This is a genomic window from Pseudomonas sp. MAG002Y (assembly GCF_019400845.1).
GTDB lineage: Bacteria > Pseudomonadota > Gammaproteobacteria > Pseudomonadales > Pseudomonadaceae > Chryseomonas > Chryseomonas luteola.
Window position 1 is genome coordinate 57672 of the sequence record NZ_WOEJ01000010.1, and the last position, 57671, is coordinate 115342.

Annotated in this window: 49 protein-coding genes and 1 pseudogene (2 of these 50 cut by a window edge); 22 read left to right on the forward strand and 28 right to left on the reverse strand. The window is 55.1% G+C overall.

The genetic code is table 11. The features are described from left to right. From treY to GM154_RS15390, 6 genes are all read right to left on the reverse strand, one after another. Positions 1-464 carry the beginning of a malto-oligosyltrehalose synthase gene (treY, locus tag GM154_RS15365; RefSeq protein ID WP_219652686.1) on the reverse strand. It extends 2341 nt beyond the left edge of the window, so 464 of the gene's 2805 nt are visible here — the first part of the coding sequence; its start codon is at positions 462-464; its stop codon lies beyond the left edge, outside the window. After that, positions 461-2536, reverse strand: coding sequence for a 4-alpha-glucanotransferase (malQ, locus tag GM154_RS15370; RefSeq protein WP_219652687.1), 2076 nt, complete (start codon positions 2534-2536; stop codon positions 461-463). Before malQ ends, treY begins: the two co-directional genes overlap by 4 nt. Then, entirely contained in the window at positions 2533-4332 is a 1800-nt protein-coding gene (gene treZ / locus GM154_RS15375; RefSeq protein ID WP_219652688.1) for a malto-oligosyltrehalose trehalohydrolase, read from the reverse strand. Before treZ ends, malQ begins: the two co-directional genes overlap by 4 nt. A 125-nt stretch (positions 4333-4457) precedes the next feature. Further along, positions 4458-6032 (reverse strand): glycogen synthase GlgA, encoded by a 1575-nt coding sequence (gene glgA / locus GM154_RS15380; protein WP_258019859.1) that lies wholly within the window; start codon positions 6030-6032, stop codon positions 4458-4460. A 346-nt stretch (positions 6033-6378) separates the two neighbouring features. Further along, positions 6379-7500, reverse strand: a complete 1122-nt coding sequence (locus GM154_RS15385) for a mechanosensitive ion channel family protein (RefSeq protein WP_219652689.1) — start codon at positions 7498-7500, stop codon at positions 6379-6381. Positions 7501-7564: 64 nt separating this feature from the next. Further along, the gene (locus tag GM154_RS15390; protein ID WP_010798360.1) at positions 7565-7708 is read right to left on the reverse strand and encodes a hypothetical protein; all 144 of its coding nucleotides are present in this window, start codon (positions 7706-7708) and stop codon (positions 7565-7567) included. A gap of 386 nt (positions 7709-8094) precedes the next feature. Here GM154_RS15390 and GM154_RS15395 point away from each other — a divergent pair, with 386 nt between their 5' ends. From GM154_RS15395 to GM154_RS15455, 14 genes and pseudogenes are all read left to right on the forward strand, one after another. Next, positions 8095-10161: a PAS domain S-box protein gene (locus tag GM154_RS15395; RefSeq protein WP_219652690.1), complete on the forward strand. Its 2067-nt coding sequence runs from the start codon at positions 8095-8097 to the stop codon at positions 10159-10161. Between the two features lie 15 nt (positions 10162-10176). After that, positions 10177-10833, forward strand: coding sequence for a response regulator transcription factor (locus GM154_RS15400; protein ID WP_219652691.1), 657 nt, complete (start codon positions 10177-10179; stop codon positions 10831-10833). An 85-nt stretch (positions 10834-10918) separates the two neighbouring features. Further along, entirely contained in the window at positions 10919-14902 is a 3984-nt protein-coding gene (locus GM154_RS15405; RefSeq protein WP_219652692.1) for an EAL domain-containing protein, read from the forward strand. Positions 14903-15606: 704 nt separating this feature from the next. After that, positions 15607-16074: pseudogene (locus GM154_RS25995) on the forward strand (methyl-accepting chemotaxis protein); the annotation flags it as partial. A 39-nt stretch (positions 16075-16113) separates the two neighbouring features. After that, positions 16114-17172: a methyl-accepting chemotaxis protein gene (locus tag GM154_RS26000; RefSeq protein ID WP_374940325.1), complete on the forward strand. Its 1059-nt coding sequence runs from the start codon at positions 16114-16116 to the stop codon at positions 17170-17172. Positions 17173-17195: 23 nt separating this feature from the next. Next, positions 17196-18737, forward strand: a complete 1542-nt coding sequence (locus GM154_RS15415) for a chemotaxis protein CheW (protein WP_074826555.1) — start codon at positions 17196-17198, stop codon at positions 18735-18737. 18 nt (positions 18738-18755) lie between these two features. Then, entirely contained in the window at positions 18756-19871 is a 1116-nt protein-coding gene (gene cheB, locus GM154_RS15420) for a chemotaxis-specific protein-glutamate methyltransferase CheB (protein ID WP_219652693.1), read from the forward strand. Next, positions 19855-20478 (forward strand): HEAT repeat domain-containing protein, encoded by a 624-nt coding sequence (locus GM154_RS15425; RefSeq protein ID WP_219652694.1) that lies wholly within the window; start codon positions 19855-19857, stop codon positions 20476-20478. Before cheB ends, GM154_RS15425 begins: the two co-directional genes overlap by 17 nt. After that, entirely contained in the window at positions 20475-21323 is an 849-nt protein-coding gene (locus tag GM154_RS15430) for a protein-glutamate O-methyltransferase CheR (protein WP_219652695.1), read from the forward strand. The genes GM154_RS15425 and GM154_RS15430 overlap by 4 nt, the downstream gene beginning before the upstream one ends. Beyond that, on the forward strand, positions 21320-21691 hold the full coding sequence (locus GM154_RS15435; protein WP_074826539.1) for a response regulator: 372 nt from the start codon (positions 21320-21322) through the stop codon (positions 21689-21691). Before GM154_RS15430 ends, GM154_RS15435 begins: the two co-directional genes overlap by 4 nt. Continuing rightward, positions 21688-24102 carry a chemotaxis protein CheA gene (locus GM154_RS15440; RefSeq protein ID WP_219652696.1) on the forward strand — a complete coding sequence of 805 codons (2415 nt, stop codon included), beginning with the start codon at positions 21688-21690 and terminating at the stop codon, positions 24100-24102. Before GM154_RS15435 ends, GM154_RS15440 begins: the two co-directional genes overlap by 4 nt. After that, a complete protein-coding gene (locus GM154_RS15445) occupies positions 24099-24335 on the forward strand; it encodes a hypothetical protein (RefSeq protein ID WP_010798349.1) in 237 nt (78 codons plus the stop codon). Before GM154_RS15440 ends, GM154_RS15445 begins: the two co-directional genes overlap by 4 nt. Positions 24336-24346: 11 nt before the next feature. Then, entirely contained in the window at positions 24347-24721 is a 375-nt protein-coding gene (locus tag GM154_RS15450; protein ID WP_150347364.1) for a response regulator, read from the forward strand. Between the two features lie 159 nt (positions 24722-24880). Next, entirely contained in the window at positions 24881-25942 is a 1062-nt protein-coding gene (locus tag GM154_RS15455) for a methyl-accepting chemotaxis protein (protein WP_258019868.1), read from the forward strand. A gap of 56 nt (positions 25943-25998) precedes the next feature. Here GM154_RS15455 and GM154_RS15460 read toward each other — a convergent pair whose 3' ends face one another. From GM154_RS15460 to GM154_RS15530, 15 genes are all read right to left on the reverse strand, one after another. After that, positions 25999-26652 (reverse strand): methionine ABC transporter permease, encoded by a 654-nt coding sequence (locus GM154_RS15460; RefSeq protein ID WP_219652698.1) that lies wholly within the window; start codon positions 26650-26652, stop codon positions 25999-26001. Then, entirely contained in the window at positions 26636-27796 is a 1161-nt protein-coding gene (locus GM154_RS15465; protein WP_219652699.1) for a methionine ABC transporter ATP-binding protein, read from the reverse strand. The genes GM154_RS15460 and GM154_RS15465 overlap by 17 nt, the downstream gene beginning before the upstream one ends. 3 nt (positions 27797-27799) lie before the next feature. Beyond that, positions 27800-28624: a MetQ/NlpA family ABC transporter substrate-binding protein gene (locus tag GM154_RS15470; protein ID WP_219652700.1), complete on the reverse strand. Its 825-nt coding sequence runs from the start codon at positions 28622-28624 to the stop codon at positions 27800-27802. 62 nt (positions 28625-28686) lie between these two features. Next, on the reverse strand, positions 28687-30087 hold the full coding sequence (locus tag GM154_RS15475) for an LLM class flavin-dependent oxidoreductase (RefSeq protein WP_219652701.1): 1401 nt from the start codon (positions 30085-30087) through the stop codon (positions 28687-28689). A 7-nt stretch (positions 30088-30094) separates the two neighbouring features. After that, a complete protein-coding gene (locus GM154_RS15480) occupies positions 30095-31297 on the reverse strand; it encodes an SfnB family sulfur acquisition oxidoreductase (protein WP_010798342.1) in 1203 nt (400 codons plus the stop codon). 3 nt (positions 31298-31300) lie between these two features. Further along, complete coding sequence (locus GM154_RS15485) at positions 31301-32539, reverse strand: SfnB family sulfur acquisition oxidoreductase (protein ID WP_219652702.1); 1239 nt, start codon at positions 32537-32539, stop codon at positions 31301-31303. Between the two features lie 169 nt (positions 32540-32708). Then, a complete protein-coding gene (locus GM154_RS15490; RefSeq protein WP_258019861.1) occupies positions 32709-33545 on the reverse strand; it encodes an ABC transporter substrate-binding protein in 837 nt (278 codons plus the stop codon). A gap of 59 nt (positions 33546-33604) precedes the next feature. Next, positions 33605-35590, reverse strand: coding sequence for a Fe(3+)-hydroxamate ABC transporter permease FhuB (gene fhuB / locus GM154_RS15495; protein ID WP_219652703.1), 1986 nt, complete (start codon positions 35588-35590; stop codon positions 33605-33607). 44 nt (positions 35591-35634) lie between these two features. Next, positions 35635-36405 carry an ABC transporter ATP-binding protein gene (locus GM154_RS15500; RefSeq protein ID WP_244322578.1) on the reverse strand — a complete coding sequence of 257 codons (771 nt, stop codon included), beginning with the start codon at positions 36403-36405 and terminating at the stop codon, positions 35635-35637. After that, positions 36386-37162, reverse strand: coding sequence for a siderophore ferric iron reductase (locus GM154_RS15505; RefSeq protein ID WP_219652704.1), 777 nt, complete (start codon positions 37160-37162; stop codon positions 36386-36388). Before GM154_RS15505 ends, GM154_RS15500 begins: the two co-directional genes overlap by 20 nt. Before the next feature lie 203 nt (positions 37163-37365). Beyond that, complete coding sequence (locus GM154_RS15510) at positions 37366-38565, reverse strand: MFS transporter (protein ID WP_219652705.1); 1200 nt, start codon at positions 38563-38565, stop codon at positions 37366-37368. A 279-nt stretch (positions 38566-38844) separates the two neighbouring features. Next, entirely contained in the window at positions 38845-39597 is a 753-nt protein-coding gene (gene tcyN / locus GM154_RS15515; RefSeq protein WP_219652706.1) for an L-cystine ABC transporter ATP-binding protein TcyN, read from the reverse strand. A 3-nt stretch (positions 39598-39600) separates the two neighbouring features. Then, positions 39601-40269, reverse strand: a complete 669-nt coding sequence (gene tcyL, locus GM154_RS15520) for a cystine ABC transporter permease (protein WP_219652707.1) — start codon at positions 40267-40269, stop codon at positions 39601-39603. Then, positions 40266-41054, reverse strand: coding sequence for a cystine ABC transporter substrate-binding protein (gene tcyJ, locus GM154_RS15525; protein WP_219652708.1), 789 nt, complete (start codon positions 41052-41054; stop codon positions 40266-40268). The genes tcyL and tcyJ overlap by 4 nt, the downstream gene beginning before the upstream one ends. A 166-nt stretch (positions 41055-41220) precedes the next feature. Next, positions 41221-41385, reverse strand: a complete 165-nt coding sequence (locus GM154_RS15530) for a hypothetical protein (protein ID WP_010798332.1) — start codon at positions 41383-41385, stop codon at positions 41221-41223. Positions 41386-41609: 224 nt separating this feature from the next. On the opposite strand from GM154_RS15530, the gene GM154_RS15535 reads away from it, so the two are divergent. From GM154_RS15535 to thpR, 7 genes are all read left to right on the forward strand, one after another. Then, on the forward strand, positions 41610-42866 hold the full coding sequence (locus GM154_RS15535) for a lipase family protein (RefSeq protein WP_258019862.1): 1257 nt from the start codon (positions 41610-41612) through the stop codon (positions 42864-42866). A gap of 248 nt (positions 42867-43114) precedes the next feature. Then, positions 43115-44266, forward strand: coding sequence for an amino acid deaminase (locus GM154_RS15540; protein ID WP_216822612.1), 1152 nt, complete (start codon positions 43115-43117; stop codon positions 44264-44266). Positions 44267-44319: 53 nt separating this feature from the next. Next, complete coding sequence (locus GM154_RS15545) at positions 44320-45669, forward strand: gluconate:H+ symporter (RefSeq protein ID WP_219652709.1); 1350 nt, start codon at positions 44320-44322, stop codon at positions 45667-45669. Next, positions 45669-46529, forward strand: a complete 861-nt coding sequence (locus GM154_RS15550) for a MurR/RpiR family transcriptional regulator (RefSeq protein ID WP_219652710.1) — start codon at positions 45669-45671, stop codon at positions 46527-46529. Before GM154_RS15545 ends, GM154_RS15550 begins: the two co-directional genes overlap by 1 nt. Before the next feature lie 2 nt (positions 46530-46531). Then, on the forward strand, positions 46532-47992 hold the full coding sequence (locus GM154_RS15555; protein WP_219652711.1) for an amidohydrolase family protein: 1461 nt from the start codon (positions 46532-46534) through the stop codon (positions 47990-47992). A 9-nt stretch (positions 47993-48001) separates the two neighbouring features. Further along, positions 48002-48391 (forward strand): RidA family protein, encoded by a 390-nt coding sequence (locus tag GM154_RS15560; protein ID WP_010798326.1) that lies wholly within the window; start codon positions 48002-48004, stop codon positions 48389-48391. Between the two features lie 57 nt (positions 48392-48448). Beyond that, positions 48449-48964 carry an RNA 2',3'-cyclic phosphodiesterase gene (gene thpR, locus GM154_RS15565; RefSeq protein WP_074826498.1) on the forward strand — a complete coding sequence of 172 codons (516 nt, stop codon included), beginning with the start codon at positions 48449-48451 and terminating at the stop codon, positions 48962-48964. A gap of 73 nt (positions 48965-49037) precedes the next feature. On the opposite strand, the gene GM154_RS15570 is transcribed toward thpR, so the two are convergent. Continuing rightward, positions 49038-49646, reverse strand: a complete 609-nt coding sequence (locus GM154_RS15570; protein ID WP_219652712.1) for a PH domain-containing protein — start codon at positions 49644-49646, stop codon at positions 49038-49040. A 354-nt stretch (positions 49647-50000) separates the two neighbouring features. After that, positions 50001-51287, reverse strand: coding sequence for a site-specific integrase (locus tag GM154_RS15575; RefSeq protein ID WP_219652713.1), 1287 nt, complete (start codon positions 51285-51287; stop codon positions 50001-50003). A gap of 214 nt (positions 51288-51501) precedes the next feature. Between GM154_RS15575 and GM154_RS15580 the strand changes: the two genes are divergently transcribed. Next, positions 51502-53682: a bifunctional diguanylate cyclase/phosphodiesterase gene (locus GM154_RS15580; RefSeq protein WP_219652714.1), complete on the forward strand. Its 2181-nt coding sequence runs from the start codon at positions 51502-51504 to the stop codon at positions 53680-53682. A gap of 47 nt (positions 53683-53729) precedes the next feature. Here the strand turns inward: GM154_RS15580 and GM154_RS15585 are convergent, their stop codons facing one another. The 5 genes from GM154_RS15585 to GM154_RS15605 all read right to left on the reverse strand — a co-directional run. Next, complete coding sequence (locus GM154_RS15585; RefSeq protein ID WP_219652715.1) at positions 53730-54284, reverse strand: hypothetical protein; 555 nt, start codon at positions 54282-54284, stop codon at positions 53730-53732. An 11-nt stretch (positions 54285-54295) separates the two neighbouring features. Next, a complete protein-coding gene (locus GM154_RS15590) occupies positions 54296-55465 on the reverse strand; it encodes a zinc-dependent alcohol dehydrogenase (RefSeq protein WP_219652716.1) in 1170 nt (389 codons plus the stop codon). Between the two features lie 240 nt (positions 55466-55705). After that, on the reverse strand, positions 55706-56137 hold the full coding sequence (locus GM154_RS15595; RefSeq protein WP_219652717.1) for a thiol-disulfide oxidoreductase DCC family protein: 432 nt from the start codon (positions 56135-56137) through the stop codon (positions 55706-55708). A gap of 49 nt (positions 56138-56186) precedes the next feature. Beyond that, the gene (gene mgrA / locus GM154_RS15600; RefSeq protein ID WP_219652718.1) at positions 56187-57230 is read right to left on the reverse strand and encodes an L-glyceraldehyde 3-phosphate reductase; all 1044 of its coding nucleotides are present in this window, start codon (positions 57228-57230) and stop codon (positions 56187-56189) included. 81 nt (positions 57231-57311) lie between these two features. Then, a protein-coding gene (locus tag GM154_RS15605; RefSeq protein WP_219652719.1) for a LysR family transcriptional regulator crosses the window boundary here: on the reverse strand, positions 57312-57671 show its final stretch. Its footprint extends 552 nt past the window's final position; only the last 360 of its 912 coding nucleotides appear in the window; its start codon lies beyond the right edge, outside the window — the gene reads right to left on this strand; its stop codon occupies positions 57312-57314.

A 57671-nucleotide genomic window follows, 5' to 3' on the forward strand; every position in this document is an offset into this window, starting at 1 on the left:
ACCAGCTTCAACTCACCGGCCTGCAGGATGTCACCATAAGCGCCACCCAGGAAAGGCAGCAGTAGCTGACCATGCAATTCAGGGTCGGGGCTGTACCAATTGATGTCGTAGAATTTAGCGTATGGGCTATGGCGTCCCCATTTGAGCACATCCAGCCACCACGCATTCTCCGATCCGCCCACGCTCATGTGGTTGGGTACAAAGTCGACGATCAGTCCCATGCCACGCTCGCGCAGACGGGCAACCAAACGGCGCAGGGCCTCTTCACCGCCCAATTCAGGATTGACACGGGTAGGGTCCACAACGTCATAGCCGTGAACCGAGCCGGCTCTGGCCGTGGTGATGGGGGAGGCATAGATATGACTGATGCCCAGGTCGGCAAAATAATCGACCAGGGGAATGGCATCGTCCAGGGTAAAGTCCTTGTGAAACTGCAGGCGAACAGTCGCGCGCACTGGGCTCATGATGAGTGGCTCTCCGCTTCTTGACGGGCTGCCGCCAGTAACTGCAGGCGACGCTTGGGGGTTTCGTTATTGAGTAGGGTGCTGGCCTGATCCGGCCAGCGACGGCGCCAATTGGGGTGGCTATCAATGGTGCCGGGCAGGTTGGCTTGTTCTTCCAGGCCCAGGGCATCTTCAACCGGCAGGATAACCAGCGGTGCCGGTGTTCTACCGATATGGCTTATGCAGGCATCCACAGCCGCTTTGGCGCTATCAGGGCTGGTATCTTTCAGGCCCAATGTCTTGGCCAGGCGCTGGCGATCCTCTGCACGCTTCTGCTTTTCTTTTTCTTCGGTGGTGTCTTCCGCCAACTGTTCCAGCCGGGCCTGCCATTCGACATCACGCGCAATCCACCAGCCAGTCATGGTAGGAAGATCGTGCGTCGTGGTCATGGCGATGGAGGTATTGTTCCAATCTTCGATCTCTTTGAAGTTCTGGTCCTCGTCGCGCTCAAACATCAGCACTTGCATGCCCATGATGGACTTTTCCATCAGATGCTCACGAAACCCTTCCGGTACGGTGCCCAAGTCTTCACCCATGACAATGCATTCGTTACGCCAGGACTCGATCGCCACCAGACGAAGCATGTCTTGAATGGGATAAGACAGATAGGCGCCATCGGCCGGTGAGGCGCCCTCGGGCACCAGCCACAGTCGTTGCAGACCCATCACATGGTCGATACGTACACCGCCTGCGTGGGCAAAATTCGCCTTGAGCATTTCAAGGAATGCCCGAAAGCCGTGGCGCTGCAAACCAGACGGCGAGAATGCAGAGATGCCCCAGCCCTGGCCGCGCTGGTTAAGCAGGTCGGGTGGCGCTCCTACGCTGACGGATGACAGCAGCTCTTCCTGCCGGCTCCAGGCCTGACTGCCGCCGCCATCGGCGCCTACGGCAATATCAGCAACAAGGCCGATTTTCATACCTGACGCTTGGGCAGCCTTTTGCGCGCTTTCCAGGCCGCGGGCGGCCAGCCACTGCGTGAACGCGTAAAACTCCACGTCTTGTGCATGAGTTTCCGCAAACGTGGCGACGGCAGGGTTTTGAGGATCCTGATATTCCTTTGGCCAGTGCTGCCAGCTGGGCGCCGCGGTACCATGGGCAAAGGATGCGTGTAGCGCTTCGAACCGGCAGTGGTTTTCCAGCGCTTCGCCACCCTGTTGGCGGAAGGCCTTGAAATCATCCTGCAACTCACCGCTTTTCACGCGGAAGTCCATGTGCAGCGCCCTGAGTACACGCAGGCGAGTCTTGGCTACGGCAGGCCAGTCGACCATCTCCAGTCCTTCCAGGCGGGACCACTCCTGCGCCAGACCAGTCTTGTCCAAGGCGTGCTGTAGCGCTTCCTCACCCAGAATCGCGGCAGGAGAAGCATTCAGAATATTGAGAAACATCCGGCTGGAGGGTGAATAGGGGCTGTAACGATTGCCGTCAGCACTGAACATGGCATGCAGCGGGCTGATAGCAACCGCATCGGCGCCCAGCTCTGCCGCCGAGCGGACAAACTCTTCGAGCGCCTTGAGATCACCCAGGCCACCGTCCCCGGGACGACGCAGGCTATACACCTGCACGGCCAAACCCCAGGTTCGCGGTTCGGGTTTACCCAGGGCATCGGCAATGCTGTAGCAGCGCTCGGGTGCGATCGCTAGGGTGACCTGCTGTTCACCTATTTTCAGGGTGTGATAGCCCATGGTGTCGATGGGCGCGAGTTGGCCGTTCCCGTCCACCTTGCCGGTCACGCTGCTACCCGATTCAAGGGTAAGCGCATAGGTCTGTCCAGCCTTGAACTGACCTGTCCGGCCGACAGGCTTGTTGCAGTCTCCGGTAATGAGGGGAGGAAGGTTTTCGCTGTCTTCCAGCTCATCCAGTTTGGCCAGGCTGGCCTTGATGTCCGCCTCCGAATCTGCGGGCAAGCCAAGCGCGGCGAGCAGACTACACAAGGCCTCATCCGATACCTGTTGAGGCGTGCCGTCGTAGGCATCCCAGTGAATGGAGATGCCGGCTTTTTCTGCCAGTGCGTGCAGTTGGTCAGAATCGTTCATTGAGCATCCTCCAGCCAGGCGAGGGCGGTATGCCCAGCCAGTTGGCCTTGTTCGCGCTCGGAGAGACCGCTATCCGTGCTGGCGAAGAGCAGTCGACCCGGTTGCTTGGCATCGACAGAAACGGCTTGCTCGCTCAGGTTGATTTCCAACGTAAGGCGGGCACCATCACCCAGCGTCCAGCAGGCGGTGACCGCCTTTTCGCCTAACGCTTTAGCCTCTGCCGGACGAGCACCAGGCAGACGCGGAATAATCTCCTGATGGCGAATCTCGAGAAGCTTTTTGTAGAGTCCGACCCACAAGGCATGATCTGGCTGGTCCGCTTCTCCAAAATTGGGCTTCGAATCTTCAAAGGTGGTAACCGCATTAGGGTCCGGGATCTTTTCCCGGTTTTCCTCATGGGTGAAAAATTCGAAATCCTTGAACTCGTTGCGGCGACCGTCTCTTACCAGCTTGGCTAACTCTTCGTTATGACTGGTAAAGAACAGGAAGGGCTGCCGGCTACCCCATTCCTCACCAATGAAGAGCAGTGGAATCATGGGGCTGAGCAGCAAGAGAGTCGTAGCGGCTTTTAGAGCATTCTCTGGGGCGAGAAGGGTCAGGCGTTCACCAAGGGCACGGTTGCCAATCTGGTCGTGGTTCTGCAGGAAGATGACAAAGGCCGTTGGTTGCAGATGGCTGCTCGGCTCCCCGCGCCCCTTGCCGTGGCGAGTGTCTTCGCCCTGGTAGATAAAGCCCTCGCTCAGGCAACGAACCAGCTTGGCAGTGGCGTCTTGGGTGAAGTCCTGGTAGTACCCTTCGTTCTCACCGGTAATCATGGGATGAATCACATTGTGCCAGTCATCCGCCCACTGCCCATCGTAATGTACGCCGCCCAGGAGGGAGGCGGTGTTGTCCTCGTTTTCCAGAACGAGATGCACATGGCGACCCGGCTCGACCGTTGAGCGAATCTCGTCTGCCATTTCCATGAGGAAACCCTTGTCACCAATGGCATGGACCGCATCGAAGCGCAGGCCGTCGAAGCGGTATTCCATCAGCCACATCAGGGCATTGTCCTTGAAATAGCTGCGTACGGCCTGTTGACGGAAGTCGATGGCTGCACCCCAGGGCGTGTGGATGTCTTCACGGAAGAATTTTTCGGCATAGGCGTGCAGGTAGTTGCCGTCCGGGCCGAAGTGGTTGTAGACCACATCAAGGAACACCATAAGACCATGCTCATGGGCCGTATCGATCATGGCCTTGAGATCTTCAGGCGTGCCGTAGGAGGATTCCACGGCGTAGGGCAGCACACCGTCATAACCCCAGTTGCGACCGCCAGGGAATTCGCTCAGCGGCATCAGCTCGATGGCCGTGACTCCGAGTGCAGCCAGCTTGGGCAGAATATCTGCAACGCCTTTGAATCCACCCAGCGTACCGACGTGGACCTCGTAGATAACACTCTCGTGCCAGGGGCGGCCGCTCCATTGGGTATGACGCCATTCATAGGTATGCGGATCAATGACAATGCTGGCTTCATGTACGTCACCCGCCTGGGCCCGGGACGCAGGATCGGGAACCAGAAGGTCACCGATACGATAGCGGTAGCGTGTGCCGACACCACAGGCGGCTTCAGCGCTAAACCAACCCCCATCGAGGGCTTGCATGGGAACAATCATGCCGCCATCTAGCACTACGTCGACAGCCGTGGCGCTGGGGGCCCAGAAACAGAATTGGGTACGATTGTCGGAGAGAAGAGTGGCGCCAGCCGTGCATTGCCAGGCGTAGCGGTTATTTTTGGACGGGCGTGACAAGTCCTTCATGCGTTCTGTCTCCCAGTGGAGGGCAGGGTAAGGCACGTGGGTGCAGGTTCGGTTTGTGGTGCGCGCTCCCGCCATGAAGGCGGGAGTGTTCTTTCTATGACCAGAAAGATGGCGCTAAAGTTGAATCAGATCGCAGCTTGTTCCTGACGAACTTTAGAAAGCAGCGATTGATAGAGCTCATCGTACGGCTGAGCGCTCTGAGACCAGTAGAACGGGCCATTCATGGCGCGTCGACGCATGGCTTGCAACAGATCCTTACGCTCGAACACTTCGAACGCACGATCAATGGACTTCGTGTAGCTCTCCAGGGTGTGCTTGTCGAACAGGAAACCGGTAACACCGTCTTCGATACTGTCTGCCAGACCACCTGTACGGCGTGCAATCGGCAGAGAGGCAAAGCGCTGCGCATACATCTGGCTCAAGCCACAAGGCTCGAAGCGAGAGGGCATCAACAGGAAGTCGCTGCCTGCGAACATGCGGCGAGCTTCGGTCTCACAGAAACCTACGTGTACGCCAACACGACCCTTGTAGCGCTTGGACAGCTCATTCACTGCGCGCTCGACCGCAGGCTCTCCGCAACCAATGATCACCAATTGGCCACCGCGAGAGACGATGTGGTCAACTGCTTCAATGGTCAGATCGATACCTTTTTGGTGCACCAAGCGGGAAACGACTGCGAACAGAGGGCCTTCAGAGGCTTCAAGACCAAAATCTTCACGGATACGGTCTGCATTGGCCCGCTTGCCTGCCCAGTCATAGGGAGAAAAGCTCTGGCACAAATGCGGGTCATTGCAAGGATCCCAGCCCTCGTCGATTCCGTTGAGGATTCCGGACAGCTTGCCCTGCTTGGCCTTGACCTGAAGCAGACCTTCCAGCCCACAACCAAACTCGGGTGTGGTGATTTCCTTGGCATAAGTCTGGCTTACCGTCGTAATGTGACTGGCGTAGCTCAAGCCTGCCTTGAGAAAGGAGATCTTGCCGTAATACTCAAGACCGTCAATGGAAAACGCTTCGGCCGGGATACCGAGGTCTGCCATGCAGTAACGGGGGAACACACCTTGATAGGCCAGGTTGTGAATGGTCATCACTGACGGTGTTTTCAGTCCGCGCCACTGCACATAACCTGCGGCCAGGCCTGTCTGCCAGTCATTCAGGTGCAGGAGATCAGGGCACCAGCGAATAGACGCTGTGCCTGCTGCCAGATCCGCTGCCGCTGAAGCCAGTCGACCAAAGCGGATGTGGTTGTCGACCCAGTCAGCGCCATGGGTATCGGCATAAGGCGTACCCGGACGCTCGTAGAGTTCGGGGCAGACCAGCACATAAATCACGAGACCGTCTTCCTGATCGACACGGGCGATGTCGCAGGCAGGCATGGCAGCCAGAGCCGGAATACGTCCGACAATCTGCATTTCGTCACGGATGGCATCCATGACAGGACGATAGCCGGGAATAAGAACCCGGACGTCATGCTTAGAGGACAACGCGCGTGGCAGGGCAGCGGAGACTTCTCCCAGGCCGCCAGCTTTTACGAAATCGGTAATCTCGGGTGTTACAAACAAAATACGCTTACGTGTTTCAACGACTGAGCTCAGCTTGAGCTGGCGCTCGTCGGTTTGAGTAGGGAAGCGATTGGCATTGCGCACTTCTGCTGAGTTCGCAGCTACAAGCGTTTCAAATTTCCCCACAACGGCATTTGCCATATTGCGCTCCCAAAAAGCAGTAATGACTGAGGTTTGCCCAATGAACGCTTCTCGTCGAAGCCGACATACCGATCAAAAACGTCCACAGCCATGCTGCTTACAGCCCCCTGGCGACGTCCCCCTGTAAGGGACTGGACAAAGGGCATTGCAAGGTTGCGCCCGATAGTCCAGTCTGCATAAAAGATGACCTGCGCCAGCTCGCCTAAGTTTCCTGGTTGGGTATGCACATTTGACGAACGTGCTAGAACCGTGCCGCTTCTGGTGGGCTGGAAATAAAGCACGCCCCTGTAGCTTTAGCGAAGATCGTTACAATTACGCGACAGTACTCTGCGTAATCGCCTTAAATTCAGATTTCAGGCTGTCTAGCTGGCGTGTTGTGCATTTCGTCGGATCCTGAGTGGGGCCGTTTGATTTGCGTACCCACTTCCGCACGCAGCTGAGGCAAACACTCCGGAAATTCCCGATTTACGAAGGCAATCAGGCGCTCACGTACATGGCAGCGCAGATCCCAATTTTTGGACGAGTCTGGAGAGGTAACGAGGACGCGTAGCTGTATGGCTCTGTCCGAAGCATCCGTAACTTGCAAGACGCACACACGGCCATCCCACAAATGGGGCACTTCGTTGCACACACGCTCCAATTCAGCGCGTATCGGCTCCATCGGAAGCGAATAGTCCACCCACATGAAGACCGATCCCATGAGGCTGGAATTGGTGCGGGTCCAGTTCTGAAAAGGCTTCTCGATAAAGTACTGCAGGGGTACTACCAAGCGACGATCATCCCAGATCCGTACCACGACATAGGTTCCGGTAATCTCTTCAACCCGGCCCCATTCCCCCTCGACAATCACAACATCATCGATCCGAATGGGTTGGGTCACGGCAATCTGCAGACCGGCAATGAGATTGCCCAATACAGGTCGTGCCGCGATACCCGCTACAATACCGGCCACACCAGCGGAAGCGAGCAGACTGGCGCCGATTTGCCTGACCTCGGGAAACGTCATCAGCATGGATGACAGGCCTACCAGAAATACGACAAAACCCAGACTGCGCACCATGACGCGCGTCTGGGTCTGAATGCGTCTGGCGCGAAGGTTATCTTCGATATTGACCGGGTGACGGATGGAAATGGTCGCGCCAATGGCTTTTACGCACCGTAAACCCAGCCAGGTAAACGCAGCGATTGTGATCAGAGCCGTCAGGTGCCTAAAGCCACCAATCAGGGGCAGGGTATCAGGCGCTGAACCCAATACACCTTGCAAAGCTATCAGCGGAATCAGCAGGCGGGCAGGGCGCTCGGAGTAGCGGATCAGTGTCTGGGCCAGCAAAAAAGGGCGCGCGATTCGTTTAAGTACAGTAGAAATAACCAGTACGGCAATACTGGCGATCGCCATCGAAACACATGCCGCGACCAGAGTAGCCAGCCACGGAGAGGAGAGAAATGTCGACCAGTCGATGGACATCATCCAGAGTCCTTAGGAATCAAAAAGCCGCGAAGCGCGGCTTTATCGGCTGATTCAGTCGGTGGGTTTAAAGCGAAGTAGGACTTTCAGGCGGAAGGGGGGTGTTATCAACACTACCGGCATCAGCGTCGTTAGCGGCTTGAATAGTTTGAATACGTGCCACAGCAGACACATTGCGCGCATAGCTGCGGGTGATATCGATGATCATCATGGCATCTCACCTCAATGCTGCAAGGAACTTGGACCTGGTCGCGCTGATGATTCAGCGCTTGTCAATTCCGACTGGGCTTCTCGGGTTCTGGTTCCCCAGCTGCCCAGTTAGAGCGGTTTTAGCAGCTGAGCGGTAATTATTCGCTAATAATACCAGCCCATTAGTAGCTTATATTAAGCGGCCCTCCTGACCATATGAAGTATTCAAGACAGGCATCAAAAACAGTCACCAGCACGCGACAGAGCAGTTAATAAACCGAAGTGGAATTAAAGCTTTAGGCAATGGTGCCTGTTGAAATAGCCAAACGGCAATTTAGTGCTAAAAATTAAAGAAACTCCCTGATTCAAGGGAGGTGCGTACCAAGATAAAAGGTGCTTTGCCGACTGATGTTTATGCGTGCCTCCGATATCGCTAATCGTGTTTCTTCTTCACGGAATGCCTTGTTGTCCGCCCCGTGGCGTCTGGTGCTGATTTACTCCGTTCTGAGTATTGTTTGGATCATCGGCACATCGATGCTTATCAAGCATTTGCAGCTGCCGGAGTGGAGCTACACCTTTCGGGCGCTGGTATTCGTTTTGTTCACGGCAATCAGTGGGTGGTGGTTTACCAAGCGGCTAACCCAGATTGCTATCCATACCCAACGCCTGATTAGCGAGTCAGAAGGGGATTACAGGGCTCTCTTCGAAATACACCCTGCACCGATGTGGCTCTACGATAAGAACAGCCTTGCGATTGTTAAAGCAAACGAGGCCGCCTGCAGAGTTTATGGATACAGTGCTGCCCAGTTCGCCCAGTTGAAAGTCATTGATTTATATGCCCCGGAAGAAAAGGACGAATTATCTGCTCTTTCTCATAATCCTGGGGTCGCAAGCCAGCAACTATCAGGGATTCGCAGGCATGTATGCCGATCGGGAGCTGCCCTGGATGTGGATGTTCTCTGTCATGAACACATTTTCAAGCATGAGCCTTACGGACTGCTGATGGCGCAAAATGTCAGCGCACATTTCGAACTCGAAAAAAAGCTGGCCCATAGTTTGAAGCAGCTTGAGTTGGCGCAACACATTGGCATGATGGGCTACTGGGAACGAGATCTTGTTTCTCATGCCATTCATTGGTCGCCTGAGCTCTATTCGATCCTCGATCTGGATCCTCAGCAGGATGAGCTTACCTTCGAGCGATTTCTGTCCCTTATTCATCGGGATGATCGCGCACGTATGGTCAGGGTCTACCAGGAAGCAGTAGCCGCCGGACAGACGACCCATGAATACCGGGTTACACGTGGAAATGGTGAGCTTCGTCATGTGTTTGAGCGTGCCCATGTACTGGAGGACGAACGGGGCCACGCTAAAGCACTATTCGGTACGTTTATCGACGTTTCGGAAATCAAGATAGCGGAGCAGGCGCTGGCCCGGCAGCAGAAGCGTTATGAGCATATGATCGATAGCCTTCCGGAAGGCGTTCTAATCATCCGTCAGGGACGTGTTACTTATGCCAATAATGCGGCCTGTCATATGTTTGGTGGACAGTCTGGCGCCGGGCTGAACGCGCTCGATATCAGCCAGTGTTTTCATTCCGATTACCGGGACCGTGAAGTGGATCGGTTGAATGCCTTACATAAAGGCCTGACGCAGGAGCAATCGTTTCGCCATATGAAACTGTTGCGCCTGGATGGATCGGTGTTTGAGGCTGAACTGGCTGAAATCCTTCTTGAAGAGCATGGACAGCGGGATGTGCAATTGCTGATCCGCGATATCAGCCAAGCATCCCAGATGCGTCACGATCTTGAAACAGCCAACAAGAGCCTACAACGTCTGTCTCAGCGACTAATCGAGGTACAGGAGCTTGAGCGCCGGCAGCTGGCTCGTGACCTACACGATGACATCGGTCAGCAGCTAACGGGAATCAAACTGCATCTGCAGCGGCTTGTACGCAAACTTGACCATGGGTCGGAAATCAGGACATTGGCCACCGATCTCAGCCAGAGTGTAGATGATGCTTTGGCCAAGGTCAGGAGTCTTTCCTTGTCCCTTCATCCACTCCAGCTTGAGACCCTGGGGTTGGAGGCAGCCGTGCGCTGGCATCTCTCTCAATTTCTGGGCGCCGCACACACGCAGTGGGAACTAAACGTCGAGGGCAGGCTGGACAACTTGTCAGCCAATATATCGGTCGTTGCCTTCAGGCTCATTCAGGAAGCTGTCAATAATGTTGCCAAGCACTCACAAGCGGCTTCTGTCAGGATCAACCTGAGCCACGACGCTGGGCAGCTGAGACTGGAAGTCTTGGATGACGGATGCGGCTTTGATGTGGGTAAAGCCTCTCAGGAGGCTCGAAGCCTTGGACTGACCAGCATGCATGAGCGTGTAGCTTCGTTGAAGGGAAGCGTCCGAATTTCAAGCATACCGGGGTTGGGCACACGTATCGCAGCGGTGCTGCCTGTCTCTGATTCGTTGTAATAAGGGGAATAAGGTTTGGTAAAACGTGTAGCGCTCATTGACGATCATGCCTTGGTCAGGGCGGGACTGCGGTCTCTGGTAGAGGATCAACCCGGCTATGAGGTTGTGGCTGAGGGAGGTGATGGCTCGGAGGTAGAAGCCATTCTTCGGGATCACAAACCTGACATCCTCCTGCTGGATATCAGCATGAAGCACCTCAGTGGTCTGGATGCCTTGCGTCAGTGGCGTGAGCAATATCCTGATGTTCAGATTCTTATGTTGTCGATGCATGCTACACCGGATTATGTCCTGGCGGCCTTGCGTCTGGGCGCACGTGGCTACCTGCTAAAGGACGCTGCTGCACAGGAGCTTGATCTGGCATTGCAAGCGTTGGCTCGCAACGAGTCTTATTTGAGTCCTGGCATTGCCCAGACGGTCATCCAGTCGGCTATCGTTGAGGGGCGGCCCCGAGAGAGCGGTAGCGGCAGCTCGGTCCTGACCCCAAGGCAGACGGAAATCCTGCGGTTGATAGCCCGTGGCTGTTCAACGCGTGATATTGCCCAAGGGTTGGGGCTGAGCGTGAAAACCGTCGATACGCATCGTGCCCAAATCATGGATCGTCTTGATTTACATGATGTGCCCTCACTGGTCCTGTATGCCGTACGTAAAGGCCTGATCAGCCCTGACGACTGATAGCGAGCTGACCTAGGGAATTTCCTGATAGTCAGAGAAGGGTGGGTTTCGCACACTAAGTCACTGACTATTAAAAGAGTGTCCTATGTCTTCGCTTTCCTCCCAGGCCGATCGCTTTCTGGAACAGTACCTGGCGCGCCATCCTGCAACCGGCGATAGGGCTGCTTCGTTTTCGGTGACCCATTCATGGGCGCTCTGCCTGGGTGCTGCTGTCCTCAGCCTGCTATGCCTGAGTATGGGGCAGCTTGAGGCTGCGCTCCTTGTCTGGGGTTGCGTCCTTGTGCTGGCGGCCCTGAAGCGGTTGCTCTGGCAGGTATTGGGCACCTGCGCGCTGGTTACTCTGGCAGGCTGTCTGGTCTGGTATGTGATTGATCCTCATCCGTTCGACGTCGATGTCCATCTCGTTATCGTTTGTGGATTGGTCGTTTCTGTCATTTCCCTGGTGGGTCATGTGGCGCGCCTGAACGTCACTGTCCGCCAATTGCAGGCTCGTAATCATCTTCTTACCCAGTTCAGCACGATATTGACCGAGGAGCCTGACGTCTGCCTGAAGGAAATTGATCTCAACGGGCGACTGCTGAGCATAAACGCCTCGGGCAGGGCATTGATGGATGTTTGTGATGCCGAGTCGATTCATGGCGCCCAGTGGTTGAGTTTCTGGAAGGATGAATGGGCTGAGCAGGCGCGGTACGCGTTTGATCAGGCCTGTCTTGGCGCGACAGGACGTTTCATGGGGCTGTGCAACACGCTCTCGGGCAGCCCGAAATGGTGGGATGTGCTCATTCTGCCTGTTCGAGGGCCGAGAGGAGAGATTCAAACACTGCTGACGTTTTCATGGGATGTTACGGAGGCTCAGCAGAACGCAAAAAGTCTCCAGGCTGCTCACGATGAATTCGATGCATTACTGAATAACCTTGATGAGGGGGTGTACCGCCTCGATCAGGAATGGCGCTTCATCCAGGTCAACGACATGGCCGAAGTGCTGCTCAGGCGATCACGCACAGATCTGGTGGGCTCTTACATCTGGGATCTTTATCCTGACGAGGAGGATCGTGAACTCGGAGCCGCTTATCGAGATGTGATGTACTCAGGCTTTCCCCGTCACTTCGAGTTTTACTTCAAACCGTTCCAGCAATGGCATCGCGTTAGCGCCTACCCGCGCCCTAACGGCATTACCGTATTTTTCAGCGATATCAGCTCCGATGTGGCCAGCGTGCAGCAAAGCCAGACAACCGAGACGCGGTTACGCCTGGCTCAGGAAATCGGACGTTTTGCCGACTGGCAGTTCGATTTGTCGACACGTGAACTCATTTTGTCTGAACAGGCGGTACAGCTTGCAGGAATCCCTATGGAAGCCGGCGGCTCGCATCAGGATGAGCTGATGAGGCACATTCACCCAGAGGATCGACTGGGCTTGGTCTCTTCCTTGCTGGATCTGACCGAAGGCAAGAGCGCTTTGAGTGTTTCCGCGCGCCTGAAGGTTATGGGTCGATCAGAGGCCTGGAGAGCGTTTCAATTCGCAGGCGTCGTGCTTCGGCCTAAAGCCCATCCTCAGGGACTTCTGGTCGGATGCATGCAGGATATAACCTTTCAGAAGCAGCGAGAGCAACGTCTGATCCAGGCAGAGGTTTTCACGCGCGCCATCCTTGATGCGCTGCCACAACTGGTATGCGTGCTGGATGAATCTGGCAGTGTCATTACTGTTAACCAGGCCTGGACCCATTTCATCGATACGAATCCCTCGCGCTGGGAGTGGCCAAATACGGGGGCGAACTATCTGGAGTTTTGTGCAACCATGGCCCAGCGGGGTGATGTAATGGCTCAAACGGTACTGGCCAAGCTCACCTCGCTGCTGGACGGTGAAGGCGACCCCTTCAGCCTGGAGTTCAGAATGGATCTGGGCAGAGAGGTTCGTGCGTTTCACATGTATGCCTTGCTCATGGATACCGAGCGGAAACAGATTCTGATCGTCCATGAGGATGTTACTGAGACAGACCGTTTACAGCGGGCACTGAATATCCAGGCTCAGCGTCTTAAGTTGATTTATGACGGATCGAACGACGGCTTATGGGAATGGATGCCGCAGCGTAAGGTGCTTTATCTGTCAGAGCGTTTTATCGAGTTGACTGGTAAGACTGTTGAAGGCGAACAGCCATTTCCCCAATGGCTGATTGACCATGCTCACCCGGATGACGCCGAAGCACTGGCATCTGCCCTGAAGGAGCATCTGGTAGAGGATGAGCCCTTCGATCTTGAACTGCGCCTGAATACAGTCAGGGGGTGGCATTGGTTCAGAATCCGTGGCAAGGCCGAGCGAGAAGGGGATGTATTGGTACGCTTTGCAGGCTCGCTGATGGATATCGGCCTTCAGCGGGATCTTTTGATACAGCTTCAGGACAGTGAGGCGCGATTCAGGGAAATGGTGGAGTTTCTTCCTCATGTCTTTTGGGTCTATGACACTGTTCGGGAAAAGATCAGTTATGTAAGCCCTGCCTTTCAGAAGATATGGGGACACTCGCCAGAGCTGCTTTACCAGGACGCCACACAGTGGATCAGCCTGGTTTATCAGGATGATCAACCATTGGTTGAGCAGTTCCATAACGAGGTGATTCGGCGTCACCAGTCTGCCGAAGCGGAGTACCGCTCAATCGATGCGCAGGGCAATCTGCTCTGGATACGAAATAAGGCTTTCCCTTTTCCAAATGCTCAGGGGGAGGTCGCTCGTATCGTCGGGATCGCCGAAGATGTTACTGAGGCCCGTACTTACCAGGAGCAGCTTTATGCAGCTGCACATTTCGATAGTTTGAGCGGGCTGCCCAATAGGGTCATGTTTCATAAACGCCTGGAGGAGCAGTGCGCTCAGGCTGCGAAAGGTAACCGTGAGTTCTCGGTACTGTTTATCGCGCTTGACCGTATCAAGTGGGTCCAACAATGCCTGGGACAACGCCTGCGCGATGAGCTGGTCAACCAGATCTCCGAGCGTTTTCAGTTAGTCTTGGGAACCAGAGGATATCTAGCGTGCCTGGCCGATGACGAGTTCGCGGTGCTATTGAGCCGAGAAGGGGAAATGGCGGTTGTCCACGAAGTCATCAACGCTTTGCTGCAATCGCTTGAGCAACATTTCCCGCTTGGTGCTGAGTCGATACGACTAACAGGCTGCATTGGTGTAGCTCAGTATCCATCGGACGGTGAAACGGCTGAGCAACTGGTCAAAAATGCCAATGCCGCCGTGTACGCAGTGCAAAAATCGGGACGCAGCGGCCATCAGTTCTTCAATCAGGGCTTGCTCAAGCATAGCTTCGATACGCTCAAACTCGAGGCAGAGCTTAGTCGCGCCATTGAGCATAAAGAGTTTGTGCTGTACTACCAGCCCAAAGTGAGTATGGCTGATCAAGAGATATGTGGAGCGGAAGCCTTGATTCGCTGGGAGCATCCGGCCCATGGGTTGTTGAGTCCGCTACGCTTCATTTCGTTGCTTGAGGAAACCGGCCTGATCGTACCTGTTGGGCTATGGTGCATCGATCAGGCACTGGCGCAGTTGGCGCAATGGCAGTCCCGAGGGCTGGACCGCTTTGTAATGGCTGTGAACCTGTCATTTAGGCAATTGCAACCGGGTTTGTGTGAACAGATCAGTGCAAGCCTGGAGCGTCATGGAATCGAGCCAGACTGCCTAGAGTTGGAGCTGACCGAATCTATTATGCCTGAGCCTGGCAGCGAGTCGAGCGCCATCATCAATGGTCTGAAAGCCCTAGGCGTTCGGATTGCAGTGGACGATTTTGGAACCGGATATTCCACGCTGGGCAGCCTGCGTTCCTTTGTACCTGACACGCTGAAAATCGATCGCTGCTTTCTCAATGAAATAATTAGCAGTGCGTCTGATCGGGCAATCGTCAAAAGTGTCATTGAAATGGCACACGCTTTATCCATGACCGTTGTCGCTGAAGGCATCGAGACGTTGGATCAACAGCATTTGCTAGAAGAGCTGAACTGCGACCAGATGCAGGGATTTCTGATCAGCCCTCCGGTAGCCGCTGTCGTATTCGAACGAGAGCACATTGCCATTAGGTGATTTGCCTAGTCCATTCGTCTTGCATGTTTAAAGCCGCTCTTCCAAGAAGAGCGGCTTTTTCTTTGGAGGTTTCGTCGCTGCTGCCCTTTGATTCTGCCATTCATCCTGAAACTTTAGCCGCTTGGTGGCTTAGATATTTCAGGTTTTTTCCTAGGAAAAGCGAGCGTCTTATCTCAGGTTCCGCCCGATAGTTTCAATTACTTGACGACGGTTAAATAGTCGTGCCGTGGATGTCAGGCGAGCCGAAGTGTTTCGGCCTACATCAGACAGGCCGCACGCTTTGGAGTGAGCAGGAGCCACCCAGCTGCGTATGCATCCATTTATCAATGAAACCATCGCTCGTAGTTGAGGACCCCTTCATGGCCCTGGTCAAGAAACCCACCACGCCTTCCGCCGCGGCTGAAAAAGTCGTATCCCGTACCGTTGCCCGTGATGCTGAGGCACAGCGCAAGCGCGCCCGCACACTGGCCAAGCAGCAGCAGGCAGCTGAACGTATTGCTGCTGCGACCAATCAGCTGTCTACAGGCGTGAATGAAGCCGCTTCTGCTGCAGAAGAGCTCAAGCGTGCTGCCGATCAAATCGCCAGCGGTGCAGAGGAAGCGTCCGGCGCTGCTCAGCAGTCCCTAAAAGCTTTCGAGATCGTAGGCCGATCCATTGAGCTTCAGCAGCAAAGCGCTGCGGTTGCCCAGGAAAAATCCGAGGCCATGCAGCGCTTGGCTGCAGCGGTCAATACTGACGTAGTAGCGCTCATTGCCAACGTTCGTGTTGCGGCAGAGCGTCAGTCCGGCTCGGTTGACCGCGTCGCTGAGCTTAAACAGCAGGCCGCTAACATTGGCGAGATCGTCAAGGCTGTTGGCCGTATCGCTGACCAAACCAATCTTCTGGCATTGAACGCTGCCATTGAAGCCGCCCGTGCAGGCAAGCATGGTAAAGGCTTTGCCGTAGTGGCTGACGAAGTCCGCACCCTGGCAGAAACCTCTGAGAAGAGTGCCAAGCAGATTTCCGACATGGTCGGCAAGATCCAGCATGACGTGGAAAACATTGCCCAGGGCATTAACCGCTCCGCTGAAACCATCCAGACCGAAGTAGAGAAGGGTGGCACCATCACCCAGCAGCTTGAACAGATTCGTCTGGATTGCATAGAAATTGTAAAAGGTGCGCAGGACATCGCCGCGGGCGCTGTTCAAAGCAGCGCTGCTGCCCAACAGGCCTTGCGCGGTGCAGATTCCATTGCCTCCGCTGCCGAGCAGCAGTCCGCCGCGGCCGAGGAATCCGCCAAGACGGTAGACGAGCAGGCCCAGGCCCTGGCTGAGTGCGAGCAGGCCGCTCAGAGTCTTTCAGAGCTGGCTGAAGAGCTGAAGAGCTCAACTGATGTCAGCAAAAGCGCCGAAGAGGTTGCCTCAGCGGCTGAAGAGCTGTCTTCGGCTGTTCAGGAGATCAATCGTGCGTCCAGCCAGATTTCTCTGGTAATCGACCAGATCCGCCAAGGCGCACAAACGCAGGCTGCTGCTACCGAAGAGTCCGCTGCAGCGGTCACTCAGATCGAAAAAGGTCTGGAATTGGCGCAAGGCCGTGCAACGGCCAGCCTGGAGAAGGCGACTGCCATCAAGACGCTGATGGGGGCCAACAAGGGCAACATCGACGCCATGGTCAATGGTGTGACGTCGTCCATCGAAGCGACTCGTGCCAGCCTGAGCCAGATCAAGGATCTGGAGCTGATCTCCCGCCGGATCGACAAGATTGTTGACGCGATTACCACGGTTTCCATCCAGACCAACATGCTGGCCGTGAACGGCTCTATCGAAGCGGCCCGAGCCGGTGAGTTCGGTAAAGGCTTCGTCGTCGTGGCGACCGATATCCGTAACCTGGCCCATGACTCCGCTGAGAACGCTGACCGCATCAAGGATCTGGTGAAGGCTGTTCAGGACCAGATCGGGGTAGTGGGTCGCGACCTGGAAGAAATCATCAGCGCTGCCCTGGCAGAAGCTCAGAAGGCAACGGTGATTACCCGCAACCTGGACAGCATGGCCGGTGACATCGCCAGTGTGGAAGTGGGTTCTTCCGACATCCTGAAATCTGCCGAAGAGATCAGCGCCAGCATCACCCAAGTGAAATCCGGTATCGACCAGATCTCTGCCGCCGCCCAGGAAGCCGAGCACGCCGCTCAGGAAGCCGCCGCTGCTGCCAAGCAGCAGTCGCAGGGTGCTGAGGAGCTGTCCGCCGCCATTGAAGAAATTGCCTCCCTGGCTGATGAGCTGCAAAGCGCCTAAATCCCTGAAGTGAGGGGATCGAGATGACTCAAACAACTGCAAATGAAGCCCTCGTCGTACGCGGCGAGGGAGATGACGACGAGCTGGCTCAAGGGCATCAGTTCGTAACGTTCACCGTCGGTGAGGAGGTGTTCGCGGTCGAGATGTTGCCTGTGCAGGAAATCATCCGTGTACCAGAGGTGATCCGTGTACCACTAACACCGCCAGCCCTGAACGGTCTGGCCAACCTGCGCGGTAACGTGTTGCCGATTATCTGCCTGCGGACCTTGTTCAACATGGAAGCCCGCGATGCCGATGATTCGACCCGCGCCATTGTGCTCAATTTGGGCCAGCCGCTGGGTTTCGTGGTTGACCGTGTTGCCAGTGTCATTATGGTGGAAGACGATCAGATCGAGCCGGTCAGCCATGTCCAGTCCACGATCAACACTCGCCTCCTGACAGGGCTGCTCAAGCAGGTTGGCGGCCACGAACTGGTAATGATCCTGGATTTCCAGGCCCTGATCCGAGACAGCTTCAGCGAGAACAGTCTGCTCCAGCGTACCGTCATGGCCAGCAGCATGTCCGTTCTGCCTGACACCGCCGATGAGGATGAGGACAGTGATGAGCTTCAGTTGGTCAGCTTTACCGTAGACAGTCAGGAATACGGTATCGCGATCGAGGATGTTCAGGAAATCGTCCAGGTTCCCGAGCATATCGTCTCTGTACCCAAGACGGCGTCCCATGTACGCGGTGTCATGACGCTGCGTCAGCGCCTGCTGCCTCTGGTATCGCTACGCGAGATGTTCCATTTGCCCAGTCAGGAGACTGACGAGCGCAGCCGCATCCTGGTGGTAAGTCTCGCCGGAGTGTCGGTTGGGATCATTCTCGATAGTGTTAATGAAGTCTTGCGAGTGCCCGGCTCTCAGGTTGAGCCCATGCCGCCAATGCTGGCGCGAGACCAGAACATGGCGGAGCTGACCGGTTTATGCCGCCTGCAAAATGGCAAGCGACTGGTCTCCGTCGTGTCAGCAGAGCGCTTGTTCCAGCACCAGTCGGTGCAACGTGTTTTGAATACGAATGATAAGGAGCCGAGCGTGGACGAAGAGCTGCTCGATCAGATTGATAACGACGACGAAGAGCAACTGGTGGTGTTCCGTTTGGGTAACGAAGAGTTTGGCGTACCCATCGACAGCGTCCAGGAGATCGTTCGCGTTCCGGAAAACCTGACGCATGTACCCAAGGCGCCTTCCTTTGTCGAGGGTGTCATGAACCTGCGTGGCGTTGTGCTGCCGGTAATCGATCAGCGCCGCCGCTTCGGATTGCCGAGTATTGAGAACAATGATCGCCAGCGCATCATGGTGTTTGTCATCAATGACCTACGCACTGGCTTTATCGTGGATTCGGTCGCTGAAGTGCTGAAAATCTCACGCAACCTTATCGAGCCTGCACCGGCCCTGTCGAGCGAACAGCAGCGCCTGTTTGGTCGCGTGGCAAATCTGCCTAAGCAGAAGCGCATGATCCAGCTTGTCGAGCCGCGTCAGCTTCTGGGCGAGCAGGAGCTTAGCGCCCTGTCGAGCGTCGCGTAAGGGAAGGGTGCTGCCGTCATGATTCGTCTGCTTATCGTCGATGACTCCGCATTAATGCGCCGCCATCTGCAAAAGGTGTTTGAGGCCGAAGGTGACTTCGAGCTCGAAATGGCCCGCAATGGCCTCGAAGCGATTGAGCTGGCTCGCCAGTTCGATCCGGACGTCATCACCCTGGATATCAATATGCCTGAGATGGACGGGCTGACGGCCTTGTCCATGCTCATGGCAGAAAAGCCTCGTTCGGTCGTGATGTTTTCATCGTTGACCGAGCAGGGTGCTATTGCCTCGCTTGAGGCGTTAGCGCTCGGCGCGGTGGATTTCTTTCCCAAACCGGGCGGTACGATTTCTCTGAATATTGATCAGGTGCGTGACAGCCTGGTTGCCAAGGTGCGTGCCGCTGCTGGAGCTCAGCTCAAGAAGGCAGGAAAACCACGCGCCGGATCAACCGCGCCGACTCGCTCCCAAATCGAGCGCGAGCCGGTGGAAAAAGCCGTAGAGCTGGCAGGTGACTTGGGTGAAGGGCTTGTGCTGATCGGCTCCTCTACCGGCGGCCCTCGTACGCTGGAAGAAATCCTGTCGAAGCTTCCGGCGAGCTATCCCTGGCCGATCGTGGTTTCCCAGCACATGCCGGCCAACTTTACCCGTGCTTTCGCCGAGCGCATGAACAATGTCTGCGCGCTTACGGTAGTAGAGGTCAGCAGGCCCATGCCGCTCGAAGCCGGTACGGTTTACGTTGGGATGGGAGCCCGTGACGTTTGTATCGGTCGTCGTGCAGGCCATCCTTATGCCTTGCCCAAACCGGAAAACAACAAGTACCTCTGGCATCCCTCCGTCAGCCTGATGGTGGAAACTGCCATGGAGCATTTCCAGTCAAGTCAACTGATCGGCGTAATGCTGACGGGCATGGGGTACGACGGTGCTGATGAGATGACCGAACTCAAGCGCCGTGGAGGGCGCACCCTGGCTGAGTCCAAGGAATCATCTGTTGTATTTGGTATGCCGGCAGAGCTGATCCGTCGTGGCGGTGCCACGGAAATTATGGCCTGCACTGAAATGGCCGCCACCCTTATCCGTTGGGGAAGCGGTAAAACCACTACGTCTTCTCGAGTATCCCGTCATGCCACTCGTTCGTAATACTCTGGCCGATCAGGCCGGTGATGACCAGCCAAGCGGGTTCGAGCAGCTGCTTGATACACTCGACAGCCCCGATACTGCGGCTCGTCGCTTGGCCGCACGTGCAATAGCAAGGTTTCCAAACGCCAGTAGCGCTCTGATCGATCACCTGGAGGAAGAAGCCGAACCGTCTGTGCGTGAGGCCATTATCACCAGTCTGGCTGCTATCGCCGATGTCAGCTCAGTCACCGCTCTGCTTGACTGCCTGCGCAGTGAGGATGCGGCGCTACGTAACGATGCCATCGAAGCTCTGAAGACGGCAGGTGTTCAGCATCCTGGGTTGATTCAGAACGCGCTGCAGGACTACGACGCCGACGTCCGTATCCTGGCTATCGGCATTCTGGAATCACTCAAGCATCCGGATGTCGAGCTGTGGCTGATCGATCTGCTGGAGCATGACCCGCACCTTAACGTTTGTGCCTGCGCCGTAGATCTGCTGTGCGAAATCGGGAGCGAGCGCGCGGTGCCAGCGCTTGAGGCTTGCCTTGAGCGCTTCCCTGACGAGGCTTACCTGCGTTTCGCCGTTGATCTGGCTATCCAGCGCCTGCGTGGAGAATCAGTCCTGTGAGCCAGACACCCGCGATTACCAAAGAAGACTTCGTGAAGTTTCGCGAATTCTTCTACCGCAAGACCGGTATCCACTTCGATGACTCGAAGCGCTATTTCGTGGACAAGCGCTTGATCGAGCGCATCGAGGCCACGGACGCGGGTACTTTTCGCAACTATTTTGTGAACCTGCGTTTTCAGGCATCGGGTGATGAGCTGCAGTCTCTGGTCAATGCGATGACCGTCAACGAGACTTACTTTTTCCGTGAGGAGTATCAGCTCAAGTGTCTCGTGACGAACATGCTGGAGGAGGTTACCCGACGTAAGCGTGACTCAGGGCCCATTCGTATCTGGTCGATGCCGTCGTCCTCCGGTGAGGAGCCTTACTCCATCGCCATGTACCTGCTCGAATACTGGAAGGGTATTGAAGAGTGGGATGTCGAGCTTTTCGCCTCGGATATCGACACCAATATTCTGGAGCGTGCCAGAAGAGGTCTTTATAGCCCTCGTTCGGTACATAACCTGCCGGCCATGCTGCTTGAGAAGTATTTCAAGCGGCAGAAAACCGGGGATTACCAGCTGATCGATGATATTCGTCAAAGCGTCGAGTTCAGCCGGGTAAACCTGATGAGCGCTGCCGATGTGAAGGCTTATAAGGGCTTCGACATTATTTTCTGTCGCAATCTGCTGATCTATTTCGATGACCTGTCGCGTCGCCAGGCGGCCGACACGTTTTTTGATGCACTCAATCCAGGCGGGATGATCTGCCTGGGTCACTCGGAGTCCATGAGTCGTATCTCGTCTCTGTTCCAGGTGCGCAAATTCCCTGAAGCAATTGTTTACCAGAAGCCGTTGGAGGCCCGATGAAACGCATTCTGATCGTCGACGACGCGGCCACCGTACGGCTGTTCAACCGACAAATACTAGAGAAAGCCGGTTATCACGTTGACGAGGCCATCAACGGCATTGAGGCGCTGGAAAAAAGCCTCGAGACGCCCTACGACCTGTATCTGGTAGACGTGAATATGCCCATGCAGGACGGCTTCAGCTTCCTGCGTGAATTGCGCTCCCGGCCAATTGAACAGGCCCCTGCGGTAATGATTACAACCGAGTCGGGTGATCATGATCGTCAGCAGGCTTGGGAATCTGGTGCTAATTATTACTTAACTAAACCGATTAAGCCGGAAGCGTTGCTGAGGCTGGTGAGTGTTCTGACCGGAGAAGGTGCCCAGTGAACGCATTGCTGCAACAGTTTATTCAGGAAAGCCGGGAAGCCCTGGAGTCCATTGGCAGTACCTTGCTCGCCATGGAACGAGAGCCTGGCGATACCGCCCCACTAGGCGAACTGTTCCGCCTGGTGCATACGCTTAAAGGTAACTCAGGCCTGTTTGATTTTCCGGCGCTGACCAGTGTATTGCATGCCGCTGAAGACGTGATGGATGCAGTCCGTAACGGTGAGCTGGACTTCAATCAACAACTGGCTGATCAGCTTTTGAACACGGCTGACTATGTCAGCGAGTTCCTGGATGAGATCGAACAAAACGGTCAGCCGGGTGACGGCTTTCAGGTTCCGCCTCGTGAACTGGTCGATGGGCTGCGCGCGTGGCTTACCAGCAGCGAGACGGCCGTGGTTGCTGCTGGCGCCAAAAACGGTACGTCTGAAAGCGAGTCGCCCGCCTGGGCGACTGAACTGAATGATGAAGTACGTCAGCACATAGCCGATCGTTTGAAGGATGAACAATGCGTTTACCGTGTTGAGTATCGTCCTGCCGCCGATTGTTTTTTCCAGGGCACCGATCCTTTGCACCTGGTGCGTCAGCTGCCGGACATTTTCTGGCGTCGTGTGACCGCTGTAGAGCCCTGGGCGGCAGCGTCAGAACTGGATGCCTATCACTGCAATCTGCGTATCGAATTCCTGTTAGCGATACGGGAAGAGGATCTGGCTGAGCACTTCCGGTATGTCAGTGATCAGGTCAGCTGGGAGGCCGTAACAGCGGCACTGTTTGCTGCACCTGCTCCGGCCGAAGAGGCTCAACAGAGCTTAAGCCATGGTAACGAAGCAATCGATCCACTGGTACGGGACGTAGTAGGCACTCAGCAGATAGCCTTGGCTGCCTGCCTCTCTCAGCCTTGGCGTAGCGGTCAGCATGCCGCCATCGTCCGGACATTAACCAATGTTCTCATGGCTTATCCTGCACTCAATGAGACCTTGCAGCGTAGCGTGATGGACGCCGATCAGCAGCGCAGCGCCACACCGATTATGGCCTGGTTCCAGGCACACTGGCAGACGGGTGCTGACTCCATATCCGAGGCGCCCAAAGAAGAGGGTCGTACTCAAGAGGCCATGAGCGCATGGCTGTCGGCACAGCTTGATCCCGCAGCACCTGTTGTTCCGGTGGTGGAAGCTGCACGCGCGCCTTCCGAGGCATCTGCCGGTCGGCGTCAGGAGGAGGCTGGCAATCATGTTACGCCTAAGGTCCTCAAGATCGAGCAGGAAAAGATCGACCGCTTAATGAACCTGATTGGCGAGATCGTAGTTGCCAAGAACGGATTACCTTATCTGGCCGAGCGTGCTGAAGACCAATATGGTCAGCGCGAGCTGGCGCGAGAGATCAAGGCTCAATATGCCGTAGTCAACCGTATCGCCGAAGACCTGCAGGATGCCATCATGCAAGTACGCATGATGCCGGTTTCTTTTGTGCTGCAGCGCTTCCCACGTCTGGTGCGTGATATCGCGCGCAAGCTGGGCAAGAAGGTCAACCTCATCCTGGAAGGGGAAGACACCGAAGCGGACAAATCCATGATCGAGGCCTTGGCCGATCCGCTTGTGCATATCGTCCGTAACTCCATGGATCACGGGCTGGAGCTTCCGGAGGAGCGTACAAACGCTGGCAAGCCGGAAACCGGCACGCTGCGTATTCGCGCCAGCCAGAACGCGGACCATGTGGTTATTGTTATTGAAGACGATGGTCGCGGTATCGATCCACAAAAGATCAAGGCCAAGGTGGCTGGTAAAGGTCTGGTCGAACAGACCGCCCTGGATGCGATGAGTGATCAGGAGCTGGTCAATCTGGTCTTCCTGCCGGGCTTTTCGACTGCGGAGCAGATTTCCGATCTGTCCGGCCGTGGCGTTGGTATGGATGTGGTGCGCTCAGGTATCGAAAAAGTGGGCGGCCAACTGCGCCTGACCAGTCAGGTCGGCAAGGGTACGCAGCTGAGCCTGACACTGCCGCTGAGCATGGCAGTAACGCAGGTCATGGTGATTGAGTCAGGCGGTCAGCGCTTTGGCATTCCCATGGATCAAGTCATGGAAACCGTGCGCTTACCCAAGGATTCGATCCATACCATCAAGCATCAGCCCACCGCGCAACTGCGCGGCCGCACGATTCCGCTCAAGAGTTTGAACCAGATGCTGGCGGTCTACGAGGAGCAGGTGCTTAACGAGGATGATGAGTACGCCTTGATGGTGCTACGCAGCCGAGGCGAGCTGGTCGGCCTGATCATTGATGATTTCCACGGCTCGATCGACATCATCCTAAAGCCCATGGTGGGCATTCTCGGTGAGCTATCTGGTTACTCCGGTACGGCCGTGATGGGGGATGGCTCCATCCTGATGATCCTCAACCCCACGGAGCTATTCGAATGAGCATTACCTTCAAGAAAAGCGTAGCCGTATTGGCTGATCAGGTCACGGTGGAAGAGGCCGAAACCCTGCTGGAATGGCTGGTGAAAAACCCGGCCGCAAAGGTCAATCTGGGTGACCTCGAACATCTGCATACCGCTGATCTGCAAGTACTTATGGCATTGAAACCAAACGTTTCAGTTTGGCCGAAAAATACCGATATAAAGGTGTGGCTTGAAGCCGCACTGAATGCGTAGGAGAGAGTGAAATGAGCAAGAACATCATGATCGTCGACGACTCCGCGACCATGCTGATGAGTCTGCGCAGCAGCCTGGAAATGTCCGGCTTCAAAGTCGAGGCGGCTAATGATGGTGTGCAGGCGATGAACAAGCTGCAAGGCGGCTACAAGCCGGATCTGATCATCACCGATATCAACATGCCCAACATGGGTGGTCTTGAGCTGATCGGCAAGGCCCGTGCGTTACCTGGAATGCGCTTTGTTCCCATTCTGGCGCTCACTACCGAGAGCCAGCAAAGCAAGCGTGACGAGGCCAAAAAGAATGGTGCTACCGGCTGGCTGGTGAAGCCTGTCGGGGCAGCGGACCTGCTCAAGGTCATCAAGCAAGTCCTGCCGGGCGCCTAAGGAGCCAAAATGAACAACCAAGCCTACCTCAAAGCCGGATTGTTGCTGGCCATAGTGGCGCTGGGCCTCAGCTCGCCGGTCTGGTCGGCTTGGCTGGCGCAACAGTCAACCCTGGCCTGCATGGGCGTCGCCGTGTTTTTCTCCATTCCGCTGTTATTGATGACGTGGAGGTTGTCCCAAAATTCTGCCCATGTTCCTGAGCGAATAGAGGAGGGGAGCACATACGCAGTCCTGTTCGATAAAACAGTCGCCACGGCCAATGCTGTGCCTGGCCTGAGCCGTATCGTGCAGCGTAACCTAAAAGAGGTGAGTGATGAGACCGAGCGCAATGTGCTGTGCGCAATCGAACGTCTCAATAATATTCATCTTACCGGTCAGAAGCTGTCCGAGACGGTAAGTGAAGGATGTGGTTGTGCCCAGACGCTTTCCCGTGAGGCGGATGAGCATCAGCAGCGCAATGAAAAGACACTGGCGACACTGTCTGCCTTTGAAAAAGAGCGCAAGGAAAGCCTCAGTAGTGATATCGAGCGTATGCGGCGCCTGTATGAGGAAGTCAACGCCACCGGGCCGTTGATTGCCCTCATCAGTGATATTGCCAAACAGACCAACCTGCTGGCGCTTAACGCAGCTATCGAGGCTGCACGGGCAGGGGACTCCGGTCGTGGGTTTGCCGTAGTCGCCACTGAAGTACGTAATCTCTCCGCGCGCACTGCAGAGGCGGCGCACTCGATTTCCACGACTATTCAGAATCTGGCCTCACGCTTTGAGGAGGAGTCGACAGCCGCACAAAACCGGCAGGAGAATTTCCTGGCCAGAAGCGGACTGGAACATGTAGGTAATGAGTTGCGTTCCATGGTGAGGTATCTACAGGAAGCAGCGGAATGCATGACGTCAGTCGTCAGTGGTGTCAAAGGGTTAAGCTCCGAAGTGAACAATGATCTGCAAGGCGTACTGTCCTGTTTGCAGTTCCAGGACCCGCTACGTCAGCGCCTGGAGCAGAGCAGTCATATGCTGGACACCTTGAGCGATGTTATGGAGGCCTATAGTGTCGGGCTTGCCTCACCTGAAACCTGTCAGCCGGGGGAGCTACCTGATCTCGATGCTCGGATGCAAAAGCACCTGAACAGCTATGTGACGCACTCACAGCACAAGGGCCATCTTGAAGAGATAGGTCGGGGACACGAAGTGCAGTCCGAAGGACTCAAGATCGAACTGTTTTAAACTTCATACGAATGCAAAAAAGGCCAGCGGGCTCCCGACTGGCCTTTTTTATCGGCTCATGCTCGATGGTTTAACGCCTTCGCCAAGCGATCCCCGCCAAATTGAATTAATGTGACAAGTAATACCAGCCCTATAATGACAATCAACATAACTGACACATCGAACCGCTGATAACCATAGCGATAAGCAAGATCTCCCAGGCCGCCCGCACCAATGGCACCCGCCATGGCAGAGGAATTGATCATCGTAACAAGCGTAATGGTGAATCCGCCCACGATACCCGGCAGGGCCTCAGGTAGCAGAACATGCCAGACGATATGTCGGCGTCGGCATCCCATGGCCTGGGCGGCCTCGATCAGGCCATGGTCTACCTCACGCAGGCTCATTTCAGCGATACGGGCAAAGAACGGCGTTGCTGCAATAGCCAACGGTACGACGGCGGCCCACACACCGTAAGTAGTGCCTACAATCAGGCGGGTGAACGGAATAAGAGCCACCATCAGAATCAGAAAAGGAATGGAGCGGAAGAGGTTGACGATACTTCCAATCAGCCTGTTCAAACGAACAGCCTCGAACATCCCGCCTTTACCACTGGTAACCAAAAATACAGCCAATGGAATACCGGCAATCAGTGCGATCAGGGAGGAGACGCCTACCATTAGCAGGGTATCCAGTAGTCCTTGCCACAGGCGATCAATCAGCAGCGACATAACCCAATACCTCCACATCGTCGAAAATACGTCGAGCCCGCTTGATCAGTTCCTCTGGAGCATGGGAAGAGCGCCTGATCGAGACCAGCAGATGGCCTACCGTGCGCCCTTGAAGTCGTTGGATGCTCGATCTGATAAGTGTGAGCTGTCCACCCAACGCGTTGAAGAGTGATCCCAGGTCAGGCTCACGGCTGTTGGTGCCGTTTAGGCGCAGTTCAAGCAGGAGGGTATCGTTCTGGCGTAGCGGTTGTGTCTGCAGACGCGCTTTAAGATCATCTGATAGCGTTTGCTGCAACGGAGAGAGCAGGGTGCGGGTCACGTCATGGTGGGGATCACCAAAGACTCTCCATACGGGGCCTTGTTCGACTACTTCGCCATACTCAAGCACAACGACACGATCACAGATCTCGCGAATCACCTCCATTTCATGGGTGATCAACACAATGGTCAGCCCCAGCGACCGATTGATATCGCGTAGCAGTGCCAGAATGGCCTGTGTCGTTTCAGGGTCCAGTGCTGAAGTCGCTTCGTCGCATAGCAGGATATCAGGATCATGAACAAGCGCCCGGGCAATGCCGACGCGTTGCTTCTGGCCGCCGGAGAGCTGCGCAGGATAGGCATCATGCTTGTTGTCTAGGCCTACCAGCTTGAGGAGTGAGTCGACTTTCTGCTGCCGCTCCTGCCGCGGTACGCCAGCCACTTTAAGGGGCAATTCCACATTCTGTCGCACGGTTTTGGCAGAAAGCAGATTGAAGTGTTGAAAGATCATGCCGATGCGCCGGCGCAAGGTAACCAACTCACTTGTGCCGTAGCGACCGATATCTTCGCCGTCTATCAGAACCTGTCCTTCGCTTGGTTGCTCCAGTCGGTTGATTGTCCTTAACAGGGAAGACTTGCCCGCACCACTGCGCCCGATGATGCCGAATATCTCACCCCTGCGCACAGCCAGATCTATACCATGCAGCGCACGCACTGGTCCTTGCTCACCGTTATAGGTTTTACCCATATCCTGAAAGCGGATATGGGTCTCGGCGCGTTCCAGTGCGGTAGAGGTAAGGGGGTAGGGTAGTGCATGAGAGGATTGGTCCGCCTCTGCTTCATGAGTGCTTCGAGCCTGCCGAATAGATGTAATCGATCCCGTCATGAATCAGCTCCTCCAGCCAGTCTGGTAAAGGGTTCCATGTGCCTTATCTAGGGCTGCACGCACAGCCGGAGAGTGCTGGTAGATATCGACGAACTTGCGTAGATGTTCGTCGTTCTGTCGGTCAGGCCGAATGACGAACTGGATGACATATTCAGGGTGATCAAGCCCGTCAAAAAGCAGAGCCGAGTAGGGGTCGAAGGTATTGGCCAGGCGGATGTAGGCCGGGTAACCTTGCACCAGATCCACGTCATCATAGGCGCGTACCAGTTGAACGGCTTCCAGCTCAATGATCTGTATATGCTTGGGGTTGGTCAGGATATCGGCTTGAGTCGCCTTGTATCCCACGCCGGGCTTCAAGGTGATCAGGCCCGCTTTTTCCAGTAGTTGTAAGCCACGTCCTCCATTGACAGGGTCATTGGCAATTGCCACGCGGGCGCTGTCCGGCAAGTCTTCAAAGCGTTTGTACTCTTTCGAATAGAGGCCTACGTTGTTGATGATGCCGGGGGCATAGGGAATCAGGTCATAACCACCTTCCTCTCGTGCATTTTCCAGAAACGGAATGTGCTGGAAGTAGTTCACATCAATGTCCCCGTTAGCCAAGCTGACATTGGGGGCAATCCAGTCGGTAAACTCGACCAGTTCCACCTTCAACCCCTGCTTTTCAGCTTCAGCTACAGCCGCTTCCAGTGGAGGGGCAAAGGCTGCTGTCGTGCCGAGTTTCAGTGGCCCATTAGTATCGGCCGCGTAGCTCATGCCTGCAGCGCCTAGCAGTGCTGCAAGGGCGAAGGTCTTTATCCAGCCACGGCCTGGGTTCAATCGGTGCAGCATATCGGTCATCCTGTTCAAGGTCATGGGAGGCGAGGCTGGAAGCGTTCCAGTAGTCGTTGAGATCAAATTGCAGTTCGTCTAGCCGTTTGGCTGGCCTGATGTGTCAGGTTTCGCCAATGTGTACCAGCATGGTCTAGCGGTAACCGAGCGCCTTGGGCGAACAGTTTTCCGCGCAGGGTGCCTGGCTCGTAGGCTGTCTTGTAGCGACCCCGTGCTTGCAGCTCAGGAACTACCAAGTCGATAAAGTCCGTATAGCTTTCCGGTGTGACGATGCGTGTCAGGTTGAATCCATCCAGCCCGGTTTCGTCGATCCATTGCTCCAGTGCATCCGCCACTTGGCTTGGCGAACCAACAATGAGTGGGTATCGGCTACCCAGAGCGTGCTGCTCAAGGAGCCTGCGCTTGGTCCAATCACTGTCCTTGGCGGTAAACGCCTTGACGACCGACTCGATGGCATTGGTCTTTTGATAACGGATAGCCTCATCAAGCCCATAGCCTGCGAAGTCGATACCCGTCGAGCTGGAAAAGTGAGCAAGGCCTGCTTCTGGATTGGCGTAGCGTAGATAGTCCGCATGCTTTTCCCGGGCCTCAGCTTCAGTCGGCGCAACGATCACGCTCAACCCCATAAAGACTTTGATGGCGTCCGGCGTACGCCCGGCGGCTACTGCGCTGGCACGTGTTCGGTCAACCTGATGCCGGACCGCCTGAATATTCTGGCCACCAATGAAAACGCATTCCGCATGTTGTCCGGCGAAATTAACGCCGCGTTCGGAAGAACCCGCCTGGTAAAGCAGAGGTGTGCGCTGTGGAGAGGGTTCGCTCAGGTGATAACCTTCAACGTCGTAGAACGCTCCGTGGTGTCTAACCTTGTGCACCTTATCCGGTCGTGCGTAGACACGGCCCAGGCGGTCAGCGATGACAGCATCATCTTCCCAGCTGCCTTCCCACAGCTGGTAAAGCACGCTTAGATATTCATCTGCCTGATCGTAGCGACGATCATGCTCATGCTGAGCGGTAAGTCCCATCGCCTTGGCTGCGCTATCCAAATAGCCCGTCACAATGTTCCAGCCGATGCGGCCGCCCGTCAGGTGATCCAGCGTTGAGAACCGTCGTGCCAGCAGGTAGGGATGTTCATAGGTGAGATTTGCAGTCACACCAAACCCAAGGTGCGTGGTATGGGATGCCATGGCAGAGACAAGAAGGAGAGGGTCGTTAACCGGAAGCTGGATGGACTCCCTTGCCGTGAGGTCTATGCCGCCACCGTATACGTCGTAGACCCCTACGATGTCAGCAAGGAATAAACCGTCGAATAGACCGTGCTCCAGCAGCTTAGCCAGCTCAGTCCAATAGCTCAGCGTCTTGTACTGGGTGGACGTATCCCGCGGATGCGTCCAGAGCCCATGGTTGATGTGCCCGACACAATTCATGTTGAAGGCGTTTAGCCGAATCTGTTTCTTTGCCATGACAACCTCAGAGGTAGCTGCGTCGGGGCGGCAGGGTATCGTTCAGGTAGTAGTCGCCAATGGCGTGATATTTCCAGCGCACGGGATCATGCAGGGTATGTACACGTGCATTGCGCCAGTAACGATCAAGGCCATGCTCTGCCAGACTGGCCCTGGCACCACCCAATTCAATGAGTTTGTTGCCTGCCAGTAGAGAGGCCTCTGTACTCAACGCACGCACCTCAGCGATTGCAATGGAGGCGGCAGCTACGGTGTCTGCGGTCGGATCTTGCTGCGCCTTATCGAGTGCCTCTCCAGCGCGCTCAAGCAGGGCTTCCGCGGCGGCAACACGTACGGCCAGCCGGCCGATATCACTGATCGTCAGGGGGTCTTCGTAAGCATGTTCAACACCGGAATCGGGCCAGGGACGCGCCTGTTCACGGACAAAAAGAAGAGCGTGCTCATAAGCACCTCGCGCAATACCTGTATCGATCGCTGCGTGTAATAGCTGGGCGAAAGGGCCTACCGTAGTAGGGCGCTCAAATGCTGTTTGAAAAGGTACGACCTCATCAGCCGTTACCGCGACATTATCTAGCACGACCGAGCCGCTGCCCGTGGTCCGCTGCCCAAAGCCAGACCAATCATCAATAACGGTTACGCCCTCACGGGTGCGCGGGATAAAGGCCAGCCGCTGCTTGCCTTCGTCATCCACAACCGAGGTGGGGATGCGCTGAGCATACAGTGCACCGGTTGCATAGAACTTGCGCCCGTTGACCTTGAAACCGTCCCTGTCAGGGGTGAGCCGGGTAGTGCGGTCCAGTATCGTCTTAGTACCAATCTCGGCCAGTGCATTGCCATAACGGGCGCCGGCCAACACTTCGGTATAGAGCTTGTGCTGCTGTTCGGCACTGCCATTTACGCGCAATACTTCCAACGCGTAGTAGTGATTTTGCGGTATCTGGCCTAGGGAGCCATCCGCCGCAGCAATAATAGAGATGACCTTGGCAAGCGTTACGCTGGAGACTTCAGCGCCTCCCAGCGCTTTAGGTACTGTAATAGCCCAGAGTCCGGACTGGGAGAACTGCTCCAATTCACTCCACGGCAGCGTCCGATGTTGATCCCGCTGAGCGGCGTCTTGCTTGAAAAGGGTGGCCAGCTCGGTGGCAATCCTTAATGCCTGTTCATCACTTTCGATCCGGTCGGCAATACCGTGCAATACAGGTGCATTCATGGTTCAGATCCAGGCATGGCGGGCAGGGGATATACCGTTCAGGTGATAGTTGCCAATGGCATGTACCTTCCAGCGCACGGGGTCATGAAGGGTGTGCGTCCGAGCGTTGCGCCAATGCCGGTCAAGGTTGAACTCAGCCAGCGTGGCTCGGCTACCAGCCAGCTCGAAAAGTTTTTCACTGGCTGCCAAGGCAATTTCGGACGTCAGCACCTTAGCCTCGGCTACCGCAATCGAGGCCTGAGCAGCCTGTGACTCATCAACAGGCTGGTCCTTAAAGGAATCAAGTACCCCGGCTGCCTTTCGCAATAGCGCTTCAGCTGCATGCAGTTCAACTTCCAGTCGTCCAACCTCTGCAATCAGGTAAGGTTCATTTCGTGCCTCAGTAATACCAGCCTCAGGCCAAGGTCTAGTTTTACCAACAACAAACCACCTCAAGTCAGCCAAAGCAGACAGGGCTATGCCTGCATCAATGGCTGCATGGATCAGCTGCGCATAGGCACCTTGTAAGGAAGGCTTAGTGCTTAGCAATCCGCTCGGAATAATGTCTTCTGCGGGGAGACGAACATTATTGAGAATGACTGTTCCGCTTGCTGTGGTGCGCTGTCCAAAGCCGGACCAGTCATCAATGATTCGAAGCCCCGGTGTTCCGCGCCGGACGAACGCCATGACTTGTCGTCCGGTGTCATCCAATGCCTTGACGGTTACCCAATGGGCAAACAGGGCACCTGTCGAATAAAACTTTTCGCCGTTCAAGCGGAAGTGATCACCTTCGGGTGTCAGGCGCGCTTTCAGGTCCAATGTATGTTTGCTGCCGCGCTCGGGGCCTGCATTGCCTATTCTCCATCCAGCCAACACGCTTTCGAATAGGCGCTGCTGTTGCTCGGCGGACGCTACGCTTCGAATGACATTGAGAATGCTGAAATGATTCTGGGGAATTTGAGCCAGTGCTGGATCAGCCTTGGCAATGATCTTGAAGATTTCAGCGATCGTTACAAAGGAAACCTGAGGGCCTCCAAAGGCGATGGGAACGAATACGCTACCCAGACCGCTGGTAGTAAAACGCTCGATTTCGGCCCAGGGAAGTTTGCGCTCCTGATCACGCAGCGATGCTTCTTGCGCAGCGAAACGGGCTAGCTCATGAGCAGCAGCAATGGCTTCGGCGTCGGTAGTGAGAATACGGGCAGGGTAGACGGGTGGAGCTACATCCTGATCGTTATCAAGAAGGGTATCTCGCTTGAGCATACGGCCTCGCAATGAGCAATGCCGGCCAGATCCACAGCGGAGCCGGACCGACAGATGAAAAGTCAGTGCAGGTCCGGTGATCCGGTAAATAGACGTTAAAGGAATTTAAAAAGAGTTATAAATACTTTCTGGCTATAAGCTTAGAGCGAGCTTAAGGGCAGAAAGCTCGTTACTCAGGCTTTAAGGTCAGGAGCGCGTCTACAAGCGACTCAGCCAGATATTCCACCGAGAAAACACCACCATAGGTCCAGGTTGAGCGGACCGTAGCGAATCGTCGTGCTTGCACGAAGGGCATCGCCTGCCAGAGGCGGGTAGGAAAGAGTTTGTCCTCTTGGGAGAACGGCTCGATATGGAGCACAGCGCCTTCACGTATCTTTCCCAAGTCACTGATAGGTTTCTGTGTAATACCCCAGGCGGTAGCGGGTAAAGGGTAGGCAGGCTGAAGATGCAGTAGGTTCATGGCATATTGAGGCATGGAATTGTCGCCATACACATAAACCACCGCCGGCGTAGAAAAGCGAATCATTGTGACTTTCGGAGGTTCGCCATTGAAGTGCTCAAGCAGCCGCTGCCGTAGTTCAGCAATATGGCGATCCATTTCCGCCAAGCGCTGCTGTGCCTGATCGAGGCGATTAAACTGCCTGGCCAGTGTCAGATAATTTTGCCGTGCGGTTTCGTAATTGTTGTGATCCTGTCGATAGCTGTCGAATGACTCTACCGGGGCGATCCGCTCAAGCTTGCCACGTAGATCTTCAAGAGCCGGGCTGGAGATGATCAGGTCTGGCTTGAGTTCGGCCAAGAGCTCAAGATTGGGCTCGACACGGCTTCCGGCATTGAGAACCGATGACGGCAAAGTAGGGCGCACGACCCACACCTTGTAGTCATCGGCGTCCGCTACCGCCAAGGGCGTGATCCCCATTTCGACCAAGTGTTCAGCCGCTTCCCAGGTGAGCGCGACTACCCGCTGCGGTGTTTCGGCTGCGTGAGCGAGTGCAGAGCCCATCATCAAGAGTCCGGTTAGGACCCAACGGAGCAGGCTGGGACTGATTTTATGCTTGAGCAACCCTACGCGCCTCGCTGTCTGGCTAACAAAATAATGAAATAGACTCCACACAGAACGGACGCCACGATGCCTACCGGCATCTGAAGCGGATAGATCATGACGCGGCCTATCCAGTCAGCGACAAGCATCAATACGCTACCCAGCGTGGCGGCGAGTAAGAGTTGAGGCAGGACTTTCCTGGCACCCAGGATGGCTGCAATATGCGGTGCCAGCAGGCCCAGAAAGGCGACCGGCCCCATTACGCTGGTCACGAGCGCACACATCAGCGAAACCAGAACCAGTAGCACGATACGTAGGTGCGTCAGATTCAGGCCGCGACCAAGGGCCACGCCGTCACCTATCGAAATCAGCGACAGGCCTCGATGGAACAGTAGACTGACCCCTCCGATAAGCAGAACGCCTACGCAAAGTCCGACAGACTGGCTGGCCGAAACCCGGTAGGTCGAACCTGCCAACCAGCCCATGATGGCGAAGGAGTCTGCTGTCCCCTTGGCCAGGGCAAATTGAAGGATGGCGTCCAGCAATGCCATCAGGGAGATACCTACCAATGCCAGCATGCCCGGTGCATATTGGTGCCGGCGACCAAACAGAAGCAGCACAGCCAAGACCAGCATGCTCCCGGCAAAAGCCGCCAATGGCCCGCCTGCAGTCTGGATAGTCCCACCCATGACAAACGCACTTATGAGAAGGGCAAGCGTTGCTCCGGCGGAAAGGCCAAGAATATCCGGACTCGCCAAGGGGTTGCGCAGCAGACGTTGAAGAATGACGCCTGCAATCGCCAGTCCGAATCCTGCCGAGGCAGCCGTTAGCGTCCGCGGCCAGCGAAAGGACCAGACGAGGGAGGAGGGCCAGTTCAACTGCCAGCCTTGGGCGCCCGGCGCCAGGCATAGGGTCAGTAATGCAATCACCAAGGCAATGCCCAGAATAATCACCCAGCCTGATGTGGTGATTCTCCGGTCGCTATTGCCTGGGAGCATCAGTCCACGCTGATCTTCTGCCGACATTTTGCGGCGCGAAAGCCATAAGAGTGCCGGTGCACCTATCAATGCGGCCGCGGCTCCGCTGGGAATCAGGTTGATCGTCCATTGACTGGCGAGCACAGCCAGTGCATCGGTTGTCAGCAGTAGAACAGCTCCCAGCAGCGTGCTGTATAGCAGTTCATCAAAGGCGGTACGAGCGCCGAACAACCGCGCAAGATTAGGTGTGAGCAGACCAATGAATCCAATCAGGCCGACCGCGGTAATGGAAACGGATGTGAGCCACAGTGAGGCGAGAAACAGCATCAGCATAACCGGCCATAAACTCATGCCGCGTGCTTGTGCACCTTCACTGCCCAGGCGCAGCAGGGTCAACGGTCGCTGGGCAAAGGCCAGGACAAGCAGACCGACCGCCAGCTTGGGCAGCAGCCAGATGACCCATTGCCAGTCCATTTGCGCCAGATCGCCAGCACCCCAGAGGAAAAGATTCCGGGCGTACTGATCGTTGAGCAATACGAGCCCCGAGGCCAGCGCTCCTAGAAGAAGATTCATGGCCATACCGGCCAAAACGATTGGAAGACCAGCAATACCAGATCGCCCTGCAATCAACAGGACAATCCCTACTGCAGCCATTGCGCCCAGTAGCGCGGCCCATTCACCATGATCGGCAGCCAGGGTTGGTGCAATCAGCGTGGCACAAACCAGTCCCAACCATGCCCCTGAGGCCGATCCGATAGTCATGGGTGAAACCAGACGATTTTGCGTCAATTGCTGAAGAAGACTGCCTGATAAGCCCAACGCTGCCCCAACCAGGAGACCCATTACAACCCGCGGCAGAGCCGAGTCACGGAATTGCAGCAGCGTGAAATCCTGGCTGACTGCATCGAACAAGGCATGCCACTGCTGACCTAACGACAGCGGTGAAGCAATCTGCAGGTGTACGAGCAGTACCAGAAGCAATGACAGTAGCGTGAGCGGATAACGCAGAAGACCTGGTGCAGTAGATAACATGGTTCTGGACGGGACGCCCGTCCCGGTGCGGGTAACGTGCATCTTCAGGCAACAACCGCAATCTTGCGCTGCGCCGCAGGCTGCTCAATGAGTTGAATATCGATCTCGTACAGCTCGGATAGCAAACGACTGGACAACAAGGCCTGTGGCGTCCCGTCAAAGAACAGCCGACCCTGCTTGAGGGCAACGATACGGTCGGCATAACGTGTAGCCAGATTGATGTCGTGCAGAATGACGACAATTCCGCGTCCGGTCTTCTGGTTCAGCTCATGTAAAAGGCCCATCAGCTCATACTGGTGAGAGAGGTCCAGGGCCGATGTGGGTTCATCCAGCAGAATCAGTGGCGATTCTTGGGCTAGCAGCATCGCAATCCAGGCCCGTTGCCGTTCGCCGCCGGAAAGGGTGTCGGTCAGGTGATCGGCATAATGTGCCACATCGGTTTGTTGCATGGCTCGCTCGATGATCGTCAGATCTTCACGCTGCCAGCGGCCTAACAGACCGCGCCAGGGAAAACGGCCCAGGCGCACCAGTTCACGTACTGTAAGCCCGGCGACTTCCGGCAACCGCTGAGGCAGAAAGGCAATCAGCCGCGCAAATTCCCGCTGGCTCAACCGTGCGATGGGCTGGTCGTCCAGCTCGATCCTGCCACTGTCGGGCACGGTCTGACGCGCCAGCAGGTTCATCAATGTCGACTTGCCGGAACCGTTATGCCCTAGAATGACTGTCAGCTCATTTCCGGCAAGCCGCAGCTGGTCCAGACTCAGAATGAGTCGTCCGCCGCGGTTGACGCGGATATCAGTGAGTTGCAGCTTCAAGGGTTAACTCCTGTCGTAAACGGGCAATGCGCTCTTCCTGCTTGAGCTTGGGGCAGGTGCTGCATAATTCGCCATCTGCGCGGCGGAAGTGTTGGCAGCAGACCTTGCGCCCAAGCGCCAGCCGCTCTTGTCCGTCGTCAAGCGCAATGCAGATCAGCTCGCTGTTGTCCTTGAGGCCCAGCGCTTCTAGCCACATACCTTCCAGCACACGCATACGGGTGTTGCATAGCGTTTCGCGCAGGTTGTTCTGCACATAGAGAAGGGCTGCCAGTACACAGTCTGCTGCCAGACGGCGGGCCATTTTCGGGTTGAGCTTGAAAACCGTGCCTGCTTCTTCCAGCTGCCGTTCGCAAAGGTTCTGTAATTGCTTGGCGGCGACACGAATCAATGTGTCCTGGTCGGCGATATAGGGACAATGATCATGCAGGTAAAACCCTGCCACGAACCCGTGGTGCACGCGCTGGGCAAACTGATCGAGAGAAGGAATACATCGACCGAGGTGGACACCCAGAATCGTCAGGTAGATCGGCTGCCAGACCAGGAGCGTCCAGCTACGCGCTGACCAGTAATGGGGGCCGGCCTCCGGATGGGCCTGCTGCCAGTGGTCATAAAGCGCTGCAACGCGCACATGATTTTCGGCACTGCCGCAGGTGAGGTCATCCGGGCCTGCAGGGCCTATCGTTCCCTTGAGCCCTAAATAGGAAAGGGCGGAAAGATCCAGCAGGCGGGTAAGATCGGTCTTTACCTGAATCGTCATACGTCGGACCCAGAACGAGGTTGGATGTCATCTCCCGAACGCCTGGTTCGGCCGTTCGGGAGGACATGCTCGGAAATGCCGATTTAAACACTTAAATACAAATGCATCAAATTATCATTAGCAATCCAGGTGTCACATTTCGCTAGATTGCGATGAGCGGAACAGGGTGAGCGGTGGCAGAGGGTTGCCACCGCCTCAACCATTTACGCCTTGACTGCTGTTGTAGCCTTGTTGGGCGCTTTAACCAGTAGCGGAAAGAGAACTGCCGTGAGCAGCAGGCCGGCTGCGCCTACCCAGAACGGCGTAGAAAGCGTGAAATGGCTGACGAGAAGCCCAGCGCCATAGGATGAACACATGACACCCAGACTTTGGAAAAAATTGACCTTGCTGAAGTCCACAGCATATGCCTCGGGCTTGCTCATCTCGAACATGAGCGCATCCAGGCGCACCGTGACCTGATACAAGGCCCAGCCGAACAGCAAACGACCTCCTAGGATGGCCACTTCGTTTTCAATGCCCTGAATGAAAATACCGCAGACGCCAAGCAGCAGGGCGGACAGTATACCTTCCCAGGCATGGCCTTGTTGGCTGGCTCGCTTGCTCCACCAGAGTGCGACTAGCGCTACAGCGCCTGGCAGCGAATAGACGAAGCCGGTGACGAGCTCATTTTCCAGAGCGGAAACCTGTTGCCAGTAAACCGAGAAGAACGGTCGAATGACATAGGCACTGAAGTAGAACAGCAACATGATCAGACAGAGCTTGTAAATGATCAGGTGGCTACCTGGTTTGGCGATAGGCACTTCGGTTGCAGACTGTTCCGGGGTTTCGCTGGAGGCTGGAGCTTCTCCCGAAGCGGGAGGCTTGTCTCGCATCAGACGCATACAGATTGCCATCTGAATGAAGTCGCCCAGCGCCATGATCAGGAACACTTCGCCCATTTCCAGCGCCTGGAGAACCAGCCCGCCCACAGCTGCGCCAAAGATGGCTCCGAAATGCACCACCACCGACAAGGTGCCAATGGTTCGCGTGTGGCTTTCCTTGGCTTCCAGACTCATCACATAGGGATACATCAAGAGATAGCTGCCCTTGAAGACCACCATGCCTAGTGAGACAACCCAGAACAAGGGCAGGGAGTCGATGGTATAGCAGCATACGCTGAGCAGCCCCGCAGCCAGCTGTGTCCAGATCAGGATCCGGATAGGATGCACGCGCTTGGCCAGCTTGGCCCAGAGAGGAAAGGCAAACATGACAACAACGCAAATAGCAGCCAGGTAGGCACCGACCTGCTCGGGACAAGGATCGTCAAAACGGCTGGCAAAGTACTGCGGATAAAAGGGAATGAGCATGTTATCGCCAATGACTGCCAGAGCCGTCATGGCAATGAGGCAAAAACGTAAATTCATAGCGAACGGGCTCAGCCAGCTGAAAAGGCCGCAAATCATGCATGCGGATCAACAAGAAAGCGACTGTTTGATTATGCGTATTCTTTGCATTCTCGATTACAAGCCGTTACAAGCATCGAAAGCGATATAGTCATGCATTAAATATGTTTATCGTTTAAAAGCACTGATTGGCTCGGAACAGCGCCAAGTGATCTCGGGCCACCTCGGTTAATAGGCTGCTCCAGCTGTTAACCGAGGTGGCCCGACAAGCAGTGACCAACAGGCCATGGAGGTTAGTATCTAACCTTCATGGCTTCTGAACTTGCTCAAGAACCGTTGCGTCCGTTCTTCCTGGGGATTGGCAAACAGCGCCTTAGCTTCTCCTTGTTCCACGATCACGCCCTGATCGACAAACAGCACGCGATGCGCCACGTCACGGGCGAAGCTCATCTCGTGCGTCACGATTACCATGGTCCGCTGCTCATCGGCCAAGTCACGAATGACTGTCAGCACCTCACCGACCAGCTCAGGATCAAGGGCTGACGTGGGCTCATCAAAGAGAATAACGTCGGGCTGCATCGCCAGCGCACGGGCAATGGCAACGCGCTGCTGCTGTCCGCCGGATAGCCGTCTGGGATACGCATCTTCCTTGCCCGCCAAGCCTACTTTCGCCAGTAATGCCCGGCCCCGGGCTTCGGCGGATTCCCTGGCCTCCCGTTTGACCACAATCGGCCCTTCAATCACGTTTTCCAGAGCCGTACGATGAGGAAAAAGGTTAAAACTTTGAAATACGAAGCCGGCGCGTTGGCGGAGCGTCCGAATCTGGCTCTGCTGCGAGTTCAGGTTCTGACTTGCATCAATAGCGATATCTGCAACGCGGATACGGCCTTTATCGGGCGTTTCAAGAAGATTCAGGCAACGAAGCAGGGTGGTCTTGCCGGAGCCACTGGGGCCAATAATGGCAACGACTTCGCCCGCTGCTACATCCAGATTGATCCCCTTGAGCACCGGCTGGCCATTGAATGACTTGGTCAGGTTACGTACTTCAATCATGACTCAACGCTCCTGATCATGCCGGTTTACCCGATTTTCCAGCGTGTTCTGCAACGCCGCCAGGGTGCTGGCCAGAACCCAGTAGATCAATGCTGCCGTTAGATACATGCTGAAGATTTCAAAGGTACGCGCTGTAATGAGTTGCGCCTGACGAAACAGCTCCGGTACTTGAATGACGGCTGCTAGTGACGTGTCTTTTACTAGGGAAATAAAACTGTTACCCAATGGTGGAAGCGCCGTACGGGCTGCTTGAGGAAGGATAGTCCTACGCAGTGTCTGTGTCCGTGTCATGCCGATGCTGGCAGCTGCCTCCCATTGTCCACGATCAATCGACGCAATGGCGGCTCTGAGAATTTCACAAACATAGGCGGCCATATTTAGCGAGAAGCCTACAAGCGCGGAAGGCAGAGCATCCAGTTGAATGCCTATCTCAGGCAAGCCGTAATAGATCATAAACAGCTGCACAAGCAGTGGGGTGCCTCGAAAGAAGGACACGTATACCCGCGCTACTGCACGCACTACCATGTTTTGGCTAAGCCGCATCAGCGCCAGAAAGAACCCCAGCACCAGCCCGAAAAACATGCCGCCCAGACTGAGTAGTACAGTCCAGACAGCACCTTTGAGCAGAAACGGAAGCGAATCCAGTATCAGTTGAAGGCTGGATTCGCTCATTGAGTGACGTCAGCCTTGAACCACTTCTGTGAGAGCTTGGCCAGCGTGCCATCAGCTTTCATCTTGGCAATGGCCTGGTCGATGGCGGCATGGAATTCAGGATTTCCCTTGCGCTCGGCCACGCCCGACTCCTGGCGATTGAACGGTTCGCCTGCCGGTACAAACTGGTTGCCGGTTTTGGCAGCCATTTCAAAGGCAGCCAGTCGGTCTACCAGAACGGCATCGATCCGACCTACACGCAGGTCCTGAAACTTGGTTGGGTCGTCTTCATAAGTGCGAACATCAGCCTGTGGTACGTTTTCCTTGAGCCATTGCTCATAATTGGTACCAAGACCAACACCCACCTTCTTGTTGGCCAAGTCTTCCGGCTTCTTGATGGTGTCCTGCGCGTTCTTGCGAGTCATTGCCTGGACACCGGAGACCGTATAGGGCGTCGAAAAATCATATTTTTTCTTGCGCTCTTCGCTAATGGTGACCTGATTGATCACCACATCCAGACGCTTGGAATCCAACGCGGCCAATAAACCATCCCATTTGCCCGGCTGGATTTTTGGCTGTACGCCCATTTCTTTGGCCAGCGCCTGGGCAAACTCGACTTCAAAACCGGTCAGCTTGCCGTTTTCATCCTGGTAACTGAAAGGAGGGTAAGTACCCTCAAGCCCAACCACCAGCGTACCGCGCTGCTTGACTTCCTTTAACAGGTCTTCTGCATGGGCATTAACGGAGATACCGAGTGCCAGAGCCAGGCTTGCAAACGTGAAATAACGACGCAGAGCGGTTCTCATGTTCTTATTCCATAACGTAAGGATTTAGAACTATAAGATTACACAAGTGGGCTAATAAAATAGCTTCCGGCGCTATAGATATAGCAAAAAGCTTTAATCAGGAAATTAGCGTGCGGCTGATCAGGTGCAGCCGCAGCGGGGAAAGTACCGTTTAACTCAAGAGCAATCAGCCAAGATTGGCTTCCAGCTCAACGGCTTCCTCAGTCTCTTCCGAGATTTTCTGTCTGATGCCGCGCGCCAGTTCGAGAAAATCGTCACGCTGCATGTCCAGCGATGCCAGAGCACATTCCAGGTCTTGCTTAACTGTCATTTCCGCTTGATCAAGCGACATAATGCAACCTCAGTCCTTTTCCTGTTTGGATATACAGTATTCCAAGCGAAGCGGTACGACAAGCAAAAACAGGATAGACGGTCTTCGGTTTTTTAACTGTGCGAGTCTTCGCACTCCTATTTCTGGTACGGCGCAGCAGGTCAAAAGGGCGTTGATCAAACCATGAGCCGTCGTCGCTGTCTTGCATAAAAGCCGTCCCATAAACTCTGCGGAGAGACAGTACGATGTCATTCAGAGCAAGACCTGTTCATGAACGTAGAGGACTGCTCAGAGCAACTCTGCTGGTCAGTGCCCAGTTGTTAATAATGGGAATAGAGTCAGCCAAGGCTCAGGAATCCTGGGATTCGGGGGACGGTGGCGTTTCAACGTTCTATCGGTGGGATAAACCTATTCCAACCGCTGCAGGTGAGTTGCTGCGCAGTGAGCCACTTCCCCCACAAAATCGGTTGGAGGATGCAGAAGGGCAGTTTCGTATTCTTTACACGTCAGTGAGCGGTCTGGACAGCTCGCCCATTACGGTCTCTGGTCAGTTGTTCGTTCCCAAAGGGCAACCGCCTGAGGGAGGGTGGCCGTTGCTGGCGTGGGCTCATGGAACAGTAGGCGTAGCCGATGTCTGCGCGCCGTCCTGGAATGAAGCACCAACCGTTTACAAAGATTACTTGAATCGCTGGCTTAAGCAGGGTTACGCCATTGTCGCGACGGATTATGAGGGGCTTGGCACGCCCGGTTTGCATCCCTACCTGACCAAGCGCTCCGAGGCCTACGGTGTGCTCGATAGTATCCGCGCCGTTACGGATGGACGATATCCCATCGCCAACAAGGTGATCGTGGCAGGACAGTCCCAAGGGGGCGGAGCGGCCTTTGCGACGGCCGGATTTGCCAAGGAGTATGCGCCGGAGCTGGATATCAAGGGCACGATAGTCACAGGTATACCGTATCTGACGGAAAGAACGATGACCGTCTCGGGGGTAGATCCTAACCAGGTGGATCCCGGCATTGCCTATATGTTTTACGTAGCGCTGGTTGCCCATCAGAGGCAGCCAGTAACCGATGCTTCGACGCTGTTTACGCCAAAAGCCATGCCGTTATTCGAAAAGGCCGCCCGCTTGTGTGTGGGCACCTTGGCACGAGAGGTCATGCAGGCGGGCCTCACTCAGGCTAATACGGTTCAACCCGAGGCGGTAAAGACGATGGCCAAGATTCTTTTGCCTCAATATCGCTTCAATACCTTGAAGCTGGACCAGCCCTTGTTTGTCGGAACCGGCGATGCGGACCGGGATGTTCGTCCGGAGGGGCAGCAGCTACTGGTTCAGGAGGCCTGCAATGCCGGTACGACAATTGAGGCTCATGTATATAAGGGCGAAAGCCACTCAGGGGCTTGGCTGGTCTCTCAAAAGGATGCATTGAGCTTTGCTCACAAAGTCATGACAGACGAGCCCATTGTCTCTACATGCCCTGCCAAAAGCACAACCTCTCCCTAAATTACGACCTGTTTTTATCCAATAACGGCATCAGGTCTTCTGCTTATGAAATTAGTTTTCATGATCAATTGATAAAACCTCGCTTCGGTGTATGTTGCTTTCAAAAACCAGGCAAGGGAATCGCTGTGAAGCCTCACCATGCTGCATCTGAACAAGTCAATGGACTCGGAAAGGGTCTCGGTTCGTTAGCGGGTACTGTCTCTACCCAAGAAGTTGCCGCCTCGGGGTGGGATATCTTGAAGGAGGACGTGAGTCTGCCTGTTGCGGTACTGCGGGAGCAGCGTATCGAGCATAACCTGCAGTGGATGAAGCAGTTCATGGAGCGATACGGCGTACAGCTTGCGCCGCATGGTAAAACCACCATGAGCCCGGCATTGTTCAAGCGGCAAATGGAGGCGGGGGCTTGGGGTATTACGCTCGCCACTGCACCACAGGTTCGCGTAGCGTTTACCCACGGGATACGGCGTGTGCTAATGGCCAATCAGCTGGTTGGCAAAGCCAATATGGCCCTGATTGCCGATCTGCAAGAGGCCGATCCCGGTTTCAGCTTTTGTTGTGTGGTTGATTCCTCTCAAAACGTCGAAAGCCTAGGACGTTATTTCAGTGAGAGAGGTCAACGCCTTCGGGTTTTACTCGAATATGGCGTATCAGGCGGTCGTACTGGCGTGCGTAATGAGGAGCAGGAAAGGGCAGTGCGAGACGCCATTTCACGCTGGCCGCAGGCACTGGCCCTGGTAGGGATTGAGGTCTACGAGGGGGTCCTGAAAGAGGAGGCCGAAATCCGTGATTTTCTTAAGCAAACCGTAGCAAGGACGCGTGCCATAGCTGATGAAAGCGGGTTTGCCGAGCCTCGCATTATCCTATCAGGCGCTGGGTCTGCCTGGTTCGATCTGGTTGCCGAGGAGTTTGCGCTTCCTCAGACGGGGCTGCCTTTGGATATTGTGTTACGCCCCGGCTGCTATCTCACCCATGACGTAGGTATCTACAAAGCGGCCGAGGCACGTATTCAAGCCAATAACCCTGTTGCACAGGAAATGCAGCGCAGCCTTCTGCCAGCCTTGCAACTTTGGGCCTATGTGCAATCACGACCCGAGCCGGGCCGCGCCATCATTGCACTGGGCAAGCGTGATGCGGCGTTCGATGCCGGTTTCCCTGTTCCCACGCTGCATTTTCGGCCCGGTCATTCCGCCTCTCCAATGGAGGCGCCTGCAGCCTGGAAGATCAGCGCCATGATGGATCAGCATGCCTTTATGGACGTACCACCCGAGGCGGATCTGCAGGTAGGGGACATGCTGTGTTTCGATATTTCTCATCCATGTCTCACGTTCGATAAATGGAAGCAGCTCCTCCTGGTAGATGAGCAATACCGCGTCACCGGAGCTGTTGCCACCTACTTCTAACAATGACGTTATGCCGTCCAGCCATGGACGGATTCAGGCACGAGGAATGCTCGATGACGCCTTCTACCGGGTTCTGGCTTCTGATCTATGCCGTAGTGGCCATCATTGCGTTGATTGTCTTGATTGCGCGGTATCGGCTGAATCCCTTTATCGTGATTACCCTGGTATCGGTAGGACTGGCTCTGGTCGCCGGTATGCCAGCCAATACGATTGTTGCTTCTTATGAGGCCGGCGTCGGTAAGACGCTTGGGCATATCGCCCTGGTCGTGGCATTGGGCACCATGCTCGGCAAGATGATGGCCGAGTCAGGCGGCGCAGAGCAGGTCGCTCGTACCCTGATTGCCAGGTTCGGCGAGCGCAATGCCCATTGGGCGATGGTCTGCATTGCCTTTCTCGTGGGGCTGCCCCTGTTTTTTGAAGTGGGCTTCGTGCTGCTGGTTCCTATCGCCTTTACCGTGGCCCGCCGTGTAGGTGTCTCTATCCTGATGGTAGGCCTGCCTATGGTAGCGGGGTTGTCGGTTGTGCATGCGCTCGTTCCGCCGCATCCTGCTGCCATGCTGGCCGTGCAGTCCTATCATGCCTCGGTAGGGCAGACGCTCTTCTATGCGGTTCTCGTAGGTATTCCGACGGCTATTCTTGCCGGACCGGTCTACGCCAGGTTCATCGTTCCAAAGATTCAGTTACCAGCCGAAAACCCACTGGCCGAGCAGTTTACCGAGCGTGAGCCTCGTAAACAGCTGCCTGGTTTTGGCGTCACAATCGGTACGATTATCCTGCCCGTTGTGCTGATGTTGATGGGTGGCTGGGCCAACCTGATTTCAACGCCGGGTAGCGTCTTCAATCAGTTTCTGCAATTTATCGGCAACTCCGTGATTGCACTGCTGGTTGCCACATTGGTGAGTTTTTGGACGTTAGGGCTGGCTCAAGGCTTCAACCGCGATGCGATCCTGAAATTTACCAATGAGTGCCTGGCTCCAACGGCCACGATCACATTACTGGTAGGCGCTGGTGGAGGGCTCAACCGAATCCTTATCGATGCCGGTGTAACCACTGAAATCGTTGGACTGGCCCGGGAATTCAACCTGTCACCCCTGATGATGGGGTGGCTTTTTGCTGCGCTGATGCGCATTGCCACCGGCTCGGCCACGGTCGCCATGACCACGGCTTCAGGCATCGTCGCGCCTGTTGCGTTAGGGTTAGGCTATCCACACCCTGAACTGCTGGTTCTGGCTACCGGGGCAGGGTCGGTCATCTTTTCCCATGTAAATGACGGCGGGTTCTGGTTGATCAAGGAGTATTTCAACATGACGGTAACCCAGACGTTCAAGACGTGGACCGTATTGGAAACCTTGATTTCCATCATCGCCTTTCTTCTGACATTAGCGTTGGCGGCTGTACCGTAATGGATATTCTGTATCAAATCCGCGCACGTCTCGAGCATATGAGTGCAGGCGAACAACGTATCGCTCGTCTGATCCTGGAGGATGTGCCGTTCGCAGCCAGCGCCAGCCTGGACGAGCTGGCGACACGGGCTGAGGTCAGTAGTGCGACCTTGTCCCGCTTTGCCCGCAGCGCAGGGTGCAAGGACTTGCGGGACCTGCGCTTGCAGCTGGCTCAGGCCAGCGGTGTTGGAGCGCGGTTTCTGGGCCGAACACACGCACCGGAGCATTCTGCATTCTTTGGCAATATCGTCAGTGACATCGAAGCAACGCTTCGCCAGCATCTGGCCTGTTTCGATGAGCAAACCTTTGCACAGGCGGTTGCACTTGTTCATGAGGCACGCATGGTTTACGCCTTTGGTATGGGCGGTTGCTCCACGATCTTTTCGGATGAACTGCAGTACCGGCTGGTTCGGCTGGGATACCCCATAGCGGCTTATCACGATCCGGTTCTGATGCGCCTGACAGCGGCCACGTTGAGCCATGACCAGGTTGTAATTGCCTGCTCGATGACAGGCATAACGCCCGAACTCGTCGAGTCGTTGCGATTGGCCAAGGGGTACGGCGCTCGCATTCTGGCCATCGCACCCGAAACATCGTCGGTCGCCCAACTGGCCGATGTCGTACTGCCGCTGTTTCTGGCTGAAACAGACTTTATCTATAAACCTACCGCCGCCCGCTACGGAATGATGCTTGCCGTGGATATTCTGGCTACTGAGCTGGCATTGAGCGCACCTGAAGCGAATCAGGAACGCTTGCGGCGCATCAAGCTCGCCATGGACGACTACCGTGGCGGCGATGAGCGATTGCCGCTGGGAGACTAGCAATGCCAACCTACGATGCTCTTATCCGCAATGCACAGGTGATCGATGGCAGCAACTTGCCGGGTTATCAGGCGGATATCGCTATACAGAACGGTCGAATAGAACAGATAGGATGCATAAGTGGGGCAACGGCAACCCATGAGGTTGACGCCGCGGGGAGGGTGCTTTCACCGGGCTTCATTGATGTTCATACCCATGACGATACCGTGGTGATCCGTCAGCCGGAGATGCTGCCCAAGCTAAGCCAGGGTGTAACGACTGTTATCGTAGGTAATTGTGGCATCAGCGCTTCTCCCGTCAGCTTGAAAGGCGAGCCGCCAGATCCCATGAACCTGTTGGGGCCAGCAGCGGCCTTTGTCTATCCGACGTTCGCCGATTACAAGTCAGCCATCGAACAGGCGCATCCGGGGGTAAACGTTGCTGCCCTCGTTGGGCATACAGCACTGCGCAGCAACCATATGGATGACCTTTATCGTACGGCAACGCCTGGCGAAATTGCTGCCATGCGGGCTCAGCTACGTGAAAGTCTGGAGCAGGGCGCGCTGGGACTTTCCACAGGACTCGCTTATGCCTCGGCCTATGACGCAAGTACCGACGAAGTAATGGAGCTGGCCTTAGAGCTGGACGCCTACGGAGCGGTATATACCACACATTTGCGTAGCGAATTCGAGCCTGTACTAGAGGCCTTGGACGAAGCGTTTCGTATCGGTCGTCATGCGAAGGCGCCCGTTATCGTCTCGCACCTCAAATGTGCCGGTGCAGGCAATTGGGGACGTAGTCCACAGCTTCTGGCGGCGTTGGAGCAAGCAGCACGGGATCATCCAGTTGGGTGCGATTGTTATCCTTATTCGGCCAGTTCCTCAACGCTGGATCTCAAGCAGGTAACAGCTGATTTTCGCATCACCATTACCTGGTCTACACCCTATCCTGACGTGAGCGGCCGTGACCTGAGCGACATTGCAGCGGAGTGGGGCGTATCGCTACTGGATGCCGCTAAACATCTGCAGCCAGCCGGCGCGGTGTATTACGGAATGGATGAAAACGATGTGAGGCGTATTCTGACTCATCCGCTGTCGATGATCGGGTCAGACGGTCTACCCGAAGACCCATTCCCGCACCCTCGCTTGTGGGGCGCTTTTCCGCGAGTACTGGGGCATTTCAGTCGAGACGTGGGCCTGTTTCCCCTGCATACCGCGGTGCACAAGATGACCGGGCTTTCAGCGGCCCGTTTTGGACTCCACGAGCGCGGATTGATCAGAGAAGGTTATTGGGCGGATCTGGTCCTGTTCGATCCCAGAACCGTGCACGATGCCGCTGACTTCAAGACACCCAAGGTCGCTGCAGAAGGGATCGATGCGGTTTGGGTAAATGGAATCCTGTCGTATTCAGCTAAACAACTGACTCCCCATAGAAACGGTCGCTTCCTTTCCCGGCAAGGTGACCTGCGTACACACTTTAATTAGGAGGATGACATGTCAATCAAACGTTACGGTGTTGAGGGTGGTAGCGGGACAGGCGGGCAGCACCTGCCGTTTGCGCGCGCTGTTGAGGCTGATGGATGGCTCTACGTCTCGGGCCAGACCCCTATGGTCAACGGAGAAGTGGTCGAAGGCGGCATCGTCACTCAAACGCGCCAATGCCTGGATAACGTCATGGCCATTCTCAAGGAAGCCGGCTACGGCCCGGAGCATGTGGTGCGTTGCGGTGTATGGCTGGATGATCCTCGTGACTTCATGTCGTTCAACAGGATCTTCAAGGAATATTTTGGCGAGCATCCGCCTGCACGCGCCTGTGTAGTATCGAGCATGGTGATTGACTGCAAAGTCGAAGTGGATTGCGTCGCCTACAAAAAACCGGAATAAGGCCTCCGCTCCCGGGTCAGAGTGTTTGATCGCTCTGACTATAGGAATTCCATCATCATGCGTATGTTTTTTGCGTTGCCGTGCCCAGCCTCTGTGATTACACGTGTAGTCGCCTGGCGAAAGGAGCAGGGCATGGATGGGCGCCTGGTTCCTCCTGAAAATCTTCACATGACACTGGCTTTTCTGGGTGAAATTCCAGAAGAACAGATAGACGCGCTTATGGCTCTAGGCGATCACATACGCTTTGAGCCATGTACGGTCGTGCTTGATCGCGTCGAGCGTTGGCATCAGGGGCTTATCAGCATGATTGCATCCCAGACGCCAGTGCCGCTGGTTTCGCTGGTTGACGATCTAAACCTGGGACTGAAAAGTTTGGGCGTTCCGCTGGATCGCAGACCCTTTATCCCACACCTGACGGCTGCACGTAAAAGCCGCTGTCGGCCAAGTGGACTACCGTCATTGGCGTGGCCAGTAGAGCGCTTTGCCTTGTTTGTATCGGAAAGCGGCCAGGGAAGCGTGCAATACAGAGCTTTAAAAGAATGGACAGTAGCTGAAGGCAGTCCGGGAGAGTAGGGCGGTGACAGCTGCCGCCCATTACGCATTTTACTTTTTATGTAAACTTTATCTATTGCTGCTTGGCGAATATTTAAGCCTGGACATACTTGCTGAATACAGCGCTGTAGTCATGGGTCATATAAGTCTCCAGCATCAATGCATTCAGCGTGTCCAAGGTACCTGTGTATTGCTGGGTTATGTGTTCAGGCGATGCTGGGTTAGCAATCTTGTACATGGAGGCCGTCATATCCAGTACTTTTAGTGCATTGGCACGCTTGAGTTCTTCCAGGTGCTGAATCTTGCTGATTCCGATCAGAGACTTGTAGATGTCTTTGACCTGTTCAAGAAAGGTCTTTTTGATATCGATGCTGAAGGGTTTGCCACCTATGACGAATTTCAGCTCGACATCTAGATCCACCGTGCCGGCCGTTTCAATCATGACGCTCTGAATACGCTCGCTGAGGTAATCGTAGCGTTTGATAGTGCGCTTGGACGATACCGCAGATTCGCCGTCCACATGAATCAACGCCAGATTGGTAAAGCAGTATTCATCCTTTTTCGATTTGATCAGAAAGAAAATCTTTTCACCGTCCTCGTGAAAGAGATAGTCGTCCGCATCGACCTTGTCGAAGTCTGCTGGTTTGATAATCGATCCGATGTCGCTTAGTCCCAAAGCATCTGCTGCAAATCGTTTGAACATACCAGGCTTTCCTTGAGTGACAGGATAAGGCGCAACATCGAGGCTGCACGCACGCAGAAAAGGTTTACTGAACACGCAAAGTGAATTTCAGTTGGGCAGTTGTATCAGGCAGGAAGAAAAAGACAAGGCGTAGGAAGGCCCATTAACGAGGCAAGAAAATCTGTCTTGGCTTAACCGGATCCAGAGGAAGGTTTAAGACCCAAAACCCATAAAGGGGATAGAGGCGTCAGTGCTTGCTAATATCTAATTTAACATAATATACATTATGCGAAGTTATGTATTCTGGATATGGAGCCATGGGGCAGCGCCTTGAACGCTGCGAAACCCCATATGAGCTTTTTATGGCTCACTTCTTTATTGATCCTTTAAACGTCGCTGTTTACCAGACGCCGCTCGCTCCTGGTTGATGGCGTTGTAGTAAATGTCTTGCGTTGTACTCGCCTTGGCGTGGCCAAGATCTTCCTGCAGGTGTTTAAGTGGTCTGCTGGGTGCATCGTAGGTTGCGCTGGTGTGGCGTAACCAATGGGCGCTGGCTGCGCGCAGATTGGATACTTCGTCCTCGCTGCGACCTTCCTGTTTCATTCGTACAAGCGCCGTGTCGAAGCATTCCTGTACCAGGTTGCGAATCTGCCGATCGGTCAGGCCGCCTTGTCCATTATGTTTGGTCAGTAGCGGCGCAGGATCTCCGGCGTATGGCAGCGGCGTCAGATTGCGGAAGGCCCGGTAGCGCTTGAGATAGACCAGCATGTCATCACTGACCGAGATGCGACGCTCCTTGTTGCCCTTGCCAATTGCAACGTACCACCAGGAACCGTCAGGGTCTTTCTGAAAGACGTCCATGGTGGGAGACCAGCCGGGCCGCCCGGAAAGTTCGGAGATTCGCAGGTAGAGTGAAAACAGGGTCGCTATGATAAAGAGTGTACGCTCGTGCTTTTCAGGCTCCTCTGCAGCCATCCATTCCGCTGTTTCGATAACGAACTCCCATTGAAGGCGGTCAAGAACCTTGCCGCTGACAGCCTTGGCTTTCTTTTGAAAGAAGCGGCTCTTCTGCTTGATCGCTCGAAAGGGATTACCCACCAATACGTCCTGATCATTGAGGTAATCATAGAATGAGCTGCAGATTGCAAAGACTTGCTTGAGCGTACCCTGAGCCATTTCATAGCGTTCTGGGGTAGTGTCATCGTCGTCTCCTGTTTCGACAGCAAGCTTGCGTGAGGCTTTATCACCCTGAATCCCAAAGGGGCGCCACAACGGATTGGGCTCCATGCTGCCATCTTTCAGAATGAAGCGGCGACGAACAGAGGTGCCCACCCAGTCCTCGTCAGGCTCCTGACTGAATGCCAGGAACGCCTCGGCATCCTGGCGGCGGAGCGAAAGGATAGACCTCCCTTCCTTGATCCAGCTCCACAGAAGGAGACGTTCAACTTGGGTGCGATAGGCTTTGAATGTCGTTTCCCAGCCGGCATAAGAGCGCAAAAATTCACGCACATGAAAATAATCGTCTTTAGCCGGAATACCGGGCTCAAACCGTTTCAGGTAATTCAGGATAGACGTATGTTCTGCCTCATAAGACGTAGCGTTAAGCCCAAGAAAACTGGCATAAGTATCAAATAAAGGCTGGGGTTTAGACGAGAAAAGCATCGAAATAACACTGAAAAGGCAGGTTTCTTAGTATATCAATTTCCGATTATGGACGTAATCGGAAATTTGGCTTGTTTATAGGATTTTATAGAAGACACAAGCACTTACGAAAGCCGTCTCGTGCCGCTTCCAACGAACCGTTAAAGAACTAAGCTGTGTGAGATTGATCTCACTTTTATAGGCAAATGCCCTTCAGCTTTAAAGGTGGCTCGCCGTGGACTGGTTAGGTATTCATTTTCTCACAGATCTTCAGCAATCCGGCCTTTCGCCTGTCGAGCATAGCCACACTTTTCTATTGGTTGTCTTTTCCTATCTGATTGCAACTGCTGCCGGTTATACCGCGCTGAGCCTTGCTGATGTTGCGGTCGCGGATGATCGCCGAACGCGTATGCTGTGGCGCTGGATCGGTGCCTTTTGTTTGGGCGGCGGTATCTGGTCGATGCACTTCCTTGCCATGATGGCGTTCGTCATGCCGATTCCAGTGTATTACGACCATCGCCTCACGGCCCTTTCGCTGGTCATTGCTATCATGGCGTCCTTGCTGGCCATGGTCATGATTGGTCGCCCTGCTCTTACCGTCAGGCAATATATCGGCGCGGCGATCAGTATTGGCCTGGGGGTTACAGCCATGCATTACATTGGTATGGCCGCCATGCAATCTGCTGCAACGGCCTACTATGACCCTTGGTTATTTGCACTTTCCATTGTGGTGTCGATGTTGGCCAGCCTCGGGTCAATGATGTTGATCTTGAAGCTACGCCAGCCGAACAACCCTGCTCCGCTCAAGTTGAAACTGGCGGCGAGTCTGGCGCTGGGTGCAGGTATTATCTCTATGCATTTCAGTGGTATGGCGGCCGTTACCTTTACCCTCCCCGCCGGCTCGACGTTTGACGCTGGTGCGCACGTTGACAATCACTCACCTTATCTAGGTATCGCGACGGCCTTTATTTCGCTGATTATTATCAGCTGCAGCTTGGTGGCGGTATGGGCAGGAAAGAAGCTGGAAAGCCAGCGTCGAGATCTTGAACGGGTCAACGCCCTGCTCCACGAGCTCGATAGCACACAGGCTTCACTCCATAACGTCGCTCATTTCGACGCCCTTACAGGTCTGCACAATCGCTATTCCTTCAACAAGGAAATCCAGATGCGGCTGGATGAACACGCGGCCCAAGGCACTTCCATGGCCCTGCTGTTTCTGGATCTGGATAACTTTAAGCGGATCAATGATTCATTAGGTCATGATGCCGGTGATGAGTTGTTGCGTGTTGTGGCTCAGCGCCTGAAAAGTGCCTTGCGTGAGCGAGACCTGATCGCACGCCTGGGCGGTGATGAATTTTGCATTCTTGCCAACGTTGAAGAGAATTATGAGGCCGAGCTGTTGGGGCGCCGCATCCTGCAAAAGATGAAAGAGCCCATTATCCTGGCCGGTCGAAAAATGGTCATAACCACATCCATTGGGGCCAGCCTATTCCCGCAAGATGCAACGACCGGTGAAGATCTCATGAAGCATGCCGATCTGGCCTTGTATAAATCCAAGGCTAATGGTCGCAACATGCTGTATTTCTTTCAGGAACAGCTCAGGAGCAAAGCGTCACTTGAGCTAAAAATGGAGGAAGAACTGCGACAGGCATTAAGTCGTAATAATCTGACCGTGTATTACCAGCCCGTCTTTGACTTGAGTAGCGGCAAGGTTTGCCATGTAGAGGCATTGGTGCGCTGGCAGCACCCCGAACAAGGCCTGCTGCTGCCCGGTAACTTTATCGACATTGCGACAGCAAACGGGTTTATTGCTGATATTGACCGTTGGGTGATTCGCCGAGCCTGTCGTGATATCAAGAAACTGCATCGGCAAGGCTTCAAGATTGGAGTCGCGGTCAACTGCTGTGTACGCAGCCTGGAGCGTGAAACGCTCGTATCCGACGTTCAGGAAGCCTTGAGTCAGGCACGCCTGGAGCCCCAGTTTCTCGAACTTGAAGTAACCGAAAACGCGCTAATGGCCAACATTGACCAGGTTATCGGGCAGCTAAGGCAGTTGCGTGAGCTTGGCGTGCGGTTGTCCATTGACGACTTTGGTACAGGTTACTCATCACTGGCGTATCTGAGCCAGCTTCCCTTGGATGCTATCAAGGTGGACCGCTCGTTCATTCAGGATATTCCCAACAATGCGCGGGACCTTGATCTGGCGGAAGCCATCATCGCCATGGGACACAAGCTACATCTGAAAGTCATTGCCGAAGGCGTGGAAACCCAGCAACAGATTACCTTTCTGATCGATAACCAGTGCGACCTTGCCCAGGGGTTTCTACCCAGTCGCCCTCTTCCCTTCGAAAAGCTTCAGGCGTTCTTGCTTGATGAGATAGGTAATAACGCATTTTCCCAGTCTCACCTCGCCTGAAATGACAAGGCCTGCTTTCAAGCAGGCCTTGTCATTTTAGTTTCTGATCACGCGCGGCTGGTATCTGCACGTGCATAACCGTTACCGATATCGGCTCGCATATCAGCCGGTGTTTCAAAGTCGCTTGCGGCACCACGCATGTCGCTTATTGACTTTGGAAAGCCGGATCGATCGCTGTAGTCACGTATAGGCATGTGTCGTGGACGATGGTGGCGCTCCGTGATGCCCCGTGTTGCCATGACATCGACCAACGCGGTAGCCAGCACGACAGCCATCGCGATTTTCACGTTTCCCCGCTTGGGATTATCGGCACTCAGACCGGTCGCCAGTGTAGCCAGATCCAGGGCATCACCCGCTACACGGCTCCAGAGCGCAGGTGTAGGGTTGTCACTCAGCGCGCCGACACCACTGACAATCTCACGCACCCCATAGGCACGAACAATATTCTCCGACCCTTCCATGCCCAGGGCGCGGGTCAATAATCGTGGAGCAGCCAACTCCAGGAGACCGAGACCCAGGCTGTAAAAGCCGAGGCCACGGGCCAGCTTGTCTGAAGCGCCTAGTGATCGCTGGGGGGATGAAAATTTCTCAAGCATGGTCATAGCCGTCTCCCTCAAGGTTTCAGAACAACCTTGATGCAGTTGTCGAGTTTATCCCGGAAGGTCTTATACATTTCCGGGCCCTGGTCGAGACTTACCGTATGGGTAATCACGAATGAGGGGTCGATCTGTCCATCATCGATACGGCGCAGCAGGTCATCCGTCCAACGTTTGACGTGCGTTTGCCCGGTGCGCATGGTAAGCCCCTTATTCATGAGCGCCCCCATGGGAATCTTGTCGACCAATCCGCCGTAAACGCCCGGAATAGATAAAATGCCCGCCGGGCGACAGACATAGATCATCTCGCGTAATACATGAGGACGATCACTCTCCATCATGGTCGCCTGCTTGACCCGATCGTAAACGGCATCCAGCGACCGCGTCGCATGGGATTCAAGGCCTACGGCATCAATGCATTTTTCAGGACCCTTACTGCGGGTAAGCTCGTTCAGACGCTCAACCACGCTCTCCTTGTCGAAGTTGATGGTTATCGCCCCGCCCGCTTCTGCCATGAGCAGTCGTTCAGGCACGTTATCGATCATCACGACCTGCTTGGCGCCCAGCAGTATGGCGCTGCGCACACAAAACTGACCCACCGGACCCGCCCCCCAGACCGCTACGGTATCAGTAGGCTGAATGTCACACTGCACCGCAGCTTGCCAACCCGTGGGGAAAATATCGCCCAAGAACAGTACCTGTTCGTCCGTAAGCGTGCTTGGAACCTTTACATGGGTAGAATCTGCAAACGGAACACGTACGTACTCGGCCTGCCCGCCTGCGTAACCGCCGGTTAGGTGCGAGTAACCAAAAAGGCCTGCTGTGGAGTGACCAAACACTTTGTCACCCAGGTCTTTACGACGGTTCGAGCGCTCGCAGACAGAGAAATTACCGCGTTTGCATTGCTCGCATTCGCCACAGGTGATGGTGAATGGCACGACGATGCGATCGCCTACCTTTAACTCTTTGTTTTCCGAGCCGACCTCAACCACTTCTCCCATGAATTCATGGCCCATGACATCGCCGCATTCCATGCCGGGAATGAAATGGTCATAGAGGTGAAGGTCGGAGCCGCAAATGGCGCAGCTGGTTGTCTTAATAATAGCGTCGCGTGGGTGTTCGATCTTGGGGTCCGGAACGGTGTCGTAGCGGATATCGTTTTTCCCGTGCCAACAGAGTGCTTTCATGCGCGTTCTTCCAACGTTGGTTGAAAAGTCCCGTCACCAACAGCGTGAAGGTCCCTCCTGTCTGGGACATGGGCGGGCTGTATGAATAAGGCCACTCCCTTGGCAGTGATGCTATTGGGACATCAGAACGCATAGGAAAAGTTCAAAGATTGCCCGGATCCTCAAACCAAACGGTAAGGAATAAAGATGACCTGCTGGTCATTTCCTTTTAAGAAACCTTATAGAGCTACTTTCTAGCTGTTAATCGCGAGTAGCGTTCGGTTTCTCAGGAAGCGTACATTGATCATCCTTGCAGCGCCTGGAGCCTTCCGGATGAGGAATCCAGGCCAGTTGCGGGCGAGCGCGTAAAAACAGGCGATAACCCAAATCAAACAACGGCCGCAACGGCTTCCAGGCAAGAGGGGCAGCCCAACGGCCAAGCCCTGCCGCTCGCCAACTCCAATAGGTTGCATCTAGCCCCTTGACCCATTGCCCGTCGGCAAATCGGGCGTGCAACAGATCCCTGAACTGCTGTGATGACATGCCAGGTGCCGGTGCCTCGAAGGTTGGATCAGCTACGTCTGTAAATAAAAGACGTGCAGGGTCAGCATATCGACGCAGATGTCGAATCTCGCGGGCACACAGCGGACAGTCGCCATCGTAAAACAAGGTGAGCGGCCACGCGGGTTGCATATACTTCTCCAAAGGGTACGACCTGAAGAGGCCATACCCTTTCATTCGATCAGATAGGGCTATCGGTAGAGGGTTTTTCCCACAGATTGATTCCCCCTTCAACGGCATACTTATCGATTTCTGCCAGCTCTTCTGGTGTAAAGGATAGGCTGCCTAGCGCGCCGATATTTTCCTGCAATTGCTCCGGACGGCTCGCTCCGATCAGCGCCGAGGTGACACGCGGATCGCGTAGCGTCCAGGCCAGGGCAAGCTGAGCCAGACTCTGACCGCGACGCTGGGCAATATCATTCAGTGCGCGCGCCCGTGCGATGTTGTCATCGGACAGGTGCTCCGGTCGCAAGGAGGCACCACCGGGACGGTTCACCCGTGCATCCTCCGGTACGCCATTGAGGTATTTGCCGGTCAGCAAGCCTTGGGCCAACGGTGTAAATGCGATGACGCCTGCACCGACCTCATCAGTTGCGTCCAGCAGATCTTTTTCGATCCAGCGATTGAACAGGTTGTAGGAAGGCTGATGGAGGAGAAGAGGAACCTTCCACTCCTTGAGCAGTGCCGCCATCTCGCGTGTCTTGCCAGCTGAATAGGATGATATGCCAATGTACAGGGCCTTGCCCTGCTGCACGGCCGTAGCCAATGCACTGGCGGTTTCCTCAAGTGGTGTGTTGGCATCGAAGCGGTGGGAGTAGAAGATATCGACGTAATCCAGCCCCATACGCTTCAAGCTTTGATCAAGGCTTGCCAGGACGTATTTGCGTGAGCCACCGCCCTGTCCATAAGGCCCTGGCCACATATCCCAGCCGGCTTTGCTGGAAATGATCAGCTCGTCCCGATAGAGCTTGAAGTCTTCCCGTAGGATTCGGCCAAAGTTGGTTTCGGCGCTGCCGTAGGGGGGACCGTAGTTATTGGCCAGATCGAAATGGTTGATGCCAAAGTCGAACGCCGTACGTAACAGGGCCCGCTGGTTTTCAATGGGTGTGGTGTCACCGAAGTTGTGCCACAAGCCCAAGGACAGCGCGGGCAGGACCAGACCACTCTTGCCTACCCGACGGTAAGGCATGGATTCGTATCGGTTGATGGCTGCCATGTAGCTCAAGGCATTCTCCTCTTTTCTGTTGTGCTTATGTCTAGGTCTGCAACGGTTATACGACAACATTACTATCTAGCAAAAGTGCTTCTACATTCCGCAGGCTTGAATGAGAAATTGTCGAAAGGCTTCTGCCGCCGTCGGCAGTTCGGTATCCGGCTTCCAGATCAGCCCGAGCTCCATAGGCGGAACGGCATCATTGAGCGGGCGTACCTCGATCTTCTTGCCTTCAAGCGACCAGGTACGAAACACCATGTCCGACAGGATGGTCACGCCAAATCCATGGGCAACCAGGCCACGTACAGACTCCATGGAGGACGTTCGAAACGCGACCTTTGGTTCCAGACCGCGGGCGTGCCAATAGCGCTGGGTCGAGGCTTCGCCCTCTTCGACCGTCCCGAGGATATAGGCATGCTCGGCCACATCCTTGAGAGTAATATCAGGTTTGGT

Bases quoted from the DNA above. Each gene is read 5' to 3' on its own strand.
- malQ (WP_219652687.1), bottom strand. From the start codon at position 2,536: ATGAACGATTCTGACCAACTGCACGCACTGGCAGAAAAAGCCGGCATC.
- treZ (WP_219652688.1), bottom strand. From the start codon at position 4,332: ATGAAGGACTTGTCACGCCCGTCCAAAAATAACCGCTACGCCTGGCAA.
- glgA (WP_258019859.1), bottom strand. From the start codon at position 6,032: ATGGCAAATGCCGTTGTGGGGAAATTTGAAACGCTTGTAGCTGCGAAC.
- GM154_RS15385 (WP_219652689.1), bottom strand. From the start codon at position 7,500: ATGATGTCCATCGACTGGTCGACATTTCTCTCCTCTCCGTGGCTGGCT.
- GM154_RS15390 (WP_010798360.1), bottom strand. From the start codon at position 7,708: ATGATGATCATCGATATCACCCGCAGCTATGCGCGCAATGTGTCTGCT.
- GM154_RS15395 (WP_219652690.1), top strand. From the start codon at position 8,095: ATGTTTATGCGTGCCTCCGATATCGCTAATCGTGTTTCTTCTTCACGG.
- GM154_RS15405 (WP_219652692.1), top strand. From the start codon at position 10,919: ATGTCTTCGCTTTCCTCCCAGGCCGATCGCTTTCTGGAACAGTACCTG.
- GM154_RS15415 (WP_074826555.1), top strand. From the start codon at position 17,196: ATGACTCAAACAACTGCAAATGAAGCCCTCGTCGTACGCGGCGAGGGA.
- cheB (WP_219652693.1), top strand. From the start codon at position 18,756: ATGATTCGTCTGCTTATCGTCGATGACTCCGCATTAATGCGCCGCCAT.
- GM154_RS15425 (WP_219652694.1), top strand. From the start codon at position 19,855: ATGCCACTCGTTCGTAATACTCTGGCCGATCAGGCCGGTGATGACCAG.
- GM154_RS15435 (WP_074826539.1), top strand. From the start codon at position 21,320: ATGAAACGCATTCTGATCGTCGACGACGCGGCCACCGTACGGCTGTTC.
- GM154_RS15445 (WP_010798349.1), top strand. From the start codon at position 24,099: ATGAGCATTACCTTCAAGAAAAGCGTAGCCGTATTGGCTGATCAGGTC.
- GM154_RS15450 (WP_150347364.1), top strand. From the start codon at position 24,347: ATGAGCAAGAACATCATGATCGTCGACGACTCCGCGACCATGCTGATG.
- GM154_RS15455 (WP_258019868.1), top strand. From the start codon at position 24,881: ATGACGTGGAGGTTGTCCCAAAATTCTGCCCATGTTCCTGAGCGAATA.
- GM154_RS15460 (WP_219652698.1), bottom strand. From the start codon at position 26,652: ATGTCGCTGCTGATTGATCGCCTGTGGCAAGGACTACTGGATACCCTG.
- GM154_RS15465 (WP_219652699.1), bottom strand. From the start codon at position 27,796: ATGACGGGATCGATTACATCTATTCGGCAGGCTCGAAGCACTCATGAA.
- GM154_RS15470 (WP_219652700.1), bottom strand. From the start codon at position 28,624: ATGCTGCACCGATTGAACCCAGGCCGTGGCTGGATAAAGACCTTCGCC.
- GM154_RS15475 (WP_219652701.1), bottom strand. From the start codon at position 30,087: ATGGCAAAGAAACAGATTCGGCTAAACGCCTTCAACATGAATTGTGTC.
- GM154_RS15480 (WP_010798342.1), bottom strand. From the start codon at position 31,297: ATGAATGCACCTGTATTGCACGGTATTGCCGACCGGATCGAAAGTGAT.
- GM154_RS15485 (WP_219652702.1), bottom strand. From the start codon at position 32,539: ATGCTCAAGCGAGATACCCTTCTTGATAACGATCAGGATGTAGCTCCA.
- GM154_RS15490 (WP_258019861.1), bottom strand. From the start codon at position 33,545: ATGATGGGCTCTGCACTCGCTCACGCAGCCGAAACACCGCAGCGGGTA.
- fhuB (WP_219652703.1), bottom strand. From the start codon at position 35,590: ATGTTATCTACTGCACCAGGTCTTCTGCGTTATCCGCTCACGCTACTG.
- GM154_RS15505 (WP_219652704.1), bottom strand. From the start codon at position 37,162: ATGACGATTCAGGTAAAGACCGATCTTACCCGCCTGCTGGATCTTTCC.
- GM154_RS15510 (WP_219652705.1), bottom strand. From the start codon at position 38,565: ATGAATTTACGTTTTTGCCTCATTGCCATGACGGCTCTGGCAGTCATT.
- tcyN (WP_219652706.1), bottom strand. From the start codon at position 39,597: ATGATTGAAGTACGTAACCTGACCAAGTCATTCAATGGCCAGCCGGTG.
- tcyL (WP_219652707.1), bottom strand. From the start codon at position 40,269: ATGAGCGAATCCAGCCTTCAACTGATACTGGATTCGCTTCCGTTTCTG.
- tcyJ (WP_219652708.1), bottom strand. From the start codon at position 41,054: ATGAGAACCGCTCTGCGTCGTTATTTCACGTTTGCAAGCCTGGCTCTG.
- GM154_RS15530 (WP_010798332.1), bottom strand. From the start codon at position 41,385: ATGTCGCTTGATCAAGCGGAAATGACAGTTAAGCAAGACCTGGAATGT.
- GM154_RS15535 (WP_258019862.1), top strand. From the start codon at position 41,610: ATGTCATTCAGAGCAAGACCTGTTCATGAACGTAGAGGACTGCTCAGA.
- GM154_RS15545 (WP_219652709.1), top strand. From the start codon at position 44,320: ATGACGCCTTCTACCGGGTTCTGGCTTCTGATCTATGCCGTAGTGGCC.
- GM154_RS15550 (WP_219652710.1), top strand. From the start codon at position 45,669: ATGGATATTCTGTATCAAATCCGCGCACGTCTCGAGCATATGAGTGCA.
- GM154_RS15555 (WP_219652711.1), top strand. From the start codon at position 46,532: ATGCCAACCTACGATGCTCTTATCCGCAATGCACAGGTGATCGATGGC.
- GM154_RS15560 (WP_010798326.1), top strand. From the start codon at position 48,002: ATGTCAATCAAACGTTACGGTGTTGAGGGTGGTAGCGGGACAGGCGGG.
- thpR (WP_074826498.1), top strand. From the start codon at position 48,449: ATGCGTATGTTTTTTGCGTTGCCGTGCCCAGCCTCTGTGATTACACGT.
- GM154_RS15570 (WP_219652712.1), bottom strand. From the start codon at position 49,646: ATGTTCAAACGATTTGCAGCAGATGCTTTGGGACTAAGCGACATCGGA.
- GM154_RS15575 (WP_219652713.1), bottom strand. From the start codon at position 51,287: ATGCTTTTCTCGTCTAAACCCCAGCCTTTATTTGATACTTATGCCAGT.
- GM154_RS15585 (WP_219652715.1), bottom strand. From the start codon at position 54,284: ATGACCATGCTTGAGAAATTTTCATCCCCCCAGCGATCACTAGGCGCT.
- GM154_RS15590 (WP_219652716.1), bottom strand. From the start codon at position 55,465: ATGAAAGCACTCTGTTGGCACGGGAAAAACGATATCCGCTACGACACC.
- GM154_RS15595 (WP_219652717.1), bottom strand. From the start codon at position 56,137: ATGCAACCCGCGTGGCCGCTCACCTTGTTTTACGATGGCGACTGTCCG.